Origin of the sequence: Collimonas fungivorans Ter331, assembly GCF_000221045.1 — a bacterium.
Lineage (GTDB): Bacteria > Pseudomonadota > Gammaproteobacteria > Burkholderiales > Burkholderiaceae_D > Collimonas > Collimonas fungivorans_A.
Map to the genome: position 1 here is coordinate 2,235,847 of NC_015856.1, position 57,671 is coordinate 2,293,517.

Annotated in this window: 50 protein-coding genes, 1 tRNA gene and 2 pseudogenes (2 of these 53 only partly in view); 42 read left to right on the plus strand and 11 right to left on the minus strand. The window is 61.4% G+C overall.

The features are described from left to right. The 10 genes in view from CFU_RS09790 to CFU_RS23270 are tightly spaced (at most 3 nt apart) and all read left to right on the plus strand, a layout consistent with a single transcriptional unit that may run on beyond the window. Positions 1-290: the 3' portion of an acyl-CoA thioesterase gene (locus CFU_RS09790; RefSeq protein WP_014005881.1), read on the plus strand. The gene continues 154 nt to the left of window position 1, outside the view; only the last 290 of its 444 coding nucleotides appear in the window; its start codon lies beyond the left edge, outside the window; it ends in the stop codon at positions 288-290. Further along, complete coding sequence (locus tag CFU_RS09795) at positions 287-904, plus strand: outer membrane lipoprotein carrier protein LolA (protein WP_014005882.1); 618 nt, start codon at positions 287-289, stop codon at positions 902-904. Before CFU_RS09790 ends, CFU_RS09795 begins: the two co-directional genes overlap by 4 nt. Further along, a complete protein-coding gene (locus tag CFU_RS09800) occupies positions 897-3,329 on the plus strand; it encodes an MMPL family transporter (RefSeq protein WP_014005883.1) in 2,433 nt (810 codons plus the stop codon). Before CFU_RS09795 ends, CFU_RS09800 begins: the two co-directional genes overlap by 8 nt. Next, positions 3,313-4,545: an NAD(P)/FAD-dependent oxidoreductase gene (locus CFU_RS09805; protein ID WP_041741660.1), complete on the plus strand. Its 1,233-nt coding sequence runs from the start codon at positions 3,313-3,315 to the stop codon at positions 4,543-4,545. The genes CFU_RS09800 and CFU_RS09805 overlap by 17 nt, the downstream gene beginning before the upstream one ends. Further along, positions 4,536-5,156, plus strand: coding sequence for a DUF3261 domain-containing protein (locus CFU_RS09810; protein ID WP_014005885.1), 621 nt, complete (start codon positions 4,536-4,538; stop codon positions 5,154-5,156). Before CFU_RS09805 ends, CFU_RS09810 begins: the two co-directional genes overlap by 10 nt. A gap of 2 nt (positions 5,157-5,158) precedes the next feature. Continuing rightward, entirely contained in the window at positions 5,159-6,334 is a 1,176-nt protein-coding gene (locus CFU_RS09815) for a beta-ketoacyl-ACP synthase (protein WP_014005886.1), read from the plus strand. After that, positions 6,331-6,804, plus strand: coding sequence for a hotdog family protein (locus CFU_RS09820; RefSeq protein ID WP_014005887.1), 474 nt, complete (start codon positions 6,331-6,333; stop codon positions 6,802-6,804). The genes CFU_RS09815 and CFU_RS09820 overlap by 4 nt, the downstream gene beginning before the upstream one ends. Beyond that, positions 6,801-7,565 (plus strand): 3-oxoacyl-ACP reductase FabG, encoded by a 765-nt coding sequence (gene fabG, locus CFU_RS09825; RefSeq protein ID WP_014005889.1) that lies wholly within the window; start codon positions 6,801-6,803, stop codon positions 7,563-7,565. Before CFU_RS09820 ends, fabG begins: the two co-directional genes overlap by 4 nt. Beyond that, entirely contained in the window at positions 7,562-8,806 is a 1,245-nt protein-coding gene (locus CFU_RS09830) for a beta-ketoacyl-ACP synthase (RefSeq protein WP_014005888.1), read from the plus strand. Before fabG ends, CFU_RS09830 begins: the two co-directional genes overlap by 4 nt. 3 nt (positions 8,807-8,809) lie before the next feature. Beyond that, complete coding sequence (locus CFU_RS23270) at positions 8,810-9,520, plus strand: 4'-phosphopantetheinyl transferase family protein (RefSeq protein WP_014005890.1); 711 nt, start codon at positions 8,810-8,812, stop codon at positions 9,518-9,520. Here CFU_RS23270 and CFU_RS09840 read toward each other — a convergent pair. Continuing rightward, complete coding sequence (locus tag CFU_RS09840; protein WP_041741664.1) at positions 9,517-10,023, minus strand: polyhydroxyalkanoate granule-associated phasin; 507 nt, start codon at positions 10,021-10,023, stop codon at positions 9,517-9,519. The two genes, CFU_RS23270 and CFU_RS09840, sit on opposite strands and share 4 nt — an antisense overlap. Before the next feature lie 220 nt (positions 10,024-10,243). Here CFU_RS09840 and surE point away from each other — a divergent pair, with 220 nt between their 5' ends. From surE to rlmD, 5 genes are all read left to right on the plus strand, one after another. Then, entirely contained in the window at positions 10,244-10,981 is a 738-nt protein-coding gene (gene surE, locus CFU_RS09845) for a 5'/3'-nucleotidase SurE (RefSeq protein ID WP_014005892.1), read from the plus strand. Beyond that, the gene (locus CFU_RS09850) at positions 10,978-11,856 is read left to right on the plus strand and encodes a protein-L-isoaspartate(D-aspartate) O-methyltransferase (RefSeq protein WP_014005893.1); all 879 of its coding nucleotides are present in this window, start codon (positions 10,978-10,980) and stop codon (positions 11,854-11,856) included. Before surE ends, CFU_RS09850 begins: the two co-directional genes overlap by 4 nt. 134 nt (positions 11,857-11,990) lie before the next feature. Next, on the plus strand, positions 11,991-12,959 hold the full coding sequence (locus CFU_RS09855; RefSeq protein ID WP_041741666.1) for a peptidoglycan DD-metalloendopeptidase family protein: 969 nt from the start codon (positions 11,991-11,993) through the stop codon (positions 12,957-12,959). Beyond that, positions 12,960-13,985 (plus strand): RNA polymerase sigma factor RpoS, encoded by a 1,026-nt coding sequence (gene rpoS / locus CFU_RS09860; RefSeq protein WP_014005895.1) that lies wholly within the window; start codon positions 12,960-12,962, stop codon positions 13,983-13,985. A gap of 76 nt (positions 13,986-14,061) precedes the next feature. After that, entirely contained in the window at positions 14,062-15,411 is a 1,350-nt protein-coding gene (gene rlmD, locus CFU_RS09865) for a 23S rRNA (uracil(1939)-C(5))-methyltransferase RlmD (RefSeq protein WP_014005896.1), read from the plus strand. A gap of 61 nt (positions 15,412-15,472) precedes the next feature. Here the strand turns inward: rlmD and CFU_RS09870 are convergent, their stop codons facing one another. Then, complete coding sequence (locus tag CFU_RS09870; protein ID WP_041741668.1) at positions 15,473-16,168, minus strand: Bax inhibitor-1/YccA family protein; 696 nt, start codon at positions 16,166-16,168, stop codon at positions 15,473-15,475. A 260-nt stretch (positions 16,169-16,428) separates the two neighbouring features. On the opposite strand from CFU_RS09870, the gene ndk reads away from it, so the two are divergent. From ndk to CFU_RS09950, 16 genes are all read left to right on the plus strand, one after another. Continuing rightward, positions 16,429-16,836 (plus strand): nucleoside-diphosphate kinase, encoded by a 408-nt coding sequence (gene ndk, locus CFU_RS09875; RefSeq protein WP_014005898.1) that lies wholly within the window; start codon positions 16,429-16,431, stop codon positions 16,834-16,836. 97 nt (positions 16,837-16,933) lie between these two features. Then, a complete protein-coding gene (rlmN, locus tag CFU_RS09880; protein ID WP_014005899.1) occupies positions 16,934-18,109 on the plus strand; it encodes a 23S rRNA (adenine(2503)-C(2))-methyltransferase RlmN in 1,176 nt (391 codons plus the stop codon). After that, positions 18,106-18,951 (plus strand): type IV pilus biogenesis/stability protein PilW, encoded by an 846-nt coding sequence (gene pilW / locus CFU_RS09885; RefSeq protein ID WP_014005900.1) that lies wholly within the window; start codon positions 18,106-18,108, stop codon positions 18,949-18,951. The genes rlmN and pilW overlap by 4 nt, the downstream gene beginning before the upstream one ends. Then, a complete protein-coding gene (locus CFU_RS23795; RefSeq protein ID WP_041741669.1) occupies positions 18,944-19,894 on the plus strand; it encodes a helix-turn-helix domain-containing protein in 951 nt (316 codons plus the stop codon). Before pilW ends, CFU_RS23795 begins: the two co-directional genes overlap by 8 nt. 23 nt (positions 19,895-19,917) lie before the next feature. Continuing rightward, on the plus strand, positions 19,918-21,195 hold the full coding sequence (ispG, locus tag CFU_RS09895; RefSeq protein ID WP_041743253.1) for a flavodoxin-dependent (E)-4-hydroxy-3-methylbut-2-enyl-diphosphate synthase: 1,278 nt from the start codon (positions 19,918-19,920) through the stop codon (positions 21,193-21,195). A 48-nt stretch (positions 21,196-21,243) separates the two neighbouring features. Further along, complete coding sequence (gene hisS, locus CFU_RS09900) at positions 21,244-22,623, plus strand: histidine--tRNA ligase (protein ID WP_014005902.1); 1,380 nt, start codon at positions 21,244-21,246, stop codon at positions 22,621-22,623. 25 nt (positions 22,624-22,648) lie between these two features. Next, entirely contained in the window at positions 22,649-23,299 is a 651-nt protein-coding gene (locus CFU_RS09905) for a tetratricopeptide repeat protein (protein ID WP_014005903.1), read from the plus strand. A gap of 21 nt (positions 23,300-23,320) precedes the next feature. Beyond that, positions 23,321-24,466: an outer membrane protein assembly factor BamB gene (bamB, locus tag CFU_RS09910; RefSeq protein ID WP_014005904.1), complete on the plus strand. Its 1,146-nt coding sequence runs from the start codon at positions 23,321-23,323 to the stop codon at positions 24,464-24,466. A 32-nt stretch (positions 24,467-24,498) separates the two neighbouring features. Then, positions 24,499-25,842 (plus strand): ribosome biogenesis GTPase Der, encoded by a 1,344-nt coding sequence (gene der / locus CFU_RS09915; protein ID WP_014005905.1) that lies wholly within the window; start codon positions 24,499-24,501, stop codon positions 25,840-25,842. A 140-nt stretch (positions 25,843-25,982) separates the two neighbouring features. Continuing rightward, positions 25,983-26,219, plus strand: a complete 237-nt coding sequence (gene hfq / locus CFU_RS09920; protein ID WP_014005906.1) for an RNA chaperone Hfq — start codon at positions 25,983-25,985, stop codon at positions 26,217-26,219. 42 nt (positions 26,220-26,261) lie between these two features. Beyond that, positions 26,262-27,383: a GTPase HflX gene (hflX, locus tag CFU_RS09925; RefSeq protein ID WP_014005907.1), complete on the plus strand. Its 1,122-nt coding sequence runs from the start codon at positions 26,262-26,264 to the stop codon at positions 27,381-27,383. Between the two features lie 88 nt (positions 27,384-27,471). Next, a complete protein-coding gene (gene hflK, locus CFU_RS09930) occupies positions 27,472-28,770 on the plus strand; it encodes an FtsH protease activity modulator HflK (RefSeq protein WP_041741671.1) in 1,299 nt (432 codons plus the stop codon). Continuing rightward, positions 28,770-29,666 carry a protease modulator HflC gene (gene hflC, locus CFU_RS09935; RefSeq protein WP_014005909.1) on the plus strand — a complete coding sequence of 299 codons (897 nt, stop codon included), beginning with the start codon at positions 28,770-28,772 and terminating at the stop codon, positions 29,664-29,666. The genes hflK and hflC overlap by 1 nt, the downstream gene beginning before the upstream one ends. Positions 29,667-29,830: 164 nt before the next feature. Continuing rightward, positions 29,831-30,979, plus strand: a complete 1,149-nt coding sequence (locus tag CFU_RS09940) for an ATP phosphoribosyltransferase regulatory subunit (protein ID WP_014005910.1) — start codon at positions 29,831-29,833, stop codon at positions 30,977-30,979. A 3-nt stretch (positions 30,980-30,982) separates the two neighbouring features. After that, the gene (locus tag CFU_RS09945) at positions 30,983-32,296 is read left to right on the plus strand and encodes an adenylosuccinate synthase (RefSeq protein ID WP_014005911.1); all 1,314 of its coding nucleotides are present in this window, start codon (positions 30,983-30,985) and stop codon (positions 32,294-32,296) included. Positions 32,297-32,303: 7 nt separating this feature from the next. After that, complete coding sequence (locus CFU_RS09950; RefSeq protein WP_014005912.1) at positions 32,304-32,840, plus strand: phosphoribosyltransferase; 537 nt, start codon at positions 32,304-32,306, stop codon at positions 32,838-32,840. A 49-nt stretch (positions 32,841-32,889) separates the two neighbouring features. Here the strand turns inward: CFU_RS09950 and CFU_RS09955 are convergent, their stop codons facing one another. The 6 genes and pseudogenes from CFU_RS09955 to CFU_RS23800 form a co-directional block, all read right to left on the minus strand. After that, entirely contained in the window at positions 32,890-34,104 is a 1,215-nt protein-coding gene (locus CFU_RS09955; RefSeq protein WP_014005913.1) for a Gfo/Idh/MocA family protein, read from the minus strand. A gap of 2 nt (positions 34,105-34,106) precedes the next feature. Continuing rightward, entirely contained in the window at positions 34,107-35,159 is a 1,053-nt protein-coding gene (locus CFU_RS09960) for a sugar phosphate isomerase/epimerase family protein (protein WP_014005914.1), read from the minus strand. Between the two features lie 54 nt (positions 35,160-35,213). Next, entirely contained in the window at positions 35,214-36,191 is a 978-nt protein-coding gene (locus CFU_RS09965; protein WP_050808538.1) for a substrate-binding domain-containing protein, read from the minus strand. A 95-nt stretch (positions 36,192-36,286) separates the two neighbouring features. Further along, positions 36,287-37,291 (minus strand): ABC transporter permease, encoded by a 1,005-nt coding sequence (locus tag CFU_RS09970; RefSeq protein ID WP_014005916.1) that lies wholly within the window; start codon positions 37,289-37,291, stop codon positions 36,287-36,289. Next, positions 37,272-38,759, minus strand: a complete 1,488-nt coding sequence (locus CFU_RS09975) for a sugar ABC transporter ATP-binding protein (RefSeq protein WP_014005917.1) — start codon at positions 38,757-38,759, stop codon at positions 37,272-37,274. The genes CFU_RS09970 and CFU_RS09975 overlap by 20 nt, the downstream gene beginning before the upstream one ends. A gap of 1 nt (position 38,760) precedes the next feature. Beyond that, positions 38,761-39,487, minus strand: a pseudogene (locus CFU_RS23800) (substrate-binding domain-containing protein); the annotation flags it as partial. A gap of 26 nt (positions 39,488-39,513) precedes the next feature. Between CFU_RS23800 and CFU_RS09985 the strand changes: the two are divergent. Together CFU_RS09985 and CFU_RS09990 are read left to right on the plus strand one after the other, a co-directional pair. Then, positions 39,514-40,302 (plus strand): annotated as a pseudogene (locus CFU_RS09985) (Gfo/Idh/MocA family oxidoreductase); the annotation flags it as partial. Next, a complete protein-coding gene (locus CFU_RS09990; RefSeq protein WP_014005920.1) occupies positions 40,299-41,324 on the plus strand; it encodes a Gfo/Idh/MocA family oxidoreductase in 1,026 nt (341 codons plus the stop codon). The pseudogene CFU_RS09985 and the gene CFU_RS09990, both read left to right, overlap by 4 nt. Before the next feature lie 84 nt (positions 41,325-41,408). Here the strand turns inward: CFU_RS09990 and CFU_RS09995 are convergent, their stop codons facing one another. Together CFU_RS09995 and CFU_RS10000 are read right to left on the minus strand one after the other, a co-directional pair. Then, positions 41,409-41,693 (minus strand): hypothetical protein, encoded by a 285-nt coding sequence (locus CFU_RS09995; protein ID WP_041741675.1) that lies wholly within the window; start codon positions 41,691-41,693, stop codon positions 41,409-41,411. 127 nt (positions 41,694-41,820) lie between these two features. Then, positions 41,821-42,687 carry a MurR/RpiR family transcriptional regulator gene (locus tag CFU_RS10000; protein ID WP_014005921.1) on the minus strand — a complete coding sequence of 289 codons (867 nt, stop codon included), beginning with the start codon at positions 42,685-42,687 and terminating at the stop codon, positions 41,821-41,823. 195 nt (positions 42,688-42,882) lie between these two features. On the opposite strand from CFU_RS10000, the gene CFU_RS10005 reads away from it, so the two are divergent. From CFU_RS10005 to CFU_RS10040, 8 genes are all read left to right on the plus strand, one after another. Then, positions 42,883-43,926: a sugar ABC transporter substrate-binding protein gene (locus tag CFU_RS10005; RefSeq protein WP_041741676.1), complete on the plus strand. Its 1,044-nt coding sequence runs from the start codon at positions 42,883-42,885 to the stop codon at positions 43,924-43,926. A gap of 188 nt (positions 43,927-44,114) precedes the next feature. Beyond that, complete coding sequence (locus CFU_RS10010) at positions 44,115-45,284, plus strand: ABC transporter permease (RefSeq protein ID WP_041741677.1); 1,170 nt, start codon at positions 44,115-44,117, stop codon at positions 45,282-45,284. A gap of 2 nt (positions 45,285-45,286) precedes the next feature. Continuing rightward, on the plus strand, positions 45,287-46,069 hold the full coding sequence (locus tag CFU_RS10015) for an ATP-binding cassette domain-containing protein (RefSeq protein ID WP_014005924.1): 783 nt from the start codon (positions 45,287-45,289) through the stop codon (positions 46,067-46,069). Positions 46,070-46,105: 36 nt separating this feature from the next. Next, complete coding sequence (locus CFU_RS10020; RefSeq protein WP_014005925.1) at positions 46,106-48,073, plus strand: bifunctional 5-dehydro-2-deoxygluconokinase/5-dehydro-2-deoxyphosphogluconate aldolase; 1,968 nt, start codon at positions 46,106-46,108, stop codon at positions 48,071-48,073. Then, positions 48,070-49,938, plus strand: a complete 1,869-nt coding sequence (gene iolD, locus CFU_RS10025; protein WP_014005926.1) for a 3D-(3,5/4)-trihydroxycyclohexane-1,2-dione acylhydrolase (decyclizing) — start codon at positions 48,070-48,072, stop codon at positions 49,936-49,938. The genes CFU_RS10020 and iolD overlap by 4 nt, the downstream gene beginning before the upstream one ends. 31 nt (positions 49,939-49,969) lie before the next feature. Then, a complete protein-coding gene (gene iolE, locus CFU_RS10030) occupies positions 49,970-50,872 on the plus strand; it encodes a myo-inosose-2 dehydratase (RefSeq protein WP_014005927.1) in 903 nt (300 codons plus the stop codon). Beyond that, on the plus strand, positions 50,869-51,663 hold the full coding sequence (gene iolB / locus CFU_RS10035; RefSeq protein ID WP_014005928.1) for a 5-deoxy-glucuronate isomerase: 795 nt from the start codon (positions 50,869-50,871) through the stop codon (positions 51,661-51,663). The genes iolE and iolB overlap by 4 nt, the downstream gene beginning before the upstream one ends. Before the next feature lie 143 nt (positions 51,664-51,806). Then, a tRNA-Leu gene (locus CFU_RS10040) sits at positions 51,807-51,891 on the plus strand. Positions 51,892-52,095: 204 nt separating this feature from the next. Here the strand turns inward: CFU_RS10040 and CFU_RS10045 are convergent. Then, positions 52,096-56,145: a Pls/PosA family non-ribosomal peptide synthetase gene (locus CFU_RS10045; protein WP_014005929.1), complete on the minus strand. Its 4,050-nt coding sequence runs from the start codon at positions 56,143-56,145 to the stop codon at positions 52,096-52,098. Positions 56,146-56,484: 339 nt separating this feature from the next. Between CFU_RS10045 and CFU_RS10050 the strand changes: the two genes are divergently transcribed. Further along, positions 56,485-57,671: the 5' end (the start) of an EAL domain-containing protein gene (locus CFU_RS10050; protein ID WP_081466451.1), read on the plus strand. The gene runs 1,636 nt beyond the window's last position; the window shows 1,187 of its 2,823 coding nt (coding positions 1-1,187); it begins with the start codon at positions 56,485-56,487; its stop codon lies beyond the right edge, outside the window.

Sequence of the window (57,671 nt, forward strand, 5' to 3'; positions counted from 1 at the left end):
TGGATTACAACTATCCGGAGATGCAGGCTTCCGGATATACCTGGCCGATCATCGACCTGCACCTGCGTTACGCCCATCCGGCGACGTTCGGCCAGCACATCAAGGTGCGCGCCAGCGTCATCGAATGGGAAAACCGGCTGCGGATCGAATACGTTATCACCGACAGCGCCAGCGGCCGCCGCCTTACCCGCGGCACCACCACGCAGGTGGCGGTGGCGATTGACAGCGGTGAAATGTGTTTTGCGTCGCCGCCTGTGTTGTTTCAAAAATTAGGAATCGAGCAAGCATGAAACGAAACCTTGTCGCTGTTCTTGCGGCCGTCTTTTTAAGCTGCAGCGCCTGGCCGGCGCTTGCCGCCGCGCCGGTAGAGAAAATCCAGGCCATGCTGGCGCGGCCGCCGGTCTTGTGCGGCCGTTTCGACCAAAGCAAGCAGCTGGTCGGCATCAAGAAACCGCTGTTGTCGAACGGCCGCTTCTGCGTAGTGAACGGCAAGGGCGTCCTGTGGCGCACCTTGCAGCCGTTCCCCAACACGCTGCGCCTGAAGCGCGACGAAATCGTGCAGATGCAGGGCGACCGGGTCGCGATGCGCATGGACGCCAAACAGGAACCGGTGGTGAGGATGATCAACAGCGTGCTGTTTTCGCTATTGGCGGGCGACCTCAGCCAGCTCGACAGCCTGTTCGAACTGGATGGCAGCGTGCAGGGCAACAGCTGGAAGGTGGCGCTGAAAGCGCGCCAGCCGGCGCTGGCCAAGGCGATCGGCACGCTGGCCCTGAGCGGCGGCGCCTACGTCAAGACGGTGACGATCAGCGAGGCCAGCGGCGACCGCACCGATATCAGTTTTTCCGAACTGCAAAGCGGCAGCAACGCCATGACGGCGGAAGAAGGGGCTGCATTTGACTGATCCAGGCGACGGCCGCCCAGGCTGGGGCAGGCGCATGGCGCTGGCGTGGGCCCTGGCGGTCGCCTTGCTGCTGGCGCATAACGGCTACCTGTGGCTGGTCAAAGGCGTGGTGCCGGATACCGACATCATGGCCTTGCTGCCGGTCGAGCAGCGCGATCCGGTGCTGCAGCAGGCGTTCACGCACATGGTCGACGCCGCCCAGCAGCGGCTGGTGGTGCTGGTCGGCGCCGACGACTGGGAGCACGCCCGCGCCGCCGCCGATGCTTATAGCGCGGTGCTGGCCATGCAGCCGGCCCTGCTGCAGCGTACGGTCCAGCTGTCGGCGCAGAACCAGCAAGACTGGCTGGCGCCGTCACAGCAGATGCGGCTCAGCCTGCTGACGCCGGCGCAACAGGCAGCGCTGCGCCAGCAAACGCCCAAATACTGGGTCGATACCGCCTTGCAGCAGTTGTACAGTCCGTTTTCCGGGCCCAAGCTGGGCGCCTGGCAGGACGATCCGTTCGGCCTGTTCAACGGCTGGGTGCAAGCGCGTGCCCAGGAAACGCCGGTGCGCCCGCGCGACGGTTATCTGTTTGTGGAAGACCAGGGACGTCCTTATATCGTGCTGCTGCTGAACCTGCGGCAGCCGGCATTCTCGATGGCGACCCAGCAGGCGCTGCTGCCGCTGCTGGACCAGGCCGGCGCAGCCGCCCGCCAGGCAGTGCCGGCGGTTGAACTGGTCAGCGCCGGCGTGGTGTTGCATGCCGGCGCCGGCAGCGCCCAGGCCAGCCGGGAAATGTCGACCATAGGCATCGGCTCGCTGCTGGGCGTGATCCTGCTGATGTGGCTGACTTTCCGTTCCTTGCGGCCGATCGCCATGATCATGCTGTCGATAGGCGTCGGCTGCCTGGCCTCGTTTTCCCTATGCTGGATGATTTTCGGACAAGTGCATTTGCTGACGCTGGTGTTCGGCGCCAGCCTGATCGGCGTAGCCCAGGATTACGGGATTTATTTCCTGTGCAGCCGGGTCGCCGCCGACCGCGCGCTGGGATCGTGGCAATTGCTGCGGCGCCTGATGCCGGGCCTGGCGCTGACCCTGGCCGCCGCGGTGATAGGCTATATCGGCCTGGCGCTGACGCCGTTTCCAGGTTTGCAGCAAATGGCTGTGTTTTCGGTGCTGGGCCTGGTGTTTGCCTGGCTGACGGTGGTTTTCTGGTTTCCGGCGCTGCTGACTGCGCAAACGTTGAAGAACTCCGCCTTTGCCGGCTGGTTCGGCCAGACCCGGCGTCATTGGCCATTGCTGGGCATGAATCGTGCGTCGGCGATGGCAGTGCTGCTGTTCGGTATTTTTGCCGTGGCCGGCATGACGCGGCTGACGGTGAACGACGATATCCGTTCTTTGCAGACGCCGCCGAAAGCGCTGCTGGCAGACCAGATCAAGCTGGGAAAACTGCTCGACGCGCCGACCCCGGTGCAGTTCTACCTGGTGCGCGGCGCCAGCGCGGAACAGGTGTTGCAGCGCGAGGAAGCACTAAAGCAGCGGCTGGAGCCCTTAGTTGCCAAACACGTCATCAGCGGTTACCAGGCGATGTCCAACTGGACGCCCTCGATACGGGAACAGGCGGCGAACCGAGCCCTGGTCACGCAGGCCTTGCTTGCTGCCGACGGTCCGTTGCAGGCGCTGGCGGCGCAACTGGGTGAGGATGCGGGTTGGGTAGCGCAAATGCGCAGCCGGGCCCTGAGCGCGGCGGCCAGCGCCAACGGCGGCCACGACCTTACTCCGGCTGCATTCCTGAAGAGCGCGGCCAGCGAGCCGTCGCGCTTTCTCTGGCTGGGAGAAATAGAAGGGGCGCAAGGCCGCGTCCATGCCAGCATAGTCGCGCTGCGCGGGCTGAACAATTACGGCAACCTGCCGCTCCTGAAACAGGCCGCCGGGGAACTGGAGGGCGTGTCATGGGTCGACAAGGTCAGTGAAATATCTTCGGTGCTGGGCCATTACCGGCAATACATGGGATGGGTGCTGCTAGGTGCATATGCGGCGATCTTCCTGCTGCTGTTTAGCCGTTATCGCAGCGCAGCCTGGCGCGTGCTGACGCCGCCGGCGGTGGCCAGCATCGCTACCCTGGCCATGCTGGGCTTGCTGGGGCAGCCGTTGCAATTGTTTCATGTGCTGGCGCTGATGCTGATCCTGGGGCTGGGCGTCGACTACGGTATTTTTTTGCAAGAACAAAGCATGCAGCGCGATCGCTTCGCCTGGCTCACGGTCGGATTGTCGGCCGCCAGCGCCTTGTTGTCGTTCGGCTTGCTAGCGTTGTCCGCCACGCCGCCGCTGCATGCATTCGGATTCACGATGCTGATCGGAATTGCGGTCGTTTGGCTGGTCGCCCCTTGTTTTAGCCAGGATTCACAACAGGAAAAAGAAGAACAACATGCAAACAAGAGTTGAACAGTGTGATGTATTGATAATCGGCGCCGGTCCAGCAGGTTCGGTGGCGGCAGCGTTGCTGCTGAAGCAAGGACGACGGGTGCTGGTGCTGGAGCGGGAACAGTTTCCACGTTTTAGCATAGGCGAGAGCCTGCTGCCGCAAAGCATGGAATACCTGCAGCAGGCAGGCATGCTGCAGGCGGTGGTGGAAGCAGGGTTCCAGTACAAGAACGGCGCCGCGTTCGTGCGCGGAGACCGCTATACCGACTTCGACTTCCGCGACAAGCACTCCCCCGGCTGGGGCACCACCTACCAGGTGCAGCGCGCCCAGTTTGACCAGGTGCTGGCCAATGAAGCCGAGCGCCAGGGCGCGCAAGTGCGCTATCAGCATACCGTGACCGCGTTTGACGCCGATGCAGAAAAACCACGGGTCGCGGTGCGCCATACAGACGGCACGGAATATATCGTGGAAGCGGGTTTTGTGCTGGACGCCAGCGGTTTCGGGCGCGTGCTGTCGCGCCTGCTGCAGCTGGAGACGCCGTCGAATTTCCCGGTGCGCGGCGCCATTTTCACCCACATCGAAGATGGCATCGATGTGCCCGGTTTCGACCGCAACAAGATCCGGATTACCGTGCATCCGGAACATTGCGATGTCTGGTACTGGCTGATTCCTTTTGCCGGCGGCCGCTGCTCTATCGGCGTGGTCGCGGAAACCGCGTTCCTGGAGCAGTTCAAGGGCAGCGAAACCGAACGCCTGCAGACGCTGGTCATGCAAGACCCGGCATCGCGCGCCTTGCTGGAGAATGCGCGCTGGGATACGCCGGCGCGCCAGATCGTCGGTTATTCGTCCAACGTCAAGTCCTTGTGGGGCAAGGGTTACGCCTTGCTCGGCAACGCCGGGGAATTCCTGGATCCGGTGTTTTCTTCCGGCGTCACGATCGCGGTCAAGTCCGCCAGCCTGGCCGCTGCCGCCTTGCAGCGCCAGTTCGCAGGCGAAACCGTGGACTGGGAAAGCGAATATGCGATACCGTTGAAAAAGGGCGTCGATACTTTCCGCACCTTTGTCGATTCCTGGTATTCGGGCGGTTTCCAGAAAGTCATTTTTTATGAAAAGCAGCAGCCGGAAGTGCGCCGCATGATCGCCGCCATCCTGGCCGGTTATGCCTGGGACGACAGCAATCCGTATGTAAAGGAAAGCAAACGGCGCCTGAAAACGCTGGAGGAAATATGCAGCTGAACCACCTGGCTGGCCGCTGCGGCTGGCTGCGCACTGGCGCGTTGATCTGCGTGTTGGCTTGCGCGCTTGCAGCCTGTACAACCACGCAGCCGCAAGCGCCGGCCACTGCATTGGCACGACTCGGGCTGATGCTGGCGCCGGCGTCCTTGGGCGCCAGCATCAGCCTGCAACAGCATTTGACGGTGGAGCGCCAAGGGCGCATCGACCAGCTCGATGCTGCGGTGGAAGTCGACCAGCAGCAATTCAACATGGTCGGTCTGGCGTTCGGCCAGCGTGTCCTGAGCATGAACTATGACGGCAAGACGTTGCAGTCCTGGCGTCATCCCATGCTGCCGTCCCAGGTGCGGGTCGAAGATGTGATGGAAGACACGCAGCTCACCTTGTGGCCGCTGGCGGCGATCCGCGCGGCGCTGCCGCCGGGCTGGCAGATAGAACAGCAGGGATTGCGGCGCACGCTGTCGCTGCAAGGGGAGCCGGTCATGGTGATCGACTACAGCACGCCGACGCCGTGGGACGGCAAGGTGGAATTGAACAATCTGCGCTATCACTATCACCTGACGATTGAATCGGTCAGCGATGCTGCCGCTCCTTCGTCTACTGCAACGCCATAATCATGCTTTATCTTAATCAACTCGGCATGGTGTGTCCGCTTGGCGAAAGCCACGCGGAGATCAGCCGTCGCCTGTTCGCCGGCGACAGCGGGGTCGGCATGACCGCGCGTCATTCGCCGGGACGGGAGCTGGCGCTGGGTTGCGTCGAGACCGCGCTGCCCGATGTCAGCGCGCTGCCGCTGGGCCAGCGCAGCCGCAATAATCAGCTGGCTCTGGCGGCGCTGGCGCAGATCCGGCCGCACGTGGATGCCGCCATCCAGCAGTTTGGCGCAGGACGGGTGGCGATCGTGCTCGGCACCAGCACTTCCGGCATCGCGCAGAGCGAAGCGGCGTTTCGCTATCGCCTGCAGCATGCAAGGTTTCCTGCCGATTTTGACTATGGGCAGCAAGAAATGGCTTCGCCGGCGGCGACCCTGGCGTCGGTGCTGGGCGTGACCGGGCCCGCCTACGTGCATTCCAGCGCCTGCGCTTCCAGCAGCAAGGCGATGGCCAGCGCCGCCCGCCTGATCAACATGGGGCTGTGCGATGCGGTGCTGACCGGCGGCGTCGATTCGCTCTGCGCGTTCACAGTGGCCGGCTTCGGCGCGCTGGAATCGGTCAGCGCGGCGCGCTGCAATCCGTTCAGCGCCAATCGCAACGGCATCAATATCGGCGAGGGCGCCGCCCTGTTCTTGATGAGCAAGGCCGAAGCAAGCGTGAGTCTGCGCGGCTGGGGCGAATCTTCCGACGGCTACCATATTTCAGCGCCGGATCCGTCCGGCGCCGGCGCCCGCAGCGCGATCGAGCAAGCGTTGGCGCGTGCCGGCGTGGCGCCAAAACACATCGATTACATCAATCTGCACGGCACCGCCACTGTGCAAAACGACGCCATGGAAGGGCGCGTGATCGCTGCCTTGTTTGCCGACGATGTGGCGCTCAGCTCGACCAAGCCGTTTACCGGCCATGCGCTGGGCGCTGCCGGCGCGGTGGAGGCAGGCCTGTGCTGGCTGGCGATGCAGGACGACAATCCGCAGGGCCAGCTGCCGCCGCATTTGTGGGACGGCGCCTGCGATCCCGGCCTGCCGCAGCTGAACCTGCTGCCGGCCGGGGCTCGCCTTGGACATCCCTTGCGCTGGGCTTTGAGTAACTCTTTTGCATTTGGCGGCGCCAATGCAAGTTTGCTGCTGGGACGGGAATGATGGATCAACTGAACGCAGTCGAGGCGATGGATATCCGCCGTTTTTTGCCGCATTCCGGCGTCATGGTGCTGCTGGACCGGCTGCTGGCGGCCGGCGAGGAAGATTTGCAGGCAGAAGTGGCGATCCGGCCGGACAGCCTGTTTTGCGATGGACAAGGCGTGCCGGCCTGGGTCGGGGTCGAGTACATGGCGCAGGCGATTGCCGCCTATGCCGGTTATACCGCACAGCTGCGCGGCGAACCGGTGAAAATCGGCTTCTTGCTGGGCACCCGCCGCTATGAAGCCAGTTGTCCGGCTTTTGCCGTCGGCAGCGTGCTGCAAATCCATGTCCAGAAGCTGCTGCAGGCAGACAATGGGATAGGATCGTTCGAATGCCAGATCCATGCCGCCGGGCAGCCGCTGGCAAGCGCTACCATTACCGTGTTCCAGCCGGCTGACGCGGCTGTTTTTCTTGAGGGAAGTACTGAATGATGTTGGAATCGAACCAGGCAGCGCCGGCTGCCCGCCTGAACCAGAGCGTGCTGGTCACCGGCTCCAGCCGCGGCATCGGCAAGGCGATTGCATTGCGGCTGGCGCGCGATGGCTACGATATCGTCTTGCATTGCCATCAGCAGCGCGCGGCAGCCGATGCCGTGGCGCAGACGGTGCGCGAGCTGGGAGTGCAGGCGCGCGTCCTGCAATTCGACATAGGCGACCGCCAGGCCAGCGCCGCTGCCTTGCTGGCGGATGTCGAACAGCATGGCTGTTATTACGGCGTGGTGTGCAATGCCGGCGTGGCGCGCGACAACGCTTTCCCTGCCATGCCTGGCGAGGATTGGGACCTGGTGCTGAAGACCAACCTGGACGGTTTCTACAACGTGCTCAATCCGCTGGTGATGCCGATGGTGCAGCGGCGCGCGCCCGGCCGCATCGTCACCTTGGCTTCGGTGTCGGGCCTGATAGGCAACCGCGGCCAGGTCAACTACAGCGCCGCCAAGGCCGGCATCATCGGCGCCAGCAAGGCGCTGGCGATCGAGCTGGCCAAGCGCAACATCACGGTCAACTGCGTCGCTCCCGGCCTGATCGAAACCGACATGATCAGCGAGGTGCCGCTGGACGAAGCGCTCAAGCTGATCCCGGCGCGCCGGGTCGGCAAGCCGGAAGAGGTGGCGGCGACGGTGGCCTTCCTGATGCACGCCGACGCCGCGTACATCACGCGCCAGGTGATCTCGGTCAACGGAGGCATGGCATGACGCGTACGCTGACAGAACGGCGGGTAGTAGTGACCGGCATGGCCGGCATCAGCCCGATCGGCAACGACTGGGAGGCCATCCGCAGCCACCTCGGCAGTTATCGCAACGCCATAGTGCGGATGGAGGACTGGGCCGGTTACGACGGCCTGAACACCCAGCTGGGAGCTCCCGCCGCCGAGTTCGCCTTGTCCGAGCGTTATAACCGCAAGAGCATGCGCAGCATGGGACGGGTTGCCTTGATGGCGACCCGCGCCAGCGAACTGGCGCTGGCGGACGCCGGCCTGCTTGACGATCCGGTGCTGAAAAGCGGCGCCTGCGGTGTCGCCTACGGTTCGTCTGCCGGCACACCGAAGGCGATCGGCGATTTCGGCCGGATGATGGATGAGCGCAGCACGCGCGGCATCAACGCCACCACCTATATCAAAATGATGGCGCACACGGCGCCGGTCAATATCGGCGTGTTTTTCGGCATTACCGGGCGCGTGATCACCACATCCAGCGCCTGTACTTCCGGCAGCCAGGGCATCGGCTACGCCTATGAAGCCATCCGCAGCGGCCGCCAGGCGATCATGGTGGCCGGCGGCGCCGAGGAACTGTGCGCGACCGAAGCGGCGGTATTCGACACCCTGTTCGCCACCAGCGTGCGCAACGACACCCCGGCCCTGACACCCAGTCCGTTCGACAGCAGCCGCGACGGCCTGGTGATCGGCGAGGGCGCCGGCAGCCTGATCCTGGAAGATTTCGACCATGCGCGCGCCCGGGGCGCAAAAATGTACGCTGAAATCGTAGGCTTCGGCACCAACAGCGACGGTTGCCACGTCACCCATCCGAACGCCGACACCATGCAGGTGGCGATGACGCTGGCGCTGGCCGACGCCGCCTTGCCGGCAAGCGCCATCGGTTACATCAACGCCCATGGCACCGGCACCGAGCAGGGCGACATAGCCGAATCTCATGCCACCGCCGCCGTGTTCGCGCGGCACACGCCGATCAGTTCGCTGAAGAGCTACACCGGCCACACGCTGGGTGCTTGCGGCGCCCTGGAAGCCTGGATCGGCATCGAAATGATGCGCTCCGGCTGGTTCGCGCCGACCATCAACCTGAAGCAGCTGGACCCGCTGTGCGCCGAGCTGGACTACATTGTCGACGAAGGACGCAGCTTGCAATGCGAGTATTTCATGTCGAACAATTTTGCGTTTGGCGGCATCAATACTTCCTTGATTTTCAAACGCCTGGATTAAGCCATGCGGTCCGCGTTCATCTTGCTGTACGACGCCAGGCAGCTGGCGGATCATGACCGCGACCGTTTTCTTGCCTGTCTGGGCGAGTCGGAATTGCTGCGTTACCGGCGATTTTTGCGGCCGCTGCGCCAGCGCGAGTTCTTGCTGGGACGGATATTGCTGCGCTTTGCCGTTGCGCGCCTGGCTGGCGTCGCGCTTGAAGCGGTGCATGTCGCCGAGCGTAAAAACCAGGCGCCGTCGGTGCAACTTCCGCTCGCCGGCGCCGCGCTTCCTTTCTTCAGTTTGTCGCATAGCCGCGGCTGGGTGGCTTGCGCCGCCAGTGTCGATACCGCGCTGGGCCTCGATGCCGAGGTGCTGGATGCAGGGCGCGATGTGGACGCCATCGGCCGCGCCGCTTTTTCGGAGGCGGAAAGCATCTGGCTGTCGAGTCGTCCTGGCGAGGATAAAGCGGCGGATTTCTATGCCATGTGGAGCAGCAAAGAGGCGCTGTTTAAATTGATGTCGGTTCAGGGGAATGGCAGCCTATCGCCAGAGCATGTGGCCGCCGGGACGCGTTTGCGTTCGGGGCCGGATTGGCATGCGCGCACGTGGACGCAGCAGGGCCTGGTCATTACCCTGTGCAGTCGCGAGCGTTTGCAATCGGTAGCGCGGATTTGCCTGCAGGGCGCCGCACCGTCGGCCTGGACGCTGCAGCTGGACAACCGCTTGTCTTAGAGTTTCTTCAGGCGTTTTGCATTGGCGGTGGCACGCGCATGAATCGGCTGCAGGCCGGTCTGCGCGATATGCGCCAGCGAAGTATTCAGCTGCGACACGGCTTCCGCCGAATTGCGCATGGTGTCGTGCGCCAGCTTGCTCTGGCGGTGCCCGGACTGGTGCAGGCTGCTGCTGCTGGCTAACGACAGCAGGTTGGCGGTGCCGTCCAGCATGTGCTGGATCGCCAGCCTGGCCGCTTCCTGATGCAAGCTCATCATGCGGATCGCCATGGCATGCGCCGATTCGGCGGCAACTTCCATTTTTTCCTGGCTCATCAGGTTGAATTCATTGCGGTCGCGCTGGCTTGGCGCCGGCCCGGCCAAGGCTATGCGGGCGGTGCGGTGGCCGATCACCTCGGCAGAGGCGTTCATCATTTCTCCGGTTTTGAACAGCAGGTCGGTCCAGGCACTGAAAGGACTGGCAGGACTGGCGACGGTGGTGGTGTGGACTCGGTACGACTTCATGGTGACTCCTTCAGGCCAAATGGCCTTGATAGCGCTAACAATACCTCTTTTTAGGCAATCGCTGTGGCTTTTATGTGGCGCTGCAACATAATTTTGCAATTGCCTTGTTTTCATAGAGAAAGAGCAACTAAATTGCCAGCTAAAGTGTCTTTAAGAGCTACTTCGGTAAAATTCCAAAATCTTCATAAATGAGTAACATTGCTTCGGGTAAAATCCAGATATGAAAATTTTGATCAGCAACGATGATGGTTACCTGGCGCCGGGCATCATCGCCCTGGCCGATGCCCTGGCGCCGATAGCCGAAATCGTGGTGGTAGCCCCGGACAGCAATCGCTCCGGCTCCTCCAACTCGCTGACCCTGGATCGACCTTTATCGGTGCAACGCGCCGAAAACGGTTTCTATTTTGTCAATGGAACGCCGTCAGACTGCGTGCACATTGCCCTGACCGGCTTGCTGAATTTCCGGCCGGATCTGATCGTGTCGGGCATTAACCAAGGCCAGAACATGGGCGACGACACGCTGTATTCCGGCACCGTGGCGGCGGCCACCGAAGGTTTCCTGTTCGGCATTCCGGCCATCGCTTTTTCGCAACTGCACAAAGGCTGGGACGAACTGGAGACGGCGGCCAAGGTGGCGCGCGAAATCGTCGAGCGCCGCTTCGGCAACCTGCCGCAGCCCTACCTGCTGAACGTGAATATTCCCAACCTGCCTTACGACCAGCTGAAACCGATAGTGGCGACCCGCCTGGGAAAGCGGCATGAATCGGAAGCGGTCATCAAGGACAAGGACCCGCACGGCCGCGACATATACTGGATCGGGCCGCCCGGCGCGGCGCGCGATGCCGGCGAGGGCACCGATTTCCATGCGACCGCCAACGGCCATGTCTCGATTACTCCCCTGCAGATAGATCTGACCCATGCGGCGCAGCTGGCCGCGCTGAGGAAAGATTTGTCATGACCGAGAAGGCCAAGCGTTTCCCGCTGACGCTGTCGTCGCTCGCCGATAAGAAGCCCGGCACCGACCAGAGCAAACGCAGCGTAGCCACGCCGCAAACGGCAACAAAAAATGCCGCCTGGGAGAACTCCCGGCCGCCGCCGCGCACTGCCGCCGGCGCGCCGCCATTGGCGCCGTCCAGCAAGGCGATGGCGCGGCCGGCGCAGAGCGCAAGCCATGTCGACCGTTCCGGCTCGATGGTTTCCGACGGCGTGCGCAAAGCCATGGTGGACCGGGTCGCCAGGCAGGGCGTCAGCGACGCCAAGGTGCTGGCGGCGATGGAAGCCGTGCCGCGCCACATGTTCATGGAGCCGGGCATGTCGAGCCAGGCCTACATCGATGCTTCGCTGCCGATCGGCCACCATCAGACCATTTCGCAGCCGTATATCGTGGCGCGCATGATAGAGATCATGCGCGACAACCAGCAAGGCGGCGTCTTGAACCGGGTGCTGGAAATCGGCACCGGCTGCGGTTACCAGGCGGCGGTGCTGTCGCTGGTGGCGAAGGAAGTCTATTCGATAGAGCGGATCAAGCCCTTGCACGAACTGGCAAGAAGCAACTTGCGTCCGCTGCGGATCGGCAACATCCGTTTGCATTACGGAGATGGTATGCTTGGGCTGCCGCAGGTAGCGCCTTTCGACGGTATCATCCTGGCTGCAGCCGGCCTTGAAGTACCGCAAGCATTACTGGACCAGATGACGATCGGCGGCCGCCTGGTGGCCCCGGTCGGCGCCCGTCACCAGGTATTGCAGCTCATCCAGCGCACCAGCAAATTTGATTGGACCAGCACCACACTGGAAGACTGTCATTTTGTGCCTTTGCGTGCAGGAACGGTTTGAGCAGCGCCGGATCGCCTGTTGTGTCCGGCAAACGAATTGACGAATAAGTTGGCAAACAAGTTGGCAAACCAGTTGACGAATCAATTGACGAACAATCAGCGACCACGTCGCACATACTAATTAACGTAATGAGAATGAAGAAAACTCGCTTTATAGCTTTGGGATTAATGGTAGGCGCGCTTGCCGCATGCACCACTCCGCGCACCCCCGCGCCGGTAGTCGAACGGCGGCCAGGCGGCAGCGGCGCGGTAGCTACCGCGGCTGCGCCGGAAACGCCGCGGGCCGCTGAAGGACGCGGTTCCTATACCGTGAAGCAGGGCGACACCCTGTACCGGATCGCGCTTGAATTCGGCCAGAGCTATCGCGATATCGTGGCCTGGAACAAGCTCGACAACGCCAACGACATCAAGGTCGGCCAGGTGCTGCGGGTGCAGCCTCCCGACAGCGGTTCTGGACCTGGCGGCGCCCAGATCGGCACTGTAGCGACCGGCTCGGGAGTCGAGGTGCGTTCGCTGGGCAGCGCGCCGTCAGCCGCGGCCGTCGCCAGCGGCGGCAACAAGAGCGGGCCGCGCGGCGACAAGCGTCCGTATTCCGACAGCGCACTGGCAGAGTTGCAAAAGCCCGATGCCGGGCCATCCAGCGAGACGCCGAAACCGGCCGCAACGCCAGCCGTGACGGCGCCTGCCGCTGCTGCCGCCAGCACCGCCTCGACAGCTGCGCCGGCAAGCGGCGATGAAGACAAGGTCGACTGGATGTGGCCGGCCGAAGGCAAGCAGGTCGGCGCTTTTGACCAGGGCAAGAAAGGCATCGATATTGCCGGCAAGGCCGGGCAGAATGTCGTCGCCGCGGCCGGCGGCAAGGTGATGTACGCCGGCAGCGGCATTCGCGGCTACGGCAATCTGGTGATCATCAAACATACCAGTAACTTGTTGTCCGCTTACGCGCATAATAAGACCATCCTGGTGAAAGAGGGGCAGACGGTGAGCAAGGGCCAGAAAATTGCCGAAATGGGTAATTCGGACAGCGATGCAGTCAAGCTGCATTTCGAAATCCGCCAGCAAGGCAAACCTGTGGATCCATCGAAATTCTTACCTAGTCGATAAATGAGCAAACGGCCGACAGATCATCAGGATGACGAGCTTGACGATACATCGGAGCGGATTGCCGATGACGGGCAAGAGGATGTTGATGCTGTCGCCGCCGAGCAGGACGTCGACGACGAGGTCGTGGTCGATGGCGTGGTGGTGGTGGTCGACGGCGTCGAGGAGCTCAAGAAAGTCCTGGCCGCCGAACTGTCGACCGACACCACGCAGCACTACCTGAACCAGATCGGCACCCGGCCGCTGCTGTCGGTGACCGAAGAAGTGCATTTCGCCACGCTGGCGAAACAAGGAAATTTCGAAGCCCGGCAGAAAATGATCGAGCACAACCTGCGGCTGGTGGTCTCGATCGCCAAGCACTACATCAACCGCGGCGTCGCCTTGCTTGACCTGATCGAAGAGGGCAATCTCGGCCTGATGCGGGCGATCGACAAGTTCGAGCCCGAACGCGGTTTCCGTTTCTCTACCTACGCCACCTGGTGGATACGCCAGAGCATCGAACGCGCCATCATGAACCAGGCGCGCACCGTGCGCTTGCCGGTGCACATGGTGCGCGAACTGAACCAGATCCTGCGCGCCAAATACCACCTGGAAGCTCAGCATCACGACGGCAAGGACGCCAGCGCCGAAGACATCGCCCACCTGGTCGACCGGCCAGTGGAAGATGTGCAGGATGTGCTGGCCTTGTCCGAACACGCGGCGTCGCTGGATGCGCCGCTGGACCAGGATCCGCTGGCCAGCCTGATGGACCTGCTGCCCAGTGCTACCGAGGAAAATCCCGATTCGCGCGCCGAACAGCAGGAAATGTCGATCCTGGTGCGGGTCTGGCTGGAAAAGCTGACCGACAAGCAGCGTAACGTCATCATGCGCCGTTTCGGGCTGGATAACGACGATCCTTCGACGCTGGAAGAGCTGGCGGCCGAAATCGGCGTCACCCGTGAGCGGGTGCGGCAGATCCAGCAGGAGGCGCTGCTCAAGCTGAAACGCCTGCTGGGCGCCAAAGGCGTCGGCAAAGACTCCTTTCTTTAAACCTGTGCCGGCTGGCGCTATAATCTCGCACCATTTTCTTTCTGCCATCGCCCCCGGCGATGAATAACTGTTTCCTATGCAACAAGATACTATCGATATCAAATCCCTCGACATGGATGCGCGCGGCATCGGCCATCTGCAAAATGAAGACGGCAGCCAGGGCAAGGTCATTTTTGTCGAAGGCGCCTTGCCGGGCGAGCGTGTAAGTTTCCTGTCCTACCGCAAGAAACCGAAATGGGAAGCGGCCACCATGACCGCCTTGCACAAGGAGTCGGTGTTGCGAGTAAAGCCGCAGTGCCCGGTATTCGGCATGTGCGGCGGCTGCGCCATGCAGCACCTGGAGCCGACGGCGCAGGTGGCGATCAAGCAGCGCGTGCTGGAAGACAACCTGTGGCATATCGGCAAGGTCAAGGCTGAATCGATGCTGCGGCCGATTTACGGGCCGACCTGGGGTTATCGCTACCGCGCCCGCATTTCGGTGCGCAACGTGCCGAAAAAGGGTGGCGTGCTGGTCGGTTTCCACGAGAGGAAATCCTCTTTCATCACCGACATGAAAACCTGCGAAATATTGCCGGCGAACGTATCGGCAATGCTGGTGCCGCTGCGCCACCTGATCGGTTCGCTGAGCCTGATCGACCACATTCCGCAGATCGAACTGGCGGTGGGCGAGGGCCCGCAAGGCAAGGTCACCGCGCTGGTGCTGCGCATCATGGCGGCGCCGACGGCCGACGATGAAATCAAGCTGAAGGCGTTTGCCGACCAGTACCAGGTGAACTGGTGGCTGCAGACCGCCGGCCCCGACAGCGCCTATCCGTTTTATCCGGCGCAGGGCGAGCTGTACTACACCTTGCCGGAATTCGGCGTGCGCATGCCTTTCAAGCCCACCGATTTCACCCAGGTGAACCATCAGATCAACCGGGTGCTGGTGGCGCGCGCCTTGCGCTTGCTGGATGTGCAGCCGCATGAGCGGGTGGCCGACCTGTTTTGCGGCCTGGGAAATTTCACCTTGCCGCTGGCAACCCAGGCGCAGCAGGTGGTCGGCATCGAAGGCAGCCAAGCCCTGATCAACCGCGCCGGCGAGAACGCCGCGGTCAACCGGTTATCGGATAAAACCACTTTTCATTGCCGCAACTTGTTTGAGGCGAGCGCCGAGGATTTTGTCGCGCTAGGCAAGTTTGACCGGATGCTGATCGACCCGCCGCGCGACGGTGCGGCGGCAGTGTGCGAAGCCCTGGTCGGCCTGGCGGCCATCGACCCGGCGTTGATGCCGCAGCGGATCGTGTACGTTTCCTGCAACCCGTCGACCCTGGCGCGCGACGCCGGTTTGCTGATCGCCGGCGGCTATCGCCTGAGCCAGGCCGGGGTGGTGAACATGTTTCCGCATACGGCGCATGTGGAATCGATTGCGGTGTTCGACCTGCCTTGATGCGGTTGGCCCGACAATAAAAAACCGGCCAGAAGGCCGGTTTTTTTGTGGCTGGTGTTGCCTAGTTGCGGTTGCCGCCGAAAATCCCCAGCAGGGACAACAGGTTGACAAAGATGTTGTAGACATCCAGGTACAGGCTCAGCGTTGCCGAGATGTAATTGGTTTCGCCGCCGTTGATGATGCGCTGCACGTCATACAGGATGTAGGCCGAGAAAATCGCGATGGCGATCACCGATACCGCCAGGTAGAGAGCCGGGATCTGCAGAAAAACATTGGCCAGCGATGCCAGCAGCAGCACCACGACGCCGGCGAACAGCCATTTGCCCATGTTCGAGAAATCGCGCTTGCTGACCGTGGCGATGCTGGCCATGACCACAAACACGCTGGCGGTGCCGCCGAAAGCCATCATGATCAGCGTGGCGCCGTTGGAGAAGCCGACCAGCGTATGGCCGATCAGGCGCGACAGCATCAGGCCCATGAAGAAGGTGAAGCCTAGCAGCAGCAATACGCCCCAGCCGGTGTTCTTGGTCTTTTCAATTGCATAAAAGAAACCAAACGCCACCGCCATGAAGGCCATGAAGCCGATCAACGGACTGTTTCTGAAGAAACTGAAGTCCATCTGTACTCCCAGCCAGGCGCCCGCAATTGTCGGCAGCATGGACAGGGCCAGCAGCCAGTACGTGTTGCGCAGCACACGGTGCTGTACGCTCAGCGCGGTGCTGCCGGGCGAGTAGGTCGGTTGCAGGTTCGGGTTCATCAGGGACTCCTTTGGAAATTGCAAAAGTACTAAATTGTTGCGATCATAGCATCTAACTTCAACATCATTACATCAGACAACAACGCCGCAAAGTGGTTCTCCGGCGTTTTTTACGACTTTTCTATGGCATGCAGCTTGCGTTTTGGCTGGTTTTGACGATTCTACATGGGTGTTTCGTGTTAAAATCAAAGGTTGATTGAACTATTAACCAGTCATTTAAATAAGCAGCTTAACCCTTTCATTTTATTGGAGTTTTTCAGATGGCAATTGAACGCACCCTGTCCATTATCAAACCGGACGCAGTGGCAAAGAACGTAATCGGTCAAATTTACACCCGTTTTGAAAACGCTGGCCTGAAAATCGTTGCTGCCCGCATGACGCACCTGTCGCGCGCAGAAGCTGAAGGTTTCTACGCGGTTCACCGCGAGCGTCCTTTCTTCAAGGACCTGGTCGATTTCATGATCTCCGGCCCAGTGATGATCCAAGCGCTGGAAGGCGAAAACGCAGTACTGAAGCACCGCGACCTGATGGGCGCAACCGATCCTAAGAAGGCAGAAAAAGGCACTATCCGTGCTGACTTCGCTGACTCGATCGACGCTAACGCAGTGCACGGTTCGGACGCAGTGGAAGCGGCGAAAGTTGAAATCGCCTATTTCTTCCCGGCGTAATTGTTTTAAATGTTTGCATAGTTGGGGGCAGGGAAAAACGCTCGTTGTTGTAAAGTGCGGCGACCCTGTCCTGCAATTATCTTGAATTGGAAATGCCATGACTGCTCTCACCAACCTGCTGGATCTGGATCCCGCACAACTGACCGCTTACTGCGGCGAGTTGGGTGAGAAGCCGTTCCGCGCAAAACAACTGCTGCGCTGGATTCATCAATTCGGCGCACACGATTTCGACGCAATGACCGATTTGGCCAAGTCATTGCGTGACAAGCTGGCGACCCGGGCAATGATCGCTGCTCCCGCCGTGATCAGCGACCACACCTCGACCGACGGCACCCGCAAGTGGCTGCTCGATGTCGGCCAGGGCAATGCGGTGGAGACGGTGTTCATCCCCGAAGAGAACCGCGGCACCCTGTGCATTTCGACCCAGGCCGGCTGCGCGGTGAATTGCCGCTTCTGTTCCACCGGCAAGCAAGGCTTCAGCCGCAACCTGACAGTCGGTGAAATCATCGGCCAGTTGTGGATGGCCGAGTTTGAACTGCGCAAGTCCAAGGGCATCGAGCCTGGCCATAAGGGCGAACGCCAGATCACCAACGTGGTGATGATGGGCATGGGCGAACCCTTGCTGAACTACGAACCGACCGTGACCGCGCTCAAGCTGATGCTGGACGATAACGCTTACGGCCTGTCGCGCCGCCGCGTGACCTTGTCCACCAGCGGCGTGGTGCCGATGATCGACAAGCTGTCGCAGGATTGCGCGGTGGCGATGGCGGTATCGCTGCATGCCTCCAACGACACCTTGCGCGATGGCCTGGTGCCGCTCAACAAGAAATATCCGCTGCGCGACCTGATGGCGGCCTGCAAGCGCTACCTGGAATTTGCGCCGCGCGATTTCATTACCTTTGAATATTGCATGCTGGACGGCGTCAACGATACCGACGCCCACGCCCGCGAGCTGATCGCCCTGGTCCAGGGCCACGCAGGCGGACCGGCCGTGCCTTGCAAATTCAACCTGATCCCGTTCAATCCTTTCCCTGAATCGGGATTGAAGCGCTCGAACAATCCACGCATCAAGGCTTTCGCCCAGATCCTGATGGACGCCGGCATCGTCACCACCGTGCGCAAGACGCGCGGCGACGATATCGATGCCGCCTGCGGCCAGCTCGCCGGCGAAGTGCAGGACCGGACGCGGGTGCAGGAACGCATGCAGAAAATGACCGAATATCAGCAGAAATTCGGAAAGAACTTTGGCCGTATCATCGAGGTGTCTCAGTGATAGAAAAAGCAAGTAGCAAGCTCGGGAGCTGGCCAGGCCGGCTGGTGTTCGCCGCGGCCGCGTTGTCGCTATTGGCCGGCTTGAGTGCTTGCACCAGCCCGCCGCTCAGCAGCAGCGACAGCGAGGGCGGGTCGCGCCGTGAACTGGCTACCAGTTCGGACCAGACCGAAGCGCAGCGCCGCGCCAGCATCCGCTTGCAGCTTGCGGTCGGTTATTACGAACAGCACCAGCTGGAAGTGGCGCTGGATGAGATCAAGCAGGCTCTGGCGGCAGATCCTGAACTGGCCGACGCCTACAGCGTGCGCGGGCTGATCTATATGGGCATGTCGGAAAACCGCCTGGCCGACGACAATTTCCAGCGCGCCCTGCGGCTGTCGCCGAACAACCCGGACTACGCCAACAACTATGGCTGGTTCCTGTGCCAGAACGGCCGCGCCAAGGAATCGATCGTGCATTTCGAGACGGCGCTGAAAAGCCGCAATTACCAGTCGCCGGCAAAAGCGCTGACCAACGCCGGCGTCTGCAGCCTCAAATTCAACGATACCGTGGCGGCGCAGCGCTACCTGTCGCAGGCGTTCCAGTTCGACGCCAGCAATCCTCTGACCAACGCCAAGCTGGCGCAGCTGGCGTATGACCGCAACGATTATGAACGGGCCCGGTTTTATATCGGCCTCGTATTAAAAACCGATGTGCAGAATGCGGAAGCATTATGGACAGCTATCAAAGTGGAGCGAAAGTTGGGTGACACTGCTGCAGAGGCAAGTTTGGTGACGCAATTGCGCCGTCGTTTCGGCGGCTCCCCGGAATTCGCAGCGTATCAGCGCGGGGCGTTTAATGAGTGAGCCTGAACAGCTGAAAATCACCGATGCCGATTCCGGCGAGGATAGCGCAGCTCCCGTAACCGCCAGCGCCGAGCCGCTTACGCTCGGCGCGCAGTTGGGCGGCAGGCGGGAAGAGCTGGGCTGGTCGGTGCAGGACGTGGCCAGCCACCTGAAGCTGGCGCCGCGCCAGATCGACGCCATGGAACACGATAACTACGCTGCGCTGCCGACCATGGTGATGACGCGCGGTTTCATCCGTTCTTACGCAAAACTGCTGGGCCTGGATGCAGCCGCCTTGCTGGCGACCATCGCGCCGCCGGCAGCGGCGCAAGCGAGAGTCAGCGTGGTGCACGGCAGCCCGTTGTCGACGCCTTTCTCGGAGTCCCGCTTCAGTTTGATGGGGCGCAATAAATTTGCCTACAAATGGCTGGTGGTGCTGGCCGTGCTGCTGTTGCTGCTGGCCGTGGCGATACGGCTGGATGTATTGCCGGTGGTGCAGAATACGCTGCAGTCGCTGACTGAAAAATCCGCCGCGTCAAGTGCGGACAACGCAGCCAGCGCCGAAGACAAGGCCGGTTTGCCTGCCGCCGCCGAGACGCAATCTGCGGATGCTGCGGCCAAGGCTGCCTTGACCGCGGCTCCTGCCGCGAGCGCCGCGCCGGTGTCCGAAGTAGGCGTCAATGCGGTGCCGGCCAACACTCCAATGGCGAACCCGGCGACGGCCAGCGGCGGCGAGCTGAGCCTGAACTTCCGCCAGGATTCATGGGTCGAAATCAAGCGCGCCGACAACACCGTGCTGCTCTCGCGCCTGGCCAAGGCCGGCAGTACGGAAACAGTCGACATGTCGCAGCCGGTCAATGTCATCATCGGCAATCTTGCCGGCGTCGACGCGACGCTGCGCGGTGCGCCAGTGGACTTGAAGGCCGGGTCGAAAACCAACGTGGCCAGATTGAACCTGAAATAAGCGTGATGGAAAGAGAGATGCCCATGCCGCAGACGAATTTGCCGACGAATTTACCGATAGGCTCAGGCCCCAGCGTGCGCCGCCTTAGCCGCGGCGCGACGATCAGCTATGGCGAACGCAAGATCATGGTCGGCGGCGGTGCGCCGGTGGTGGTGCAGTCGATGACCAATACTGATACCGCCGACGCGATCGGCACCGCGATCCAGATCAAGGACCTGGCGCGCGCCGGTTCCGAGCTGGTGCGCATTACCGTGAACAATCCGGAAGCGGCGGCGGCCGTGCCGGCGATCCGCGAGCAGCTGGACAAGATGGGGATTGATGTGCCGCTGGTGGGAGATTTCCACTACAACGGCCATACCCTGTTGAACGATTTTCCCGAATGCGCCCAGGCTTTGTCGAAATACCGTATCAATCCGGGCAATGTCGGCAAGGGCGCCAAGCGCGATACCCAGTATGCGCAGATGATCGAGGCCGCCTGCAGGTATGACAAGCCGGTCCGCATCGGCGTCAACTGGGGCAGCCTGGACCAGGCGCTGCTGGCGCGCATCATGGATGAGAACGCCTTGCGCAGCCAGCCATGGCTGGCGCAGGCGGTGATGTATGAAGCGCTGGTGACCTCGGCGATAGAGAATGCGCAGCGGGCGGAAGAACTGGGCCTGGCGGCCGACCGCATCATCCTGTCGTGCAAGGTGTCGGGCGTGCAGGACCTGATCGCGGTATACCGCGAACTGGCGCGGCGCTGCGACTACCCGCTGCACCTGGGGCTGACGGAAGCCGGCATGGGCAGCAAGGGCATCGTGGCTTCGACCGCGGCCTTGTCGGTGCTGCTGCAGGAAGGCATAGGCGACACCATCAGGATTTCGCTGACGCCGGAACCGGGCGGCGACCGCACGCGGGAAGTGATCGTCGGCCAGGAGATTCTGCAAACCATGGGCTTGCGCAAGTTCGCGCCGATGGTGATTGCCTGCCCTGGTTGCGGCCGCACCACCTCGACCGTGTTCCAGGACCTGGCGGACAAGATCCAGACCTATCTGCGCGACCAGATGCCAGTCTGGAAAAAAGCCTATCCCGGCGTCGAAGGCATGAACGTGGCGGTGATGGGCTGTATCGTCAACGGTCCGGGCGAATCCAAGCATGCGAATATCGGCATCAGCCTGCCGGGCACCGGCGAATCGCCGGCGGCGCCGGTGTTCATCGACGGCGAGAAAAAACTGACGCTGCGCGGCGAACGGATCGCCGAAGAGTTCCAGGCTGTAGTGCTGGATTACGTGAAGAGCCATTATGGCCAGGCCGCGGCCTGATCCGAACAAATATCAACCAATTGACCATTACCGGTGCATTGAAAAAGAATGTCTGAAAATAAGAAAGCCGAAAAAATCGTCGGCGTAAAAGGTATGAACGATATCCTGCCGGCCGACGCCGCCTTGTGGGAATTGTTTGAAAACACCGTGGAATCGGTGCTGAAGAGCTACGGCTTCCAGAAAATCCGCACGCCTATCGTCGAACCTACCGCCTTGTTTGCGCGCGGCCTCGGCGCCGTGACCGACATCGTCGAAAAGGAAATGTATTCGTTCACCGATTCGATGAACGGCGACAACCTGACCCTGCGTCCGGAAAGCACCGCCGGCGTGGTGCGTGCGGCGATCGAGCACAACCTGACTTACGACGGCCCGAAACGGCTCTGGTACAGCGGCCCGATGTTCCGCCACGAGCGTCCGCAACGCGGCCGTTACCGCCAGTTCCACCAGGTCGGCGCCGAAGCGCTCGGTTTCACCGGCCCGGATATCGACGCCGAACTGATCATGATGTGCCAGCGGTTGTGGGACGACCTCGGCCTGCAGGACGTCAAGCTGCAGCTGAATTCGATCGGCGATGCGGAAGAGCGTAACCGCCACCGCGCCGACCTGATCGCTTATTTCGAGCAGCACAAGGAGCTGCTGGACGCCGATGCGCAACGCCGCCTGCACACCAATCCTTTGCGCATCCTGGACACCAAGAATCCGGCCATGCAGGACATGGTCAACGGCGCGCCGCAACTGCTGTCCTATCTGGGCGCGGAATCGCTGGCGCACTTCGAAGGCGTGCAAAAGATCCTGAACCACAACAATATTCCGTTCACCATCAACCCGCGCCTGGTGCGCGGCATGGACTACTACAACCGCACCGTGTTCGAGTGGGTCACCGACCAGCTCGGCTCGCAAGGCACGGTCTGCGGCGGCGGCCGTTACGATCCGCTGGTGGAAATGTTCGGCGGCAAGCCGACTCCGGCCTGCGGTTTTGCAATGGGCATCGAGCGCTTGCTGGAACTGATGCGCGCCAACGGCGAACAAGCCGTGCGCAACGAATGCGATGTGTACCTGGTGCACCAGGGCGAGGCAGCGCAGCTGCAATCGTTCGTGCTGGCCGAGCGTTTGCGCAATGCCGGGCTGGATGTTGTGCTACATTGCGCCTCGGCCAATGCCGGCGGCAGCTTCAAGTCGCAGATGAAGCGTGCCGACGCCAGCGGCGCAGCCTACGCCATCATTATCGGCGAAGACGAAGTGGCGAACCAGACCGCGACCGTCAAGACCTTGCGCGCCGAAGGCGATGCTGAAAAAGCTAGTGCCGGCAATCAAAGTGTCGTACCTTTCGATGCGGTAAGCGATTATCTGGTCGACCAGATAGTCGGCGCCGGCGACGATCATGACCACGACCATGGTGATCATGGACATGTTCACTATCATCATTAAATTCATCACTAAAAACTAAAATCATATGGCATTCGATCTCGACGAACAGGAACAACTGGCAACGCTTAAGGATTGGTGGAATAAATACGGCAATCTGACGACCTGGGTGCTGATTATCGCCCTGGCTGCCTACGCCGGCTGGTCCGGCTGGAATTATTACCAGCGCAGCCAGTCCTTGCAGGCTTCGCAGCTTTACGACGAGCAGCAAAAGGCGGTGGCGAGCAAGGACAACGCCAAGGTGCAGCGCGCCGCTGCCGATATCCAGCAGAAATTCGGCCGTACGGCGTATGCCGGCATGGCGGCTTTTTCGGCCGCCAAGGTGGCGTTTGACGCCAATGACCTGAATGCAGCGAAGGAACAGCTGCAATGGGTGCTCGACCATGGCCGCGACGACGACCACAAGGCGCTGGCCCGGATCCGGCTGGCTGGCATCCTGCTTGACCAGAAGGCCTACGACGACGGCTTGAAAGTGCTGGCGGCAGACCTGCCGGCGCCTTTCGCCAGCGCGGCGGCCGATCGCAAGGGCGACATCCTGGTGGCGCAGAACAAGCTGGACGAGGCGCGCGCCGCCTACCAGCTGGCGCTGGACAAGATGGAAAGCAAGAATCCCGGCAAGGAATTGATTCAATTGAAACTTGATGCGATTGGCGGAGCTCCAGCCAAAGCCGCAGCCTGATAATTCGGAAAAAGGAAGAATATGCGTGTGAAGACTCTGCGAGCTGTTGCTGCCTGTGCCGGTGCGTTGTTGATATTGGGCGGCTGCTCCTTGTTCAGTAGCAAGAAGACAAGCAACCAGCCGGCGCCATTGGTTGAATTCAATCAAAGCCTGAAGGTGCAACCGGTCTGGAAACAGTCGATCGGCAGCGCTGCCATCTTCACTTTCTCGCCTGTGGTTGCGGGCGACAGCGTGTTTGCCGCGGCAGCCGACGGCACCGTGACGCGCATCAACGCCGCCAACGGCACGGTTGCCTGGCGCATCAGCGCCGGCACCCGCCTGACCGCCGGCGCCGGCAGCGACGGCAACACGGTTGCGGTGGCAGGCGAGAAGGGCATTGTGCTGGCGTTTGACGGCCAGGGCAAAAAAATCTGGCAGGCGCAAGCGTCCAGCGAAATCCTGTCGGCTCCGGCCGTAGGCCAAGGCCTGGTGATCGTGCGCAGCCAGGACAACCGGATTGCGGCTTATGATGCAGCAACCGGCGAACGCCGCTGGGCTGTGTTACGCACTTTGCCGCCGTTGACCTTGCGTTCGGCGCCGGGCATCCTGGTCGTGCCGCAGGCAACTTTCCTGTCCTTGCCGGGCGGCCGCCTGTCAGCGTTGAACCTGACTAACGGCGGTCCGTGGTGGGAAATGGCGATCGGCGATCCGCGCGGCACCACCGAGCTGGAGCGGGTAGCCGACGCTTCCGGCATGCCGGTGATTGTCGGCCGTGAAGTCTGCGCCGTCGCTTACCAGGGACGAGTGGGCTGCTTCGACGCCGGCAGCGGCACGTCGCACTGGGCCAAGCCGTTTTCCAGCGATGTCGGCGTCGGCAGCGACGGCAAGAACATCTATGCCGCCGACGAGCATGGCGCGGTATCGGCGTTCACCTTGGACAGCGGTGCGGTCGTATGGCAAAACAAGCAACTCGCCAACCGCGTGCTGACGACCCCGGCAGTACTGCCTAAAGCAGTAGTCGTGGGCGACTTTGAGGGTTATATTCATTTCTTGTCGCGCGACGACGGCGCCCTGATAGCACGGGTTCGTGCAGACAGCAGTGCGGTCCTGCCCAATCCGGTGGTGGCGGGTTCCAATGTGATTTTTCAAACAAAATCGGGAACACTGATCGCTATCGCGACAGAGTAACAACTAAGTAACAACTGAGTGAAAACAACTTAATGAAGCCAGTAATTGCACTTGTAGGACGTCCCAATGTCGGCAAATCGACCTTGTTTAATCGCCTGACGCGTTCACGCGATGCCTTGGTCGCCGATTTGCCCGGCTTGACTCGCGATCGCCATTACGGCGAAGGGCGGGTCGGCGAACGCCCGTTCCTGGTGATCGATACTGGCGGTTTCGAGCCGGTTGCCAAAGACGGCATCATGCACGAAATGGCGAAGCAGACCAAGCAGGCGGTGGCGGAAGCCGATATCGTGATCTTCATTGTCGACGGCCGCCAGGGCCTGACGCCGCACGACAAGACCATCACCGATTTCCTGCGCAAATCCGGCCGCTCCGTGATGCTGGTGGTGAACAAATCCGAAGGCATGAAGTACACCTCGGTCACCGCCGAATTCTACGAGCTCGGCATGGGCGATCCCTACGTCATTTCGGCCGCCCATGGCGACGGCGTGACTGACCTGGTGGAAGAGTCGCTCGACCTGGCTTTCTCCCAGCGGCCGTCGGAAGAGCCGGAGCCGGAAGACAAGGAGCGCGGCATCAAGATCGCCATCGTCGGCCGTCCGAATGTCGGCAAGTCGACCCTGGTCAATACCTTGCTGGGCGAAGAGCGCGTGATCGCGTTCGACATGCCGGGCACCACGCGCGACTCGATCGAGATTCCGTTCGAACGCGACGGCAAGAAATACACCTTGATCGACACCGCCGGCATCCGCCGCCGCGGCAAGGTTTTCGAGGCTATCGAAAAGTTTTCCGTGGTCAAGACTTTGCAGTCGATCTCGGAAGCCAACGTGGTTTTGCTGCTGCTCGACGCGCAGCAGGATATTTCTGAACAGGATGCCCACATCGCCGGCTTCGTGCTGGAGACCGGGCGTGCGCTGGTGGTCGGCGTCAACAAATGGGATGGCCTGACCAGCGACCGCCGCGACGAAATCAAGATGGACATGGATCGCAAGCTGAACTTCCTGTCATTTGCGAAATTCCATTTTATTTCAGCGCTGAAATCGACCGGCATTACGCCGTTGATGAAATCGATAGATTCTGCGTACGCAGCGGCCATGTCCAACCTGACTACGCCAAAGCTCACGCGTGCCCTGATCGAAGCGGTAGAGCACCAGCAGCCGCGGCGCAAGGGTTCGATCCGTCCGAAGCTGCGTTACGCCCACCAGGGCGGCATGAATCCGCCTATCGTCGTGATCCACGGCAACGCCCTGGAATCGATCGAAGACAACTATAAACGTTATCTCGAAAAACATTTCAGAGAAACTTTTTCGCTGGTTGGGACTCCATTACGCATCGAGTTCAGATCCAGTCGGAATCCATACGCTCGCCAGGAAAAATAATTTTTTAAAAACACTTTTTTCTGAGCAGTAAATCCGAAAATCGTTTACATTCGTAAAACACCCACCGAGTCATTCGCCGAGTTTATGCTCGATTTTAATTTGCATCTGACTTCTAATCACAACAACACAGTGGAGTAGCCATGAGTAATAAAGGGCAATTGTTACAAGACCCGTTTTTGAACGCCTTGCGTAAAGAGCATGTTCCGGTGTCTATCTATCTGGTCAACGGCATCAAGCTTCAAGGCCATATCGAATCCTTCGATCAATACGTCGTTTTACTGCGTAATACCGTTACCCAAATGGTATACAAACACACCATCTCAACCGTAGTTCCTGCACGCGCTGTCAATCTGAATCTTGAATCTGAAGCAGAATAACTATTCACTGTCGGCGAGGGCCGCAGCTACACGAATGTACCCATGCGCGCAGCGCTAGTCGGAGTGGACTTCGGCAAAGGCGACTTTGCCGCAAGTCTGGAAGAACTGTCTTTGCTGGCCAAGTCTGCCGGCGCGGTGCCTCTCGTCACCATCACCGGCAAGCGCAGCAGTCCCGACGCCGCCTTGTTTGTCGGTTCAGGCAAAGCACAGGAAATAGCCGACGCGGTATTTGACGATGAACTTGAAATAGTCATTTTCAACCACGCCTTGTCGCCAGCCCAGCAGCGCAATCTCGAACGTGTACTGAAAGTAAGAGTGCTGGATCGCACCAGCCTCATACTCGACATCTTTGCCCAAAGAGCCAAAAGCCATGAAGGTAAAGTGCAGGTAGAGCTTGCGCAGCTGCAACATCTGGCGACACGGCTGATCCGCGGCTGGACTCACTTGGAACGGCAAAAAGGCGGTATCGGCTTACGCGGACCAGGTGAAACCCAGCTGGAAACCGACCGCCGTTTGCTCGGCGACCGGGTCAAGGCCTTGCGCGCCAGGCTCGACAAGCTGCACCGGCAACATGCAACGCAACGGCGCGCACGCGGGCGCAGTGCCACTATCTCGATTTCGCTGGTGGGTTACACCAATGCCGGCAAATCGACCTTGTTCAACGCGCTGGCGAAAGCCGGCGTGTATGCGGCGGATCAGCTGTTCGCCACGCTGGACACCACATCCAGGCGGGTTTACCTGGGCGAGGCGGGCAGTGTGGTGATTTCCGATACGGTCGGCTTCATCCGTGAGTTGCCGCATCAACTGGTGGCCGCATTCCGGGCGACGCTGGAGGAAACCATCCATGCCGATCTGTTGCTGCATGTGGTGGATGCTGCAAGTCCGGCGCGCATGGAGCAGATCGAGCAGGTGAACCTGGTGCTGAAAGAAATCGGCGCCGACCATATTCCGCAGATTCTGGTGTGGAACAAGATTGACGCAGCGGAACTGGAGCCGGCGGTCGAACGTGATGAGTATGATAAAATTCAGCGAGTTTTTGTGAGCGCGCAAAAAGGGCTGGGCCTGGATTTATTAAGGCAGGCCATCGCCGAATTCGTGACCGGCAACCCGCCGGCAGCGGCATATTCGGCGCCGGCCGCGGAAAATACGCAGCAGCAGGTGTAAAGCCATTGTTAAGCCGTTGTTTCAAAAGTAAGCGCCTCTAACGAGCATTCCAACCTATTTGTTTTATTTACTTAAAGATAACGATCGAATGCTTGGTACCTTATTCAAAAAACTTGGTGTGAAATTTTCGTTGAACGACCCGCAATGGGGCCGGAATTCGCAAAATGACAACAAGCAAAACAATGACGGCAAAAAGCCGAATAACGGCGGCCCGCCTGACTTGGACAAGCTGTGGCAGGACTTCAACCAGCGCCTGGCGCGCCTGCTGGGCAATAAAAACGGCGGTGGCGGCGATTCCAGCGGCGGCGGCTTCAATCCGGGCAGCGCCGGGATGGGAATCGGCGTCGGCGCGATTGCCGCCGTGGTGGCCTTGCTGTGGCTGGCCAGCGGTTTCTTTACCGTGCAGGAAGGCCAGACCGGTGTTGTCATGACATTCGGCAAGTACAGCCATTCGACCACCCCAGGTTTCAACTGGCGCTGGCCTTACCCGATCCAGAGCCATGAAATCGTCAATGTTTCCCAGGTGCGTACGGTCGAGGTCGGCTATCGCGCCAACGCCAAGAACAAGCAGCCCAAAGAAGCCCTGATGCTGACCGATGACGAAAACATCATCGACATTCAGTTCGCCGTCCAGTACACGCTGAAGAGCGCATCGGACTGGGTTTTCAACGTCCGCGATCCGGAGGAAACCGTGCGTCAGGTGGCGGAAACCTCGATTCGCGAAGTGGTCGGCAGGAACAAGATGGATTTCGTGCTGTACGAAGGCCGTGAAAAAGTGGCGCTCGACACCAGCCAGCTGATGCAGCAGATCCTGGACCGCTATAAGGTCGGCGTGCAGATCACGAATGTCACGATGCAGGGCGTACAGCCGCCGGAGCAGGTGCAGGCAGCGTTCGACGACGCGGTTAAAGCAGGCCAGGACCGCGAGCGCCAGAAAAACGAAGGCCAGGCTTACGCCAACGACGTGATTCCAAAGGCGCGCGGCGCGGCTTCGCGCCTGCTGCAGGAAGCGGAAGCGTACAGCGCCCGCGTCACCGCCAATGCCGAGGGCGATGCCTCGCGCTTCAAGCAAGTGCTGACCGAGTACCAGAAAGCGCCGGGCGTGACGCGCGACCGGATGTACCTGGATACCATGCAACAGATTTTTGCGAACACGACAAAAGTAATGGTTGATGCTAAAAGCGGGAGTAATTTATTGTATTTGCCACTGGATAAGCTGATTTCGCAGTCGGTGGCCAGCGCCGTGCCGGGCGCGGCGGCAGGCAGCGCCGGGACCAGCGCATCGTCGTCGACGATGAAGGATGGCGCCAGCACGGTCGAAACGCGGCCGCAGCCGGACGACCGTTCGCGCGACAGTCGCGACTCGCGTGATCGGGAGGGCAGATAATGAATCGCCTTATCTCCCTGCTGATATTCGTATTCGCCGCGCTGTGGCTGCTGTTTTCGACCATCTTCGTGGTCGACCAGCGCCAGTACGCGATCCTGTTCGCCTTCGGCGAAGTGAAACAGGTGATCAACCAGCCTGGCTTGCATTTCAAGCTGCCGCCGCCGTTCCAGAACGTGCTGTTCCTCGACAAGCGCATCCTCACCATCGATCCGCCGGATACCGACCGTTTCATCACGGCGGAAAAGATGAACATCCTGATCGACGCCTTTGTGAAATGGCGGATTACCGATCCGAAACTGTATTTCGTCAGTTTCGGCGGCGATGAAAAACGCGCCCAGGACCGCATGTCGCAAATCGTCAAGGCGGCCTTGAACGATGAAATCACCAAGCGCACGGTGCGCGAAGTGATCTCCGGCCAGCGCGGCAAGGTGATGGATTCGATCCGCAGCAAAGTAGCGGAAGAGTCGAAGCAGATCGGCGTCGACATCATCGATGTGCGCCTTAAGCGGGTTGACTATGTCGACCAGATCAATGCGTCGGTGTACGACCGCATGAAGTCCGAGCGCCTGCGGGTTGCCAATGAATTGCGTTCCACCGGTTCCGCGGATTCGGAAAAGATCCGCGCCGATGCCGACAAGCAGCGTACCGTGATCCTGGCGGAAGCTTATCGCGATGCGGAAAAGATGCGCGGCGAGGGCGATGCCAAGGCTTCGCAGATTTACGCCCAGGCATTCGGCCAGAATCCGGAATTCTACAAGTTCTACCGTAGCCTTGAAGCTTACCGCGCCAGCTTCAAGACCCGCCAGGATCTGATGGTGATTGATCCGAACTCGGAATTCTTTAAATATTTCCGTAGTCCGGCCGGCGGCGGGGCGGCAGCGCCTGCAAAAAAATAGGCCTTTTGCCGAGGGGCTGGATTATCCGGGAATGGCGCCCTCGCTAGCGGCGCCATTCCTTATTTTCGACGGCCGTAAATGGCCATTGTCGTATTGATAACCGAGTCCCGGCATTTAGCCGCATTGATCCACAAAAGTAATTTTCCCTAGATTCATTTTTTCCTATGCCGAATTGGCTTCTCCCTGAAAACATCGCCGACGTCTTGCCGTCCGAAGCGCGCAAGATCGAAGACCTGCGTCGCCTGATACTGGACAATTTCCGGCTGTACGGCTACGAGCTGGTCATGCCGCCCATGCTGGAATACCTGGAATCGCTGCTGGCCGGCGCCGGCCAGGATACCGACCTGCGCACCTTCAAGCTGGTCGACCAGCTGTCCGGCCGCACCCTCGGCATCCGCGCCGACATGACCACTCAGGTAGCGCGCATCGACGCCCATCTGCTGAACCGCGAGTCGGTCACCCGCCTGTGTTACGTCGGCAGCGTCCTGCATACCCGCCAGATCGGCTTGCACGCCACCCGCGAGCCGTTGCAGATCGGCGCAGAGATCTATGGACACCTGGGGCTGGAAGCCGATGCCGAGATCCAGGAACTGGCGCTGGCCACCCTGGCCCTGGCCGGGATCAGCCAGGTACGCCTGGATTTGTGCCATGTTGGCATTTTGCGCACGATTATCGGCGGCGACGATGCCGCCAAGCTGGATGAAACCGAGCTAGTGGCCTTGCTGGAAGCCAAGGACGTGCCTGGCTTGCGCACCATCAGCGTCGATTACAAGGCAGAGACCCGGGCCGCCTTGCTGGCCTTGCCGGGCCTGTACGGCGACGCCGGTGTCTTGCAGCAGGCGCGGCAGCTGCTGCCGGCGCTGCCGGCCATCGCCAAGGCCCTGGACGAACTGGAAACTTTGGCGGAAGCGGCCGGGAAAGATTGCGTTACCGTCGATTTAGCCGATTTACGCGGGTATCATTACGAAAGCGGGCTGATTTTCGCCGCTTACGTGCCCGGCCTGCCGAATGCGATACTGCGCGGCGGCCGTTACGACGTCGGCGCGGCATTCGGCCGTTCGCGTCCGGCCACTGGTTTTTCGATGGATTTGCGAGAACTGGCAAGACTGATTCCGGTAGCAACCCGCAAGCGCGCGATCCATGCGCCTTGGGGAATTGAAGCAGGTTTGAAGGAAAAGATCGTTGAATTGCGCAAGGCTGGGGAAGTTGTGATCCAGAGTCTGCCCGGCCATGAAAACGATCAAGACGAGTTCGATTGCGACCGCGCGGTTGTACTCGAAAATGGAAACTGGATTATCAAAAATTTGGACTAAGTGATGTTACAGAAAAGCACCGCAAAAAACGTCGTTGTGATTGGCACCCAATGGGGCGACGAAGGAAAAGGCAAGATCGTTGACTGGCTGACCGACCACGCACAGGCAGTCGTGCGTTTTCAGGGCGGCCATAACGCTGGCCATACATTGGTCATCGGCGGCCACAAGACGGCATTGCAGCTGATCCCGTCCGGCATCATGCGCCCCGGCGTCGCCTGCTACATCGGTAACGGCGTGGTGCTGTCGGTGCCCGACCTGCTGCGCGAGATCGACAAACTGCAGGTGGCCGGAGTGGAAGTCGCCTCGCGCCTGAAGATCTCCGAAGCCTGCCCGATCATCCTGCCTTACCACACCGCACTCGACGCGGCGCGTGAAGCAGCGCGCGGCGACGCCAAGATCGGCACCACCGGCAAGGGCATCGGCCCGGCCTACGAAGACAAGGTTGCGCGCCGCGCGATCCGTGTCGCCGACCTGCTCAACGAAAAGCGTTTTGCGGAAAAGCTGGCAGCCAACCTGGAATACCACAACTTTGTCCTGACCAATTACCTGAAGGCGCCGGCTGTCGATTATCAAAAGACGCTGGACGACGCCCTGGCCACCGTACCGCGCCTGCGGCCGATGGTGGCCGATGTGTCGAGCGACCTGTACGCAGCCTACAACAACGGCGCCAGCCTGCTGTTCGAAGGCGCACAGGGCAGCCTGCTGGACGTCGATCACGGCACTTATCCGTTCGTCACCTCGAGCAACTGCGTGGCCGGCAACGCCGCCGCCGGCAGCGGCGTCGGTCCTAACATGCTGCATTACATCCTGGGCATCACCAAGGCTTACACCACGCGTGTCGGCTCCGGTCCGTTCCCGTCGGAACTGCCGACCGACCAGGGCGTCGGCAAGCACCTGGCCAGCGTCGGCCACGAGTTCGGCACGGTGACCGGCCGCGCCCGCCGCTGCGGCTGGTTCGATGCCGCGCTGCTGAAGCGTTCGGTGCAGATCAACGGCGTCTCCGGCATGTGCCTGACCAAGCTGGATGTGCTGGACGGCCTGGAAACGCTGAAGCTGTGCACCGGCTACACGCTCAACGGCAAGACTGTCGACATCTTCCCGGTCGGCGCCGAAGACGCTGCGCTGTGCCAGCCGATCTACGAAGAAATGCCGGGCTGGAGCGAATCCACGGTCGGCGCCAAATCGATGGATGCCTTGCCCGCCGCCGCCCGTGCTTACATCAAGCGTATCGAAGAACTGGTAGGCGTGCCTATCGATATGGTGTCGACCGGTCCAGACCGCGAAGAAACCATCGTTTTGCGCCATCCATTTAAATAAAAGCAATATGAACAAATCAGATGATAAAGACCTGTGGGTCTCGTGGGATGAATATCACCGCATAATTGAAAAACTGGTATTGAACGTGCACGCCTCCGGCTGGCAGTTTGACCAGGTGTTGTGCCTGGCGCGCGGCGGCTTGCGCCCGGGCGACGTGTTTTCGCGCATTTTCGACGTGCCGCTGGCGATCCTGTCGACCAGTTCTTACCGCGAAGATGCGGGCACGGTGCGCAGCGAACTCGACATCGGCAAGCACATCACCATGAGCCGCGGCGCCTTGTCGGGCCGGGTGCTGGTGGTGGACGACCTGGTCGATTCGGGCGTGACGCTGGACAAGGTCCTGCATCACCTGAAGGAAAACTACGCGCCGGTGACCGAAGTGAAATCCGCAGTGATCTGGTGGAAGGCATGTTCTTCGCTGAAACCGGATTTTTACGTCGATTACCTGCCGACCAATCCGTGGATCCACCAGCCTTTCGAAGAATACGACAGCCTGCGTCCGCACCAGCTGGAAGCATGGAGCAAAAAGGGCGTATCGCGATAAGCGAAGTTGCCCGCGCAAAAAGCCTCGCTGCCGAAACAGCGAGGTTTTTTTACGCCTGTTGTCCCAGGCTGACCCAGCTGGCATCCTGCGCATGGCTGCGCAGCACGGCCTCGATGAATTCCATGCCTTGCACGCCGTCCTTGACCGTGGTCAGGAAGCGGCTATGGTCCGGGATCGGCCGGCCGTCGTTGCGCGCCGAGATCTGCTGGGCAGCATCGACATAGAGCTGGGCAAACGCTTCCAGGTAGCCTTCCGGATGGCCGGCCGGGACCCGGGTAGCATGCGCCGCTGCCTGGCCCTGCACGCGGCCGCGCGTCAGGCATTGCGCCTGGCCGCCTTGCGGCGTGAACCACAGCTGGTTCGGGTTCTCCTGGTCGAACCCCAGGCTGGCCTTGCTGCCGTATAGCCGCAGCCGCAGCGCGTTCTCGCAGCCGGTGGCGACCTGGCTGGCCCACAGCGTGCCGCGGGCGCCGTTGGCGTAGCGCAGCATCACTTGCACATGGTCGTCGACCAGGCGTCCCGGCACGAAGGTATGCAGTTCGGCCAGCAGCTGGGTCGGCGTCGCGCCGCTGACGTATTGCGCCAGCTGATAGGCATGGCTGCCGACATCGCCCAGGGTGCCCGCCGGGCCGTTGCGCGCCGGATCGGAGCGCCAGCCGAGCGCCGCCGGATCTTGGGTGCCGTCGTCGGCAGCGGCTGAGGCGGCGGGTATCTCGTCGGCCAGCCAGTCCTGCGAATACTCTACTTGCAGCAAGCGCAATTCACCCAGCGCGCCGGATTCAACCAGCTCCTTGGCATGGCGCACCATCGGATAACCGGTGTAGGTATGGGTGAGGGCGAACACCAGGTTCTTGCGTTGCGCCAGGGCCGCCAGCGCTTGCGCCTCTTGCAGCGAAACGGCGAGCGGCTTGTCGCAGATGACATGGATGCCGGCTTCCAGGAAAGCAGTGGCGACCGGCGCGTGCAGGTAGTTGGGGGTGACGATAGCCACTACGTCGATGCCGTCCGGGCGGGCCGCTTCGCGTCGCGCCATGTCTTGATAATCGGAGTAGCTGCGGCTGCGGTCCAGGCGTATCGCGGCGGCGCTCGATGCCGCTCGCAGCGGATTGCCGGACAGCGCTCCCGCCACCAGTTCGTAGTGGTCGTCGAGCCGTGCAGCCATGCGGTGCACGGCGCCGATGAAAGCGCCGTCGCCGCCGCCCACCATGCCCAGCCGCAAACGCCGTGGCAGCCTGGTTTCCTGTTTGCCGTGATTGATGCCCATGTCTAGTCCAATCCCAATATTTGTGCAATCTGCGCCGTTTGCACCTGGCCGCCGGCAAAGTCGTCGAAGGCGCGTTCGCTGACGCGGATGATGTGGCGGCGGATGAATTCCGCGCCCTCGGCGGCGCCGTCTTCCGGGTGTTTTAGCGCGCATTCCCATTCCAGCACGGCCCAGCCGGGGAAGTCGTACTGCGCCATCTTGGAAAAGATGGCTTTGAAATCGATCTGGCCGTCGCCCAGCGAGCGGAAGCGTCCGGCCCGCTCCTGCCAGTCGGAAAAGCCGCCGTAGACGCCTTGCCGGCCGTTAGGGCGGAACTCGGCGTCCTTGACGTGGAAGGCTTTGATGCGGCGGTGGTAGATGTCGATGAACGCCAGGTAATCCAGCTGCTGCAGCAGGAAATGGCTGGGGTCGTACAAGATGTTGGCGCGCGGATGGTGGTCGACCGCTTCCAGGAAGCGCTCTAAAGTGACGCCGTCATGCAGGTCTTCGCCCGGATGCAGCTCATAACAAAGATCGACGCCGGCGTCGTCAAAAGCGTCGAGCACGGGACGCCAGCGCCGCGCCAGTTCGGCGAACGCGGTTTCCACCAGTCCGGCCGGACGCTGTGGCCAGGGATACAGGTAGGGCCAGGCCAGCGCCCCGGAAAAAGTGACGTGCGCGCGCAGGCCCAAGCGGCGCGAGGCGATGGCTGCGCAATGCAGCTGGTCTTCGGCCCAGGCAGTGCGTGCAGCCGTATTGCCGCGCAGCGCCGGCGGCGCAAAGCCGTCGAACAGCACGTCGTAGGCTGGATGCACCGCCAGCAGCTGGCCTTGCAGGTGGGTCGACAGTTCGCTGACCTGCAGGCCGTAGCCGGCCAGCATGCCGGCGATGTCGTCGCAATAGGTCTGGCTTTGCGCCGCCAGTTCAAGATCGAACAGACGCGCATCGGTGGGCAGCTGCAGCGCCTTGTAGCCGAGCGCGGAAGCCCACCTGGCCAGGTTTTCCAGGGTGTCGAATGGCGCTTTGTCGCCCATGTACTGGGCCAGAAACAGGGCCGGACCTAGTATCGTTTTCACGGTGCAATCCTTTCGTGCAAAGCAACCGCGCCGCCGCAGCGGCGCGGTCTCGCATTAAAACGGCGAATCGGGGAAATAGAACTGCTTGGCGTTCTGGTTGGTGATCAGGACCGATGGGATGATGGTGGTCGCCGGCAGTTTCTCGCCCTTGAGGCGGGCTTCGGCAGTCATCTTGATGGCGTCGTAGATGAATTTCGGCGAATACGATACGTCGGCCCTGATCATCTTGTCGCCGTCGATGATTTTCTTGACGGCTCCCTTGGCGCCGGCGCCGCCGAAAATCTCCTTGATGTCGCTGCGCTTGGCCTGGTCGATGGCTTTCTGCACGCCGACCGCCATATCGTCATCGGCCGCCCACACCGCATCGATCTGGCGGAAGCGCGTCAGGTAGTCCTGCATCACCTTGAAGGCGTCGTCGCGATTCCAGTTGCCGTATTTGGCGTCGAGGATCTTGATGTCTGGATGACTTTTCATGACGGCGCTGAAAGCATCGAAACGTTCGTTATCGAGGGTGGTCGGAATGCCGCGCAGCACCACGATGTTGCCCTTGCCGTTGAGCTGCTTAGCCAGGTACTCGGCCGGCAGCTTGCCGAAGGCGGTATTGTCGCCGGCGACATAGGCGTCCTGGGCGGCGGTGTTGGTCAGCCCGCGGTCAACCACCGTGACATACACGCCCTTGCTCTTGACCTGCGTCACCGGCTGGGTAAGCGCAGCCGATTCCAGCGGGAAGATCACCAGCGCATTGATCTTGTTGACGGTCAGCATGTCTTGCAGCTGGTTGGCTTGTTCCGATGCGGCGGCCGATGTCTTGACGATGATTTTCAGGTCAGGATGGGATTTTTCCAGTTCTTTCTTGGCTTCATTGGCCCACCACACGATGCCCGCGGTGAAACTGTGGGTAGCGGTAGGAATGGCGACGCCCAGCGTCACCTTTTCGGCGGCGTGGACGGGCAGGGCGGTACTGAACGCATATGCAGCCAGGGCGGCAGCCGGCAACAAGCCGCGGCTAAAAATACGATGGATCGAATGCATGGTATCTCCTCCAGTTGGTGGTGCCGCTATCGGCATCCGGTTTTGAAACTACAAACGACAAACAACACACAGCACGACGCCGCCGGCAACAACCCTTAATGCCGGCCGCGCTGGAAATAAGCGACTGCGATGATGACCACGCCTTGTACTGCCGCATTCAGGTACACGCTGATGATGCTGGTCAGGTTCAGGATGTTGCTGATCACGGACAGCAGGATCGCGCCTACCACGGTGCCGACGATGCGGCCGGAACCGCCCTTGAGCGCGGTGCCGCCCACCACCACGGCGGCTATAGCTTCCAGCTCCCACAGCAGGCCGGTGGTGGGCGAGGCCGAACCCAGGCGCGGCACGTACAGCACGGTGGCGATGCCGACGCACACGCCGAGCAGCATGTAGGTGCAGGTCTTGACGAAGTCGACCCGGATGGCGGCGTAGCGGGCCACCTGTTCATTCGAGCCGATCGCCTGCACGTGGCGGCCGAAAGCGGTGCGGTTCAGGATCAGCGCGCCGCCCAGCGCCACCGCCAGGAACACCCAGATCGGAATCGGGATGCCCAGCAGGTTGGTGTAATAGACCGGGCTGTACAGGTCGGACAGCTGGTTGTCCAGCGTCAGCGCGCCGCCGTCCGCCAGGTAGGTCAGCACCGAGCGGAAGATGCCCAGGGTCCCCAGCGTGACGATGAATGCTTCGATCTTGCCTTTGGTGATCAGCAAGCCGTGCAGCAGGCCGAAGACCAGACCCAGCAGCAGCGCCATCGCGATGCCGGTCACGACGATGGTCAGCGGCCCGAGCGTGCCTGCGCTCATCAGCATGTTCATGAAATAAATCATGCTGCCGGCAATCAGTGCCGCCATCGATCCGACCGACAGGTCGATGCCGCCTGAAATGATCACAAACGTCATGCCGACCGCAATGATGCCGATGAAAGCGGTGCGGGTCAGCACGTTCATCAGGTTGTCGACGGTGGCGAAATCGCCGTTGAGCAAGGTGCCGGCGATGCACAGGCCGGCCAGCCCGAGCACCGGGCCCAGGCCCTTCAGGTGATTGAGGTACTGGAAAAACCGGGCGGATGCGCGGGAATCAACGGGTGCCGGTAGCATGGGAAATCAACTCCTCTTCGGTCAGCTGGTTGCTGGCCAGCGTGGTTTGCAGGACGCCCGCACGCATGACGGCGACGCGATGGCACAGGCCGATCAGTTCGATCAGTTCGGATGAGATGACGATCACCGCCCGGCCTTCGGCGGCCAGGCGCTGGATCAGGAAATAGATGTCGCGCTTGGCGCCGACGTCGACGCCGCGGGTCGGTTCGTCGAGGATGACCACGCGCGGATCGGCATGCAGGTATTTGGCCAGCGCCAGCTTTTGCTGGTTGCCGCCGGACAGCATGCGCGCTTTCACCTGCGGATTGCCGGCGCGGATGTTGAAATCCTGGATGGCGCGGGCCAGCGCCTGTTTTTCCGCCTGCAGGTCGAGCAGCGGATGGCTGTAACGCTCCAGCGTCATCAGGGTCAGGTTTTCGCGCAAGCCGAGGTCGACGTGCAAGCCTTTGCCCTTGCGGTCTTCGCTCAGGTAAGTCAGGCCGTGCTGCATGGCTTGCCTTGGACTGCGCAGGTCGAGCTGCTGGCCGCCGATGGCGATGCGGCCGCCGCTGCGCGGACGCAGGCCGATCAGCGCTTCCATGGCTTCGGTGCGGCCGGCGCCGACCAGTCCGGCAAAACCCAGGATTTCACCGGCGCGCACTTCAAAACCGAGGTCCGGGATCCAGCCCGGCACCGCCAGGTTTTCTACCTTGAGCAGGACTGGCGCATCGGCTGCCGGCATCAGCTTGGGCGGGAACATGTCCGACACGTCGCGTCCCACCATCAGGTTCGCCATCTGGTGGCGGTCCAGGCTGGCGGTAGGTTCGCGCGCGATGAAACGGCCGTCGCGCATGATGATGACTTCATCCGTATGGTTCTCGATTTCATCCAGCTTGTGCGAGATGTAAATGATGGTGACGCCTTGCTGCTTGAGCTGCGCCATCAAGGCAAACAGCCTTTGCGTCTCGCTCGATGTCAGGGTCGCGCTGGGCTCGTCCATGATCAGCAGGCGCGCCTTGCGCGACAAGGCCTTGGCGATTTCCACCAGCTGCTTTTCGGCGACGATCAGGGCGCTGACCTTGGTGTCCGGACTCAGGTCGAGGCCGACCTGGGCCAGGCATGCCGCCGCTTCGCTGCGCATGGCGGCGTCGTCCAGCAGCCAGCCCTTGCGTTTTTCATGGCCGAGGAAAATGTTCTGGGCGATGGTCAGGTGCTCGGCCAGGTTGAATTCCTGGTGGATCAGCACAATGCCGCAAGCCTCGGCCTGGCGCGAACCGGTGAAATGGCGGCTCTCGCCGTCAATTGTCAGCTCGCCTTCGGTGATGCTTTCATAACCGGCCAGTATTTTCATCAGGGTCGATTTGCCGGCGCCGTTTTCGCCCAGCAAACCGTAGACCCGGCCCAGCTCAAGGTCGAAGCTGACGCCGTGCAGCACACGCACCGCGCCAAAATCCTTGCGGATATTCTCGAAGCGGACAGCGACGCTCATCTCAGCTGCTCTCCCGCTGGACCAGCTGATGCGGCAGCAGCACCCCTTGCACGGTAGCCTCCGGATCGGCCAGCCGCTGCAGCAGCAACTGCGCCGCAGTTTCGCCGAGGGCGCGCATGGGCTGGGCGATGGTGGTCAGCGCCGGCCAGGTTTGCGCTGCAATGGCGATATCGTCGAAGCCCACCACGGCGGCTTCCTCGGGCACGCGCTTGTTCAGCTGGCGCATGGCGCTCACGGCGCCCATAACCAGCGGTATCCGATACGGCGAAGACAGCGCTGGGCGCGTCCGGCTGCGCCATCATCTGCAGGGTGGCGTGTTTGCCGGCGTCGTAGTCGAGGCTGTCGACCTGCCGCCGCCATTCCGGGCGCGCCTGCAGCCCGGCGGCTTGCAGGGCGTCGAGATAACCGCGCTGGCGTTCGCGCGCATAGCGGTAGCGTTGGTCCGAATTGATCAGGCCGATGCGGGTATGGCCGCGGGCTATCAGGTGGCGTACGGCGTCGCCGGCGGCGCGGTAGTTGTCGACGCCGACATACGGCACGGCGATGCCGGGGTCGAATTCGCAGCAGGCGACCCATGGCAGGATGTTGGATTCGTTGGCCAGGGCGTGCTGCACGGTATCCGGATCGAGGCAGATAGCGCCGTCGGCGCGGTGCGTGCGCAGCAGGTCGAAATAGGCGCTCTCGCGCCCGGCTTCGGCGCCGGTGTCGCACAGCATGACGAAATAACCGTCTGAGACAGGGAGTTAATTAATTAACCAGCACCGACACCCACGCAGAACTGATCATGCGCGCGGCGGCGGCCGGCAAGGCGATCTTTTGCGAGAAACCGGTCGACCTGACGCTGGAGCGCGCCAAGGCGTGCGCGCGCGCGGTGGCGGACGCCGGGGTGACTTGCATGATCGGTTTCCAACGCCGTTTCGATCCGACATTCCATGCCTTGAAGACGCGCCTGGCCGCCGGCGAAATCGGCGATCCGGAAATGCTGATCGTCACCAGCCGCGACCCCGGCGCGCCGCCGGTATCGTATATCAAGAGCTCGGGCGGCATATTCAAGGATATGCTGATCCACGATTTCGACATTTTCCGCTGGATACTGGAAGACGAAGCCGTCAGCATCTCGGCCACCGGCAGCTGCCTGACCGATCCGGCGATAGCCGAAGCCGGCGACATCGATTGCACCGCCGTCACCATCCGCAGCCGGCGCGGCCGCCTGTGCCAGATCAATACCAGCCGCCGTGCCGCCTATGGCTACGACCAGCGTTTCGAAGTGTTGGGCAGCAAAGGTATGCTGCAGGCCGGCAATCACAAGCCGACCGAGGTGGTCGCCGCCACCGGGCACAGCGTCAGCCAGGACAAGCCCGAGCATTTTTTCCTGGAACGCTATCGCGCTGCCTATGCCAGCGAGATCGCCCATTTTTTTGATGCGGTGGTGAACAAAGTGGCGGTACGCACCACGATTGAAGACGGCGTCAAGGCCCTAGAACTGGCCGAAGCGGCAACCCTGTCCTGGCGTGAAAACCGTACCGTCGAGCTGGCCAAATGAATCATTCCCGGACACTGAAAGTCGGCATCGTCGGCCTTGGCAGGCTAGGGAGGCGGCATGCGGAAAACCTGATGTCGCGGGTGGCCGGCGCTGAACTGGTGGCGGCCTGCAGCCCCTTGCCGGCAGAACTCGAATGGGCGCGCGACGCACTCCAGGTGCCGCATCTGTACGCCGACTACCAGGCCTTGCTGGCCCACGACGGGCTGGATGCAGTATTCCTGGTGACGCCGACATCCTTGCATCCGCAGCAGATCATCCAGGCTTTACAGGCTGGCAAACACGTGTTTTGCGAAAAGCCCTTGTCGCTGGACCTGGAAGATTGCCGCCTGGTCAGCGCTGAAGCTGCGCGCCATCCGCAACTGAAGGTGATGATCGGTTTTGTGCGCCGCTTCGACGCCAGCTACCAGGATGCCTATGAAAAAATCCAGCAGGGCGCGATCGGTGCGCCGTTCATGGTGTATTCGCAGACTTGCGACCAGCACGATCCGGACGGCTTTTTCGTCAAGTTCGCCGCCACCAGCGGTGGCATCTTCCTCGATTGCAGCGTGCACGATATCGACCTGGCGCGCTGGCTGCTCGGCAACCCGCGCCCGGTCCGTGTCTATGCCAGCGGCACCCGCGCCATCCATCAAGACCTGCAGCAGTTCCAGGACGTCGATAACGGCGTCGCCATTTGCGAATTCGACAATGGCAAGCTGGCCACCTTCTACGCCTCGCGTACGATGGCGCATGGGCACGACACCATGACTGAAATCACCGGCACGGCAGGGCGCCTGACCGTGGGCAGCAATCCGCGCAAGAACCGCCTGGAAATCGCCGACGCCCATGGCGTCCGCAATGAATGCGTGCCCAGTTTCTTCGAACGTTTCGAAGACGCCTTCCTGACCGAGGTCAGCACTTTCGTCGATGCGATACGGCGCCAGCGCAAGCTGGTGCTGACTTTGGATGATGCTACCGAGGCGACCCGCATCGGCATAGCGTTGCGCGAATCGCTGCTGTCAAAGCAGCCGGTATTGCTTTGAGGGCGTTTGCCTGCGCGATGGCATTGGCGTTTTATCGGGAAAGGTGACTACCGAGGGGGATTTGGCGACAGGGAGAGTGCGGGATCAGGGTTTTGCTTGCGCAGCAATGAAATACACGGCTGAAACCAATAGTCCCGCAGCGCCTATCAGTTTCCAGGTCAGTCCATCCAGCGCTTTATACAAGGTGGCGAACTCCTTGTACATGGTGGCTTCAAGATCTTTGACGTCCGCTTTTGTGGCGCAGTTATCCAGCCTGGTCTCTATGCGAGAAAGGCGGTCGCGCGTTTCGATCGCGAGCTCTTCAAGTTTGTTGATTCTTGCTTCCATGGCATCATCATAACCACCACCCTCCGCCCGTGGCAAGTCCAACTTTCTCGCTCCGTCGCGTACTATTCTTACTCTCGATGTGCTTCAGTTCCGCCATATTTCCCCCCAATCAGCGCTGCCAGCTTACGGCGACTGCAGACGGAAAATTGTACTCGAATTATCTTGTCATTTATTCATCGTAGCCTTCAATTGCACCCGTTTCCTCCACATTAAGCTCAAGCCTATAAGCCAGCGCAATAAACAGGGCCTGGCAAAGGCACATGGCGTTGGTCAGCGAGCGAAATGCAAATGCGCTGCCTTCCTTGACCGTCAGCAATACCGAAGCATGCCGGGCCAGCGGACTCAGCTGGCTGTCGGTGATGACCAGCGACTTGGCCTGGTGGTGGTGCGCCAGCCGTACGCAAGCCTGGGTTTCCTTGCCGTAGGGCGTAAAGCTGATTGCGATCACCACATCGTTCTTGCCTATGCTGCGGATCTGCTCGCGGATCATGCCGCCCAATCCGGACAGCAGGTGCACGCGCTTGTTGGTATGCTGCAAGGCATACACGATGTAGCTGGCGATAGGGAAGGAGCGGCGCACGCCGATCACGTAGATGTTCTCGGCCTTCTGCAACAGCTTGACCGCGGCGTCGAACTGCACGTCGTCCATGCCGTTCAGCAGTTCATCCAGGCCGCTGCGGCTGGCGGCGATGAATTCGCGCGCCATCGAGCCGCCGGTGAGCGGGGTCGGCTTGGCGTCGATCAGCTTGCGTATCCGTTGCTGGTAGTTTTGCGAAGGGATCGCCTGCGCCGTATAGGCGTCGCGGAAAACCGCCTGCATCTCGCTGAAGCCGCTGAAGCCGAACTGCTTGGCGAAGCGCACGATGGCGGACGGCTGCACATCGCAATGTTCGGCAATGTCGCTGATCCGTTCCAGCATCAGGCTGCTGCGGTGCTGTTCCACATAGGTGGCGATAATCTTCAGCTGGCGCGAAAGCGTCGCGTATTGTTCCGCGATTTGCAGCATCAGCTGGTCGACAGTCGGCGTATCTGCCATGGTGTTCTTTCTGATTTATGTCGTGAAGCAATTATAAAGAAAATTTTGCAAGTGAAAATAAAATTCTAATTTAAATTTAATTGAAAAAAACGTTGCATATTGAATCCGCTTGTTCTATTGTTTAATACCGATGACGCTGTCGGATCCGGGCGATCAGCCTAAAGAATAGTGAATAAAACAACAACGGAGACAACTATGCAACGACTCAGATGCAAGGGCCTGGCCAGGGCCTTGATGGTGACTGCGCTGGCGATGAGCTTTGGCGCCATGAACCCCAGTTATGCCGCCAATGAAAAATTCGTCCTGATCAGCCACGCACCGGATTCCGATTCCTGGTGGAACACCATCAAGAACGCCATCAAGCAGGCCGGCGAAGATTTCAACGTTACAGTCGATTACCGCAATCCGCCCAACGGCGACCTGGCCGACATGTCGCGCCTGATCGAGCAGGCCGCGGCCCGTCATTATGACGGCGTGATCGCCAGCATCGCCGATTTCAGCGTGCTGAAAAAAGCCATGGAAAACGTCACCGCCAAGAAAATCCCGCTGGTCACCATCAATTCCGGCACCCAGCAGCAAAGTGAAGAGCTGGGCGCGATCATGCACGTCGGCCAGCCGGAATACGATGCAGGCAAGGGCGCCGGCGAAAAAGCCAAGGCAGCCGGCATCAAGTCTTTCTTGTGCGTCAACCACTATGCCACCAATCCTTCCTCCTTCGAACGCTGCCGCGGTTTTGCCGAGGCCATCGGTGTCGATTATAAAAAATCAACGCTGGATGCAGGCCAGGACCCGACCGGCATAGAGAGCAAGGTCAGCGCCTACCTGCGCAACAATCCCGGCACCCAGGCGGTGCTGGCGCTCGGTCCGGATTCGGCTTCGCCAAGCTTGCGCGCGCTGCAAAAGATGGGCTTGAAAGGCAAGATGTGGTTCGCTACCTTCGACCTGTCGGAGGAAGTCGCCAAGGGCATCAAGGATGGTTCGGTGCAGTTTGCGATTGACCAGCAACCCTACCTGCAAGGTTATATCCCGGTCGCGGTGCTGGCCATCATGACGCAAAACAAGACTACCGATGTCGCTACCATCCAGGCCAAGCTGAAAGCCAATCCGAAGTTCCAGGCGCGGCTGGCCGAATATGGCCTGGCGCCGCTCTACGGACCGCGCCACATCAGCTCCGGTCCTGGCTACATCACCAAGGATAATCTCGACAAAGTGCTGAAATACGCTGGCCAGTATCGCTGATCCAGCGCCTTGTTTTAACATGGCTGCCGGAGCGGCGACGCTGCCGGCAGCCGATAAGTGGAAACCCCAGGGGGACGATGCACCCGGGTCTTGCTACGCCCCGGCATCTCGCCATACCCCGTCAGGCCGTTCCGTTTTGCGCCTCACCAGCGGCCGGCCAGCAGCCAATACAGGCAGGAGATACAACCATGAATTCAAGCAGTGTGCATGCTGACAAGCTAGGCGCCGACGGCGCACCAGCGCATCTTTCAGCGCCGCAGAAGACCGCGCCGAAAGACGAGCGGGTGCGCAAGGAAGGATCTTTGAAACGTTTCCTGGGACGGCCGGAATTTGCCTCGCTGGCAGGTGCGATCCTGGTCTTTATCGTATTCGGTTTCGCCGCCGGCGATTCGGGCATGTTCAACCTGGATGGCGTCGTCAACTGGATGCAGGTGGCGGCCTACCTGGGCCTGATTTCGATCGGCGCTTGCGTGCTGATGATCGCCGGCGAATTCGATTTGTCGATCGGTTCGATGATCGGCTTTGCCGGCATGATGGTGGCGATTCCCACCGTCTATTTCCACTGGCCGTTCTGGCTGGCGGTGCTGTTTGCCTTTGCCGGCTCGATGGCGCTGGGCTGGCTCAACGGCTACCTGGTGGTCAAGACTCGGCTGCCTTCCTTCATCGTCACGCTGGCGTTCATGTTCATCTTGCGCGGCCTGACGCTGGCGTTGTCGATCATGTTCGCCAACCGCACCATCGTCAGCGGCGTCGGCGACCTCGCGGCGAACGACTGGCTGGGCAGCTGGCTGTTCACCGGCAATCTCGGCAGCGGGCTGTTCCACTGGATGGCCGCCCACGGCTGGATCGCCACCATGGCCAACGGCCAGCCGCTGGTAGCCGGCATTCCCAAGGTGATCGCCTGGTGGCTGGTGCTGGCGCTGGGGGCAAGTTTTGTGCTGGCGCGCACCCGTTTCGGCAACTGGATCTTCGCCGTCGGCGGCGACGCCAACGCCGCTAAGAACGTCGGCGTGCCGGTCAAGCGGGTCAAGACTTCGCTGTTCGTGTTCACCGCTTTCTGCGCCTGCCTGTTTGCCGTGCTGCAGGTGGCCGACGTCGGCTCGGCCGCGGCCGACCGCGGCTTGCAGAAGGAATTCGAAGCCATTATTGCTGCAGTGATCGGCGGCGCCTTGCTGACCGGCGGTTACGGTTCGGTGATCGGCGCCTGCTTCGGCGCCCTGATCTTCGGCGTGGTGCAGATCGGCATCACCTATACCAATCTCAATTCGGACTGGTTCCGCGTGTTCCTCGGCGTGATGCTGCTGGTGGCCGTATTGTTCAACAATTATGTCCGTCGCCGTGTGACGGAGGCGAGGTAATCATGAGTGAAACCATTCTGGCGCTGGAAAACGTCAGCAAGTATTTCGGTTCGGTGATCGCCCTGCAGAACGTCACATTGCGTTTGAAAAAGGGCGAAGTGCATTGCCTGCTGGGCGATAACGGCGCCGGCAAGTCGACCCTGATCAAGACGCTGGCAGGGGTGCACAAGCCGTCCGAAGGAGAGTACCTGGTCGATGGCAAGCCGGTCTCGTTCAATTCGCCGAAAGAAGCGCTGGATGTCGGCGTGGCGACCGTGTACCAGGACCTGGCCCTGGTGCCGCTGCTGTCGGTGGCGCGCAATTTTTTCATGGGGCGCGAGCCGACCAAGAAGATATTCGGCATCACCGTCATGGACATCAATTACGCAGCCGAGACGGCGCGCGAAAAACTGGCTGAAATGGGCATCATGGTGCGCGATCCGCACCATGCGATAGGCACCATGTCGGGCGGTGAAAAACAATGCCTGGCGATCGCCCGCGCGATCCATTTCGGCGCCCGCGTCCTGATCTTGGACGAACCGACCGCGGCGCTCGGCGTCAAACAGTCGTTCAATGTACTCAAGCTGATTCACAAGGCGCGCGAGCGCGGCATTTCGGTGATTTTCATTACCCACAATGTGCATCATGCCTATCCGATCGGGGATTCCTTCACCTTGCTCAATCGCGGCAAATCGATGGGCACCTTCACCAAGGATAACGTCAGCAAGGACGAAGTGCTAGACATGATGGCCGGCGGCGCGGAAATGCAGACGCTGATGAATCAGTTGGAAGGCATACAGGTCTAGTTCCAAGTTCAAACGGTTCAGTTAAGGAAAGCACTCATGCCAAACACTAACAATACCTTCGCACCGGGCCGCAAGCTCGATGTGGTTTGCATCGGGCGCCTGGCGGTAGACCTGTATGCGCAGCAGATCGGCGCGCCGCTGGCGGATGTCAGCAGCTTCGCCAAGTACCTGGGCGGCTCTTCCGCCAACATTGCTTTCGGCTGCGCCAGGCTGGGCCTGAAATCGGCGATGCTGGCGCGGGTCGGCAATGAGCATAACGGCCAGTTCCTGACGGCGGCGCTGGCGGCGGAAGGCTGCGATGTCAGCCAGATCAAGGTCGATCCGGAGCGGCTGACCGCGCTGGTGATGCTGGGCCTGAAAGACAAGGATACTTTTCCCCTGATTTTTTACCGCGATAACTGCGCCGACATGGCGCTGGCGGAAGAAGACATCGATGAGGCTTTCATCGCCTCCAGCAAGGCGCTGCTGATTACCGGCACCCATTTTTCCACGCAACAGGTGCATCGCAGCAGCAGCCTGGCGCTGGAATACGCGCGCCGCAACAATGTGCGCACCGTGCTCGACATCGATTACCGGCCGGTATTGTGGGGCCTGACCCAGAAGGGCGACGGCGAGACGCGTTTCATCGCCAACGATGGCGTGACCAAACACCTGCAAGGCATCCTGCCGAAATTCGACCTGGTGGTCGGCACTGAAGAAGAATTCATGATCGCTGGCGGCGGCCAGGACATCATCGCCTCCCTGCGGGCGGTGCGCGCCGTCAGCCAGGCGACGCTGGTGGTCAAGCGCGGGCCGCTCGGCTGCGCCGTGATCCATGGTGCGATTCCAGCATCGCTGGATGCAGGTTTCAACTACAAGGGCGTGCAGGTCGAAGTGCTCAATGTGCTGGGCGCCGGCGACGCTTTCCTGTCCGGATTCCTGAAGGGCTGGCTGAACGGCGAAGACGATGAAAGCTGCTGCCGTTACGCCAATGCCTGCGGCGCCCTGGTGGTGTCGCGCCATGCCTGCGCGCCGGCGATGCCGACGCCGGTCGAACTGGCGTATTTCCTTGAACATGCAGACCGCATGCAGCGGCCCGACCAGGATGCGCACCTGCAGCGCCTGCACCGGGTTACTGTGCCGCGCAAAACCTGGGATGAGGTGAATGTCTTCGCCTTCGACCATCGCAACCAGTTCTTTGAGCTGGCGCGCGAATTTGGCGGCGGCGGCGAGGCGCGCTTGCCGCAGCTCAAGCAGCTGCTGGTGCAGGCCGTGGCCGCCACCGAACAGGCGCTCGGTTTGCAAGGGAAGATCGGCATATTGTCCGACGACCGCTATGGCCAGGATGCGTTGAATGCCGCTACCGGACGCGGCTGGTGGATCGGCCGCACAGTAGAGCTGCCGCTTTCGAATCCGCTGGAATTCGACTATGGCCGTTCGATAGGTTCGCATCTGCTGAGCTGGCCTAAGGAACATGTAGTCAAATGCCTGGTGCAGTTCCATCCCGACGATGCGGTTGAAAAACGCCTGGAGCAGGAAGCCCAGATTCGCGGTTTGTACAACGCGGTGCAGGTCAGCGGCCATGAACTGCTGCTGGAAATCATTCCGCCCAAGGATTTGCCTAAGGCCGAGGATACCGTGCTGCGCGGCATCAAGCGTTTGTACAACCTGGGCATTTATCCCGAATGGTGGAAACTGGAATCGATGTCGGCCCGCCAGTGGGATGCGATCGACCGCCTGATCGCCGAGCGCGATCCCTATTGCCGCGGTGTGGTGCTGCTGGGGCTGGCGGCGCCGGTGGAAGAACTGGCGGCAGGTTTCCGCGCCTCGCGCCACAGCAAGACCTGCCGCGGTTTCATGGTGGGGCGGACGATTTTCCATGAACCGTCCAAGCTCTGGCTGCAAGGCCAGATCGACGATGCTGCCTTGATCGGGCAGGTGCGGGCCACATTCGAGAAACTGATCGGCGTCTGGCAAGCCAGCCGCAGCGAACAGCCATCCAACCCAGCGGAGCGCGCAGCATGAGTGCAGCCAAAACCATACGCCTGACCATGGCGCAAGCGCTGGTGCGCTACCTGGCCGCCTTGCGGGTCGATACCGCCGACGGCGAGGCGCCGCTGTTCGGCGGCGTCTTCGCCATCTTCGGCCATGGCAATGTAGCTGGCCTGGGCGAGGCGTTATACCAGCATCGGGAGCAGTTGCCGACCTATCGCGCGCATAACGAACAAGCCATGGCGCATGCCGCAATCGCCTATGCCAAGACGCACATGCGGCGGCGCATGATGGCGGTCACCAGTTCGATCGGCCCGGGCGCCACCAACCTGCTGACGGCAGCGGCGCTGGCCCATGTGAACCGCCTGCCGGTGCTGCTGCTGCCGGGCGATATCTTTGTTTCGCGGCGGCCCGATCCGGTGCTGCAGCAGGTGGAGAATTTCCAGGACGGCGGCGTCTCCGCCAACGATGCGTTCCGGCCGCTGTCGCGCTATTTCGACCGCATCTATTATCAGGAACAACTGTTGACGGCCTTGCCGCGTGCGATCCAGGTGCTGACCGACGCCGCCCAGTGCGGGCCGGTGACGCTGGCCCTGCCGCAAGACGTCCAGGCCATGGCTTACGATTATCCGGTCGAGTTTTTTGCGCCGCAGACAGTCAGGTTCCGCGCCCAGGGGCCGGCAACGGATGAGCTGCAGGCAGCGCTGGAGCTGCTGAAAAACGCCAGGCAGCCGTTGATCGTGGCCGGCGGCGGCGTGCTGTATGGCGAAGCCACCGAGGCGCTGCGCTGTTTTGCCGAAAAACATGCGGTGCCGGTGGCGGAAACCCAGGCTGGCAAGAGCGCCTTGGCGTGGCGCCATCCCTTGCAGCTGGGCGCGCTCGGCGTGACCGGCTCGCCGGCCGCCAATGCCTTGGCGCAGAAGGCCGATGTAGTGATTGCAGTAGGCACCCGGCTGCAGGATTTCACCACCGGTTCGCACTCGCTGTTCGGCCAGGCCAGGCTGCTGAGCATCAATGTCAATCCAGTCGACGCCATCAAATGGCAGGGGACGCCGATGTTGTCCGACGCCCGGCTAGGGCTGGCTGCCTTGTCGCAAGGCTTGCAGGACTGGCGTTCCAGCACCGGCTGGCACGCGCTGGCGCTGGAACAGGCCAACAGCTGGCGCGCCACGGTCGACAAGATCACCGGCCAGCGGGAAATAGAGGCGCCGGCCTTGCCCTATGACGGCGAGGTGATCGGCGCGGTGCAGCGCTCCAGCATCGACTCGACCGTACACGATATCGTGGTCTGCGCCGCCGGCACCTTGCCGGCCGAATTGCATAAACTGTGGCGCACCTCGACTCCGGGCGGCTATCACGTCGAATACGGTTATTCGTGCATGGGCTACGAAATCGCCGGCGCGCTCGGCGTCAAGCTGGCGCAGCCGGAACGCGACGTGATCGTGATGGTGGGCGACGGCAGCTACCTGATGATGAATTCGGAAATCGCCACCTCGGTCATGCTGGGCAAGAAACTGATCATCGTGGTGCTGGACAACCGCGGCTACGGCTGCATCAACCGCCTGCAGCAGGCCTGCGGCGGCGCGCCGTTCAACAACATGCTGGAAGATTGCCTGCAGGGGCCGCAGGGCGCGCCGGCCGTCGATTTTGCCGCGCATGCAAGATCGCTTGGCGCGCTGGCGGAAAACGTCAAGACCATCGCCCAGCTGGAAGCTGCGCTGCAGCGGGCGCGCGCTGCCGACCGCACCTACTTGGTGTGCATCGACACCGACCCCGCGCGCACTACCGAAGACGGCGGCTGCTGGTGGGAAGTGGCGGTGCCGGAAGTGTCCGAACGGCCGCAGGTGCAAGCCGCGCGGGCCGAATATGAACTAGCCCGCCACAGTCAAAAAGTGTAGGGGTTACCAGAGTTATATTGCGAGAGAGACCATGACATTTAACGTAAAGATCGGCATCAACCCGATTTCCTGGATGAACGACGACCTGCCTTCGCTGGGCGGCGAGACGCTGCTGGAAACGGCGCTGGCCGAAGGCGCGCAGATCGGTTATCGCGGCTTCGAGCTGGGCAACAAGTTTCCCAAGGAACCGGCAGCGCTGGCGGCGGTGCTCGGCAAATACCGGCTGGAATGTATTTCGGGCTGGTATTCCGGCCGCCTGGCGACCGGCACGGTGGAGGATGAAATCGCCGCCGTCGGTCCGCACCTGCGGCTGCTGGCGGAAAACGGTTCCAAGGTCATGGTGTACGGAGAAGTCGCCAACGCCATCCAGGGCCGGCCGGATCCGCTCTACAAGCGGCCGCGTTTCCTGAGCGACCTGGAGTGGCGGCAGTATGCCGACAAGCTGACTGCGTTTGCGCGTTTCACCTTGTCGCACGGCGTGCGCCTGGCTTACCACCATCACATGGGCGCCTACGTTGAAACCCCGGCCGATATCGAACGCCTGATGGCGCTGACCGGCGATGAAGTCGGCTTGCTGTTCGACAGCGGCCACGTCACGTTTGCCGGCGGCGATCCGTTGCAGGTGCTGGAGCAGCATATCAAGCGTGTCTGCCATGTCCATTGCAAGGATGTGCGGCCGGCGGTGGTGAAGATGGCGCGCAACGGCAACTGGAGTTTCCTGCAGGCGGTGATCAACGGCGCGTTTACCGTGCCGGGCGACGGTGCCATCGATTTCGACGGCTTGCTGCGCTTGCTGTACCGGCATGGCTACGCCGGCTGGCTGGTGGTCGAGGCGGAGCAGGATCCGGCCGTCGCTCCGAGCTATCAATATGCCGACATGGGTTATCGCCACTTGGCCGGGCTGGTGAACATCATCGGCAAGGAGGCGGCATGAGCTTGCTCGTCAAGGGCCAGGCGCAAGGACGGGAAATCGTCAGCGTCACGCCGCAGTCGGCCAACTGGCGTTTTGTCGGTTTTGCCGCCTATCGCCTGGCGGCCGCTGAACGGATCCGCTTCGATACCGCCGAGCGCGAGGTGTGCATCGTGGTGCTGCGCGGCGTGGTCAGCGTGCAGGCCGGCGACCATGCCTGGAAAGAAATCGGCGAACGGCAAAGCGTGTTTGACCAGAGTTCGCCGTATGCCGTGTATGTGCCGCACAGCCACGCCGTCACCATCAGCGCCCATGGCGATGCTGAAATTGCGGTCTGCAGCGCGCCCGGCCATGGCGGCCTGGGCGCGCGGCTGATCGAGCCGGGCATGGCCAAGCGTTCGGTGCGCGGGCAGGGTAGCAATACGCGCTACGTCTGCGATATCCTGCCGCAGACCGAACCGGCCGATCATTTGCTGGTGGTGGAAGTGGTGACGCCGGGCGGTCATTCTTCAAGCTACCCGCCGCACAAGCACGATACCGATAACCTGCCGCAAGAGAGCTTCCTCGAGGAGACCTATTATCATCGCCTCAATCCGCCGCAGGGTTTTGCTTTCCAGCGCGTGTATACCGATGATCGTTCGCTGGACGAATCGATGGCGGTGGAAAACCACGACGTGGTGATGGTGCCGCGCGGTTATCACCCGGTGGTGGCGCCGCACGGCTACGACAGTTATTACCTGAACGTGATGGCGGGGCCCAAGCGCGAGTGGCATTTCAAGAACGATCCGGCCCATGAATGGATGTTGCAGCGCTGATCCGATGCCGGTTTGGAACATCGCCTATGACGGGCCGTAAATAATTGCATAAAAATCGCAAACTCCGATTGACCGGATCCATGGAATTCACGTATTATTCGGTCTTCGGAATTGCAGTAAGTCTTACGGGGCTTCGCATTACGGCCCACGTGGCGGAATTGGTAGACGCGCATGGTTCAGGTCCATGTGCCGCAAGGTGTGGGGGTTCGAGTCCCTCCGTGGGCACCAGGCAACTGGTGTTGGAAGTAAAGAGAAACCGCATAAACATCAATGTTTATGCGGTTTTTTTCTTTTCCGGCCCAATTTTTCCTGGTTTTATCGATTGTCCGCAGTAGGAAATACCACCAGCTGAAAAGTGTCCTGGCCGCAGCTGAAGGGCGCCAGGGCAGTCATCCAGGATGCCCAGTGCCTGACTTCCATGCTCGCGGTCTTTCAGTTTTTTGCCGGCGCCGCCGGGCAGCCGCGCCAATTGGTGGCCGCCGGGATCGATTCGCCTTTCATCACCAGCGTCAGCGCCCCCAGCTTGGCGTTATCGTTGACCGTCGCGCTGTACAGCACGAAGCTGCGCGGCCCCATGTAAACCCGGCTGCCGATGTTGACGTGGTCGATCTTCATGACCCGGTCTTCGAACAAGTGCGTCTGCGGGCAGGCCTGGGCATTCAGTTCGCTATAGTCGCCAATGGTGACGCAGTCGAACTCGGTGATGTCGGTGGTGTTCATGTAAACCCCGCGGCCGATATGGCAGCCCAGCAGGTTCAGGGCCAGCGGCAGCCACGGCGTGCCGCGCAGGTAGCTCATGAAGTTCGGTATCGCGATGCCTTCATACAGGTTGGTGACGCCCTCCGACAGCCAGACGAACGGGGTCCACATCGGCACGCTGCATTTCTTGTAGCGCCCGATCAGCAGCCACTTGAGGGCGGCGATGAAGATGAAGGTGCCGATGCCGTACAGCAGGCCGGCGCTGGTGAGCAAGGAGATCACTTCGCCCCACTGGCCGGCGCCGGCGAGCGGCATCAGGTTCAGCACCACGGTATAACCGACCGCGATCACGATCGCATGCGGCGAGACAATGCGGAAGCCTTCCACCAGCGAACGGCCGAGGCGGCGCCGGCGCGACGGGCGGAACGTCAGGTGTTCCGGGAAGCCGCTGGTCTGCTCGCGCGCCGGCAGGTTGATCGGCGGCGAGCCGAGCCAGGTGTCGCCGGGCTGCATGCGGCCGTTGTCCGGCGCGCGCGAATGGACGCCGATCAGGACGTTTTCCGGCAGGATGCTGCCGTCCGGCACGTAAGCGCCGTTGCCGACGAAACTGCGGCGCGAGATCACGGTCGGCTTCATGGTCATCCAGCCGCCCTCGATCTGTTCGTCGCCGAGCAATACGGCATCGGCGATAAAGGTGTCGTCGCCCAGGGTCAGCATGTCCGGCACCACGCCCAGCGCGGTCGAGATCTCGGCATGGCGGCCTACCTTGGCGCCCAGCAGGCGGTACCAGTAGGGCGCGTAGACGGTGGCATAGACGCCGTGCAAGACGCTCAGGCTGGATTCCTGGATCTGGTTGACCAGCCATTTGCTGCAATAGATATTGCTGCGCACCGGCCAGCTGCCGGCCCGCATGCGCGGCAGCAGGCTCCAGCGGATGCCGGCCGAGAGCAGGGCGGTGCAGACGATCAGCACCGCGGTGGCGGGGAAGGCCATGACGAAATATTTGGTCAGCTGGAACGGCACGTTGCCGTTGCTTTGCAGCCAGGGGAAACGATCGGTGTCGTCGAGCCAGTCGATCAGGATGAAGCTGGGGAACACCGGCATGAAAAACAGGGTGGTGATGAGGAAGGCGCCGAACAGGAAAAATATCGATTCGCCCAGCTGACGCCTGCGCGTAACCGGCGGTCGCGGCGGTTTCGAGGCAGGGTCGAAAGCGCCTGCATCGCGCGCCGGCGAGCCGGTCCAGATGCGGCCGGCCGGCACCGCCTGGCCTTCGCTGATGGCGCTCTGGCCTTCGACATGGCCGAAGACGCCGACATCCGTGTTGCCTTCCATGACGACATAGGAACCGATGCAGCTTTCGCGCTGCAAGGTGATCGGCCCCAGCCACAGCTCGCCGTGTTCGACGCGGGCATTCTCAAAATTGACGGCGTTGCCGATGCTCACGCCGTCCTCTATGGTGAGCAGGTCATGCGCGCGCAAGGTCATGGAGCCGATCACCACTTCCGAGCCGATGCGCGCGCCCAGCGCCCGCAGCCACCAGCTGTACAGGGTCGAGCCGCTCAGCAGGTAGGCCGGCGCCGCCTCGATCAGGCGGTCCGCCAGCCACCAGCGGTAATAGGTCAGGCCCCAGAGCGGATAACGGCCGGCTTTCAGGCGTCCGGCGATCAGCCATTTGGCGGCGATCGCAATGGCGAACTCGAACAGGGTGGCCAGCAGGAATACGCCCACCGACACCACGATTGCCAGGGCAATCGAATCGCCCGGATCGCCGGTGAAGAAGTGATAGGTGAAAAACGGCGCCAGCCATTGCATCATGCGCATCGCCACCAGCCACGGCACGGCGGCGGCCTGGGCGGCGCCGCACAGCCAGCGCTTCAGGTCCGACGGCGTGCTCCAGCCGGTGTCGACCGCGATGCCGGCGGCCGGCGCTACCGCCAGCACCTGGGCGATGCGGCCGATGGTGCGGTTCATGTATATGTCGCGCACCGTCACGTGGGCAAAATCGGGATTGGTGCGCAGAGCGGAAGCGAGTTTTGCCGCGAACAGCGAATGGCCGCCGAGATCGTTGAAGAAATCGGCGCTGCGCTGGATAGGCTGACCAGGGAACAGTTTGTTCAGCGCTGCGAACAGGGCCGCTTCGGCCGGCGTTTCGGGGAGGTCGGAATCACCGCTGGCGGCGCCGGTTGCCGCCAGCGGCCTGGCTTTCAACGCCTTGCGGTCGATCTTGCCGGAAGTCAGGCGCGGCATTTCCTGCATCGCTTCGAAGAAACCGGGCACCATATAAGGCGGCAGCCGTTCGGCCAGGGCGCTGCGCAAAACCGCAGGGACGATTTCCGCGCCGCTTTCGGCGACGATGAAAGCGATCAGCTGGTCGATGCCGTCTTCCTGGCGCAATACCACCGCCACCGTGCCGACCCCGGGCTGGCGCGCCAGCACTTCTTCGATTTCTCCCAGCTCAACGCGGAAGCCACGGATCTTTACCTGGTCGTCGGTGCGGCCCAGGCACTGGACCCGGCCGTCGGCATCGATCCGGGCCAGGTCGCCGGTGCGGTACAGGCGGCGGTCGTGTTCGCCGCTGGCCCAAGGGTTGGCCAGGAATTTCTCGGCCGTCAGTTCCGGCCGCCCCAGGTAACCCTCGGCGACGCCGGGGCCGGTAATGCACAGTTCGCCGACTTCGCCGCGCGGCAGCAGGAGCAGGCCGTTTTCCGGCGCCGCCCCGGTTATCACCTCAATCACTAGCAGGCCGTAGTTAGGCAAGGGCCGGCCTATGGTGACCGTTTCATTGGCGCGCAGTTCGGCCAGGCTGGCCGATACCGTGGCTTCGGTGGGGCCGTAGGTGTTGAAAATTTGCCGGCCGCTCCTTGCCCAGCGGCTGACCAGCGCTTCCGGGCACATTTCGCCGCCCAGGTTGATGATGCGCAGGCTTGGCACGTCCTGGTTGAACAGGGCCAGCAGGGTCGGCACCGCGTGCAATACGGTGACGCCCTGTGCGGCCAGCGCCGGCGGCAAGGCTTCCGGGTCGGAAGCTAGCTCCTTGGGCGCGATCCAGAGCGTGGCGCCGGCCAGGTAGCTGATCCAGATTTCTTCGAACGACATGTCGAAAGCAACCGAAAAGCCCTGGTAGACGCGATCGCTGGCGGTGATTCCCAATACCGCGTTTTCACTGCGCAGGAAATGGCAGATGGCGCCCTGGGTGATGGCGATGCCTTTCGGCTTGCCGGTCGAGCCGGAAGTGTAGATGACATAAGCCGGATCGCTGCGCTGTACGTGCTGGCGGCGCAGCAACGGCGTCTCGCAGGGCGCTAGCAGCTGTTCTGCGGTCCAGACCTGGCACCGGCCCGAGTCCAGGCGCGGCGCGAATTGCTGGCAGCTGACGATGCCCGGTGCTTGCGCGTCTTCCAGGCAGACCGCGATCCGGTCCGGCGGCGTATCGGCATCCAGCGGCAGCCAGGCGGCGCCGCTCTTGGCGATGCCGGCCTGCATGATCAGCAGGTCGATGCCGCGCGGCAGCCACAAACCGACGATCTGGCCCGGACCGACGCCGGCGGCGATCAGGCGTGAAGCGACCAGGTCGGCATGATGGTTGAATTCTTGATAACTCAGCCGGCGCTCGCCGAACACCATGGCGATCTGGGCCGGCATGCGCTCGGCGGTCGCCTCAAGCAGGTCGGCCAGGACTTCATCGCGTATCAGCTCAGGCCGGACCGGCCCATGCAGAACGTCCGGGTGACTGGAAAAACCGCTGGCAGCCGCGTTATCGACGAGCAAAGACTGAGTCATGGATGAGGCAAGTAAAAGAGACAGGTGAACGATCGCAAGCGGGCGATGGTAGCACGCTGATATAGGTAACGTTCAGACAATTTTGCGGAAGCCCGACGCTGTGGTTTTCCGGTCTGCGGCGGGGCTTGGCTGCGCTTGCCGCAAGGGGTTTACGCGGGTATAGACAAGGCATTTTCCCCTCCCTTGCTAACGAACTTGCTAATGGGAAACTATTGGTCGTATGATGGGGTATTCAGGGCCCGGTTTCAAGTAGTATCGTTTTTCGCAATTTTCTGCAATTCCGCTAAAGCTTTCTGACTGTGCAGTGTTTTTGTCGGTGAAGATCAGTGAGGTTTTGTGATGCAGCGATTGAAGAAATTTTTCACCATGGACAGCGGCATGCGCTGGATCAAGGTGATCTTGCCGTTCCTGGCGATCGTGGCCTTGATGGTGGGGCTGCTGGCGTTCAGCATGAATATCCTGTCTTCGGTGCGCGCCTTTGTCGGCGGCGAGAGCCTGTGGTCGAAGGCGCAGAAGGAGGCGGTATTCCACCTGAACCAGTATGCGGTGACGCATGCCGACCCCGACTACCAGAAGGTGCTGAAGGCGCTGGCGGTGTCGATCGGCGACCGCCGCGCCCGGGACGAGCTGGATAAACCCAATCCGGACCTGCAAGTGGTGCGCCAGGGTTTCCTGGACGGCGGCAATCACCCGGACGACATCGACGGCATCATCAGCCTGTATCGCAATTTCAAGAATTTCAGCCTGCTGCGGGAACCGGTCGCCAACTGGAAGATCGGCGACCAGCTGATCCAGGAGCTGAGCGCAGAAGCCAGCCGCCTGCATGCGGCGATCAGCGCCGGCAACCCCGATCCGCAGACAATGATCGCCAGCGTCGCCCGCATCCGCGAGATAGACGCCGAACTGACGCCGCTGGAATTGCGCTTTTCCGCCAGCCTGGGCGAATCGTCGCGCCAGGTCCAGCGCCTGCTGCTGTTTGCGACGCTGACCATCGCCGTCGGCCTGATGATTTTCGGCAGCTGGATTTCGCGCTATATCCTGACCAAGAGCGACCAGTTCGAAGAGGCGCTGAAGATCAGCCAGGAACGGTTGCACCTGGCGATGCTGGGTAGTAACGACGGCCTGTGGGACTGGGATATCCAGGCCGACAATATCTATTATTCGCCGCGCCTGAAGGAATTGCTGGGGTATTCGCTGGAAGAAGAAGAGCCGACGCCGCTGCAGTTCCTGAACTGCATCTATCCGTCGGACCTGGATGCGGTGCGCGCCAAGCTGACGTCGCACCTGCACGACAATTCGCCGTGCGACATCGAGTTCCGGATCGTCACCAAGGGCGGGGAATTGCGCTGGGTCCGTTCCTGCGCGCAGTCCACCAGCAATTCGGCCGGCGAGCCGGTGCGCATGGCGGGCTCGTTTACCGACATCACCGCCCGCAAGCGCTCCGAGGAGCAGCTGTATGCCGCCAAGGAGCGCGCCCAGGTCACGCTGGAATCGATAGGCGAGGCGGTGATCACGCTCAGCACCGA

Excerpts from the sequence above, each read along its gene's own strand:
- CFU_RS09945 (WP_014005911.1), top strand. The coding sequence starts at position 30,983 with ATGTTACAGAAAAGCACCGCAAAAAACGTCGTTGTGATTGGCACCCAA.
- CFU_RS09940 (WP_014005910.1), top strand. The coding sequence starts at position 29,831 with ATGCCGAATTGGCTTCTCCCTGAAAACATCGCCGACGTCTTGCCGTCC.
- CFU_RS10000 (WP_014005921.1), bottom strand. The coding sequence starts at position 42,687 with ATGGCAGATACGCCGACTGTCGACCAGCTGATGCTGCAAATCGCGGAA.
- CFU_RS09805 (WP_041741660.1), top strand. The coding sequence starts at position 3,313 with ATGCAAACAAGAGTTGAACAGTGTGATGTATTGATAATCGGCGCCGGT.
- CFU_RS09795 (WP_014005882.1), top strand. The coding sequence starts at position 287 with ATGAAACGAAACCTTGTCGCTGTTCTTGCGGCCGTCTTTTTAAGCTGC.
- CFU_RS09815 (WP_014005886.1), top strand. The coding sequence starts at position 5,159 with ATGCTTTATCTTAATCAACTCGGCATGGTGTGTCCGCTTGGCGAAAGC.
- der (WP_014005905.1), top strand. The coding sequence starts at position 24,499 with ATGAAGCCAGTAATTGCACTTGTAGGACGTCCCAATGTCGGCAAATCG.
- CFU_RS09955 (WP_014005913.1), bottom strand. The coding sequence starts at position 34,104 with ATGGGCATCAATCACGGCAAACAGGAAACCAGGCTGCCACGGCGTTTG.
- CFU_RS10010 (WP_041741677.1), top strand. The coding sequence starts at position 44,115 with ATGAATTCAAGCAGTGTGCATGCTGACAAGCTAGGCGCCGACGGCGCA.
- hflC (WP_014005909.1), top strand. The coding sequence starts at position 28,770 with ATGAATCGCCTTATCTCCCTGCTGATATTCGTATTCGCCGCGCTGTGG.
- CFU_RS09840 (WP_041741664.1), bottom strand. The coding sequence starts at position 10,023 with ATGAAGTCGTACCGAGTCCACACCACCACCGTCGCCAGTCCTGCCAGT.
- CFU_RS09950 (WP_014005912.1), top strand. The coding sequence starts at position 32,304 with ATGAACAAATCAGATGATAAAGACCTGTGGGTCTCGTGGGATGAATAT.
- CFU_RS09905 (WP_014005903.1), top strand. The coding sequence starts at position 22,649 with ATGGCATTCGATCTCGACGAACAGGAACAACTGGCAACGCTTAAGGAT.
- ndk (WP_014005898.1), top strand. The coding sequence starts at position 16,429 with ATGGCAATTGAACGCACCCTGTCCATTATCAAACCGGACGCAGTGGCA.
- CFU_RS09975 (WP_014005917.1), bottom strand. The coding sequence starts at position 38,759 with ATGAGCGTCGCTGTCCGCTTCGAGAATATCCGCAAGGATTTTGGCGCG.
- hflX (WP_014005907.1), top strand. The coding sequence starts at position 26,262 with ATGCGCGCAGCGCTAGTCGGAGTGGACTTCGGCAAAGGCGACTTTGCC.
- CFU_RS09965 (WP_050808538.1), bottom strand. The coding sequence starts at position 36,191 with ATGCATTCGATCCATCGTATTTTTAGCCGCGGCTTGTTGCCGGCTGCC.
- rlmN (WP_014005899.1), top strand. The coding sequence starts at position 16,934 with ATGACTGCTCTCACCAACCTGCTGGATCTGGATCCCGCACAACTGACC.
- CFU_RS10005 (WP_041741676.1), top strand. The coding sequence starts at position 42,883 with ATGCAACGACTCAGATGCAAGGGCCTGGCCAGGGCCTTGATGGTGACT.
- CFU_RS09870 (WP_041741668.1), bottom strand. The coding sequence starts at position 16,168 with ATGAACCCGAACCTGCAACCGACCTACTCGCCCGGCAGCACCGCGCTG.
- rlmD (WP_014005896.1), top strand. The coding sequence starts at position 14,062 with ATGCAACAAGATACTATCGATATCAAATCCCTCGACATGGATGCGCGC.
- CFU_RS09820 (WP_014005887.1), top strand. The coding sequence starts at position 6,331 with ATGATGGATCAACTGAACGCAGTCGAGGCGATGGATATCCGCCGTTTT.
- CFU_RS09990 (WP_014005920.1), top strand. The coding sequence starts at position 40,299 with ATGAATCATTCCCGGACACTGAAAGTCGGCATCGTCGGCCTTGGCAGG.
- iolB (WP_014005928.1), top strand. The coding sequence starts at position 50,869 with ATGAGCTTGCTCGTCAAGGGCCAGGCGCAAGGACGGGAAATCGTCAGC.
- bamB (WP_014005904.1), top strand. The coding sequence starts at position 23,321 with ATGCGTGTGAAGACTCTGCGAGCTGTTGCTGCCTGTGCCGGTGCGTTG.
- iolD (WP_014005926.1), top strand. The coding sequence starts at position 48,070 with ATGAGTGCAGCCAAAACCATACGCCTGACCATGGCGCAAGCGCTGGTG.
- hfq (WP_014005906.1), top strand. The coding sequence starts at position 25,983 with ATGAGTAATAAAGGGCAATTGTTACAAGACCCGTTTTTGAACGCCTTG.
- hisS (WP_014005902.1), top strand. The coding sequence starts at position 21,244 with ATGTCTGAAAATAAGAAAGCCGAAAAAATCGTCGGCGTAAAAGGTATG.
- iolE (WP_014005927.1), top strand. The coding sequence starts at position 49,970 with ATGACATTTAACGTAAAGATCGGCATCAACCCGATTTCCTGGATGAAC.
- CFU_RS23270 (WP_014005890.1), top strand. The coding sequence starts at position 8,810 with ATGCGGTCCGCGTTCATCTTGCTGTACGACGCCAGGCAGCTGGCGGAT.
- hflK (WP_041741671.1), top strand. The coding sequence starts at position 27,472 with ATGCTTGGTACCTTATTCAAAAAACTTGGTGTGAAATTTTCGTTGAAC.
- CFU_RS09855 (WP_041741666.1), top strand. The coding sequence starts at position 11,991 with ATGAAGAAAACTCGCTTTATAGCTTTGGGATTAATGGTAGGCGCGCTT.
- CFU_RS23795 (WP_041741669.1), top strand. The coding sequence starts at position 18,944 with ATGAGTGAGCCTGAACAGCTGAAAATCACCGATGCCGATTCCGGCGAG.
- rpoS (WP_014005895.1), top strand. The coding sequence starts at position 12,960 with ATGAGCAAACGGCCGACAGATCATCAGGATGACGAGCTTGACGATACA.
- CFU_RS09850 (WP_014005893.1), top strand. The coding sequence starts at position 10,978 with ATGACCGAGAAGGCCAAGCGTTTCCCGCTGACGCTGTCGTCGCTCGCC.
- ispG (WP_041743253.1), top strand. The coding sequence starts at position 19,918 with ATGCCGCAGACGAATTTGCCGACGAATTTACCGATAGGCTCAGGCCCC.
- CFU_RS10015 (WP_014005924.1), top strand. The coding sequence starts at position 45,287 with ATGAGTGAAACCATTCTGGCGCTGGAAAACGTCAGCAAGTATTTCGGT.
- surE (WP_014005892.1), top strand. The coding sequence starts at position 10,244 with ATGAAAATTTTGATCAGCAACGATGATGGTTACCTGGCGCCGGGCATC.
- CFU_RS10020 (WP_014005925.1), top strand. The coding sequence starts at position 46,106 with ATGCCAAACACTAACAATACCTTCGCACCGGGCCGCAAGCTCGATGTG.
- CFU_RS09970 (WP_014005916.1), bottom strand. The coding sequence starts at position 37,291 with ATGCTACCGGCACCCGTTGATTCCCGCGCATCCGCCCGGTTTTTCCAG.
- CFU_RS09810 (WP_014005885.1), top strand. The coding sequence starts at position 4,536 with ATGCAGCTGAACCACCTGGCTGGCCGCTGCGGCTGGCTGCGCACTGGC.
- fabG (WP_014005889.1), top strand. The coding sequence starts at position 6,801 with ATGATGTTGGAATCGAACCAGGCAGCGCCGGCTGCCCGCCTGAACCAG.
- CFU_RS09830 (WP_014005888.1), top strand. The coding sequence starts at position 7,562 with ATGACGCGTACGCTGACAGAACGGCGGGTAGTAGTGACCGGCATGGCC.
- CFU_RS10045 (WP_014005929.1), bottom strand. The coding sequence starts at position 56,145 with ATGACTCAGTCTTTGCTCGTCGATAACGCGGCTGCCAGCGGTTTTTCC.